Source organism: Aeromicrobium massiliense JC14, from assembly GCF_000312105.1.
In the GTDB taxonomy this organism is placed as follows: Bacteria; Actinomycetota; Actinomycetes; order Propionibacteriales; family Nocardioidaceae; genus Aeromicrobium; species Aeromicrobium massiliense.
This window is the reverse complement of the sequence record NZ_HE978639.1, coordinates 1-54,376: the sequence shown is the minus strand read 5'-3', so window position 1 is coordinate 54,376 and position 54,376 is coordinate 1. Positions and strand designations below refer to the sequence as shown.

The 54,376-nt window shown below is 68.0% G+C and carries 60 protein-coding genes; 27 read left to right on the top strand and 33 right to left on the bottom strand.

Going from position 1 to position 54,376, the window contains the following annotated elements:
• Nucleotides 1–572 precede the first annotated feature (572 nt).
• The 4 genes from HGAM_RS16690 (at nt 573) to HGAM_RS16675 (ending at nt 3,330) form a co-directional block, all read left to right on the top strand.
• Nucleotides 573–1,154, top strand: a complete 582-nt coding sequence (locus HGAM_RS16690) for a DUF305 domain-containing protein (protein WP_019146643.1) — start codon at nt 573–575, stop codon at nt 1,152–1,154.
• A 77-nt stretch (nt 1,155–1,231) separates the two neighbouring features.
• Nucleotides 1,232–2,065, top strand: coding sequence for a F510_1955 family glycosylhydrolase (locus HGAM_RS19915; protein ID WP_019146642.1), 834 nt, complete (start codon nt 1,232–1,234; stop codon nt 2,063–2,065).
• A 93-nt stretch (nt 2,066–2,158) separates the two neighbouring features.
• Nucleotides 2,159–2,566: a four-helix bundle copper-binding protein gene (locus HGAM_RS16680; RefSeq protein WP_019146641.1), complete on the top strand. Its 408-nt coding sequence runs from the start codon at nt 2,159–2,161 to the stop codon at nt 2,564–2,566.
• 182 nt (nt 2,567–2,748) lie between these two features.
• On the top strand, nt 2,749–3,330 hold the full coding sequence (locus HGAM_RS16675; protein ID WP_019146640.1) for a DUF4396 domain-containing protein: 582 nt from the start codon (nt 2,749–2,751) through the stop codon (nt 3,328–3,330).
• Between the two features lie 23 nt (nt 3,331–3,353).
• On the opposite strand, the gene HGAM_RS19910 is transcribed toward HGAM_RS16675, so the two are convergent.
• Nucleotides 3,354–4,235, bottom strand: a complete 882-nt coding sequence (locus tag HGAM_RS19910) for an ATP-binding protein (protein ID WP_019146639.1) — start codon at nt 4,233–4,235, stop codon at nt 3,354–3,356.
• 61 nt (nt 4,236–4,296) lie between these two features.
• Between HGAM_RS19910 and HGAM_RS19905 the strand changes: the two genes are divergently transcribed.
• Together HGAM_RS19905 and HGAM_RS20480 are read left to right on the top strand one after the other, a co-directional pair.
• The gene (locus tag HGAM_RS19905) at nt 4,297–4,776 is read left to right on the top strand and encodes a hypothetical protein (RefSeq protein WP_020693585.1); all 480 of its coding nucleotides are present in this window, start codon (nt 4,297–4,299) and stop codon (nt 4,774–4,776) included.
• Nucleotides 4,773–5,117, top strand: a complete 345-nt coding sequence (locus tag HGAM_RS20480) for a DEAD/DEAH box helicase family protein (RefSeq protein WP_020693584.1) — start codon at nt 4,773–4,775, stop codon at nt 5,115–5,117. The genes HGAM_RS19905 and HGAM_RS20480 overlap by 4 nt, the downstream gene beginning before the upstream one ends.
• A 127-nt stretch (nt 5,118–5,244) precedes the next feature.
• Here HGAM_RS20480 and HGAM_RS16660 read toward each other — a convergent pair whose 3' ends face one another.
• The 3 genes from HGAM_RS16660 to HGAM_RS19900 form a co-directional block, all read right to left on the bottom strand.
• Nucleotides 5,245–5,913, bottom strand: coding sequence for a hypothetical protein (locus HGAM_RS16660; protein ID WP_218915323.1), 669 nt, complete (start codon nt 5,911–5,913; stop codon nt 5,245–5,247).
• 161 nt (nt 5,914–6,074) lie between these two features.
• Nucleotides 6,075–6,755, bottom strand: a complete 681-nt coding sequence (locus HGAM_RS16655; RefSeq protein ID WP_019146636.1) for a hypothetical protein — start codon at nt 6,753–6,755, stop codon at nt 6,075–6,077.
• A gap of 213 nt (nt 6,756–6,968) precedes the next feature.
• On the bottom strand, nt 6,969–7,358 hold the full coding sequence (locus tag HGAM_RS19900; protein ID WP_020693582.1) for a 4-fold beta flower protein: 390 nt from the start codon (nt 7,356–7,358) through the stop codon (nt 6,969–6,971).
• Between the two features lie 258 nt (nt 7,359–7,616).
• Between HGAM_RS19900 and HGAM_RS16645 the strand changes: the two genes are divergently transcribed.
• From HGAM_RS16645 to HGAM_RS16635, 3 genes are all read left to right on the top strand, one after another.
• A complete protein-coding gene (locus HGAM_RS16645) occupies nt 7,617–8,222 on the top strand; it encodes a DUF4145 domain-containing protein (protein WP_218915321.1) in 606 nt (201 codons plus the stop codon).
• Between the two features lie 147 nt (nt 8,223–8,369).
• Nucleotides 8,370–8,741, top strand: coding sequence for a hypothetical protein (locus HGAM_RS16640; RefSeq protein WP_019146633.1), 372 nt, complete (start codon nt 8,370–8,372; stop codon nt 8,739–8,741).
• A 1-nt stretch (nt 8,742) separates the two neighbouring features.
• Complete coding sequence (locus HGAM_RS16635; RefSeq protein ID WP_172636464.1) at nt 8,743–9,417, top strand: RES domain-containing protein; 675 nt, start codon at nt 8,743–8,745, stop codon at nt 9,415–9,417.
• Nucleotides 9,418–9,442: 25 nt separating this feature from the next.
• On the opposite strand, the gene HGAM_RS19895 is transcribed toward HGAM_RS16635, so the two are convergent.
• Both HGAM_RS19895 and HGAM_RS16625 read right to left on the bottom strand, forming a co-directional pair.
• A complete protein-coding gene (locus HGAM_RS19895) occupies nt 9,443–10,372 on the bottom strand; it encodes an HNH endonuclease family protein (RefSeq protein WP_172636463.1) in 930 nt (309 codons plus the stop codon).
• A 513-nt stretch (nt 10,373–10,885) separates the two neighbouring features.
• Nucleotides 10,886–11,272, bottom strand: coding sequence for a hypothetical protein (locus HGAM_RS16625; RefSeq protein WP_147543841.1), 387 nt, complete (start codon nt 11,270–11,272; stop codon nt 10,886–10,888).
• A gap of 279 nt (nt 11,273–11,551) precedes the next feature.
• Here HGAM_RS16625 and HGAM_RS19890 point away from each other — a divergent pair, with 279 nt between their 5' ends.
• Nucleotides 11,552–12,751 carry a chymotrypsin family serine protease gene (locus HGAM_RS19890; protein WP_019146629.1) on the top strand — a complete coding sequence of 400 codons (1,200 nt, stop codon included), beginning with the start codon at nt 11,552–11,554 and terminating at the stop codon, nt 12,749–12,751.
• Between the two features lie 245 nt (nt 12,752–12,996).
• On the opposite strand, the gene HGAM_RS20475 is transcribed toward HGAM_RS19890, so the two are convergent.
• The 4 genes from HGAM_RS20475 to HGAM_RS16600 all read right to left on the bottom strand — a co-directional run bounded on the left by HGAM_RS20475 (nt 12,997) and on the right by HGAM_RS16600 (nt 14,348).
• Nucleotides 12,997–13,434: a hypothetical protein gene (locus HGAM_RS20475; protein ID WP_020693579.1), complete on the bottom strand. Its 438-nt coding sequence runs from the start codon at nt 13,432–13,434 to the stop codon at nt 12,997–12,999.
• A 225-nt stretch (nt 13,435–13,659) separates the two neighbouring features.
• Complete coding sequence (locus HGAM_RS16610) at nt 13,660–13,881, bottom strand: hypothetical protein (RefSeq protein WP_019146627.1); 222 nt, start codon at nt 13,879–13,881, stop codon at nt 13,660–13,662.
• Between the two features lie 30 nt (nt 13,882–13,911).
• Nucleotides 13,912–14,097 carry a helix-turn-helix domain-containing protein gene (locus HGAM_RS19885; RefSeq protein ID WP_081592012.1) on the bottom strand — a complete coding sequence of 62 codons (186 nt, stop codon included), beginning with the start codon at nt 14,095–14,097 and terminating at the stop codon, nt 13,912–13,914.
• A gap of 5 nt (nt 14,098–14,102) precedes the next feature.
• Nucleotides 14,103–14,348: a hypothetical protein gene (locus HGAM_RS16600; protein ID WP_019146625.1), complete on the bottom strand. Its 246-nt coding sequence runs from the start codon at nt 14,346–14,348 to the stop codon at nt 14,103–14,105.
• Nucleotides 14,349–14,967: 619 nt separating this feature from the next.
• On the opposite strand from HGAM_RS16600, the gene mobC reads away from it, so the two are divergent.
• From mobC to HGAM_RS16585, 3 genes are read left to right on the top strand one after another with little or no spacing between them, the layout of a single operon-like run.
• A complete protein-coding gene (gene mobC / locus HGAM_RS19880; RefSeq protein WP_172636462.1) occupies nt 14,968–15,309 on the top strand; it encodes a plasmid mobilization relaxosome protein MobC in 342 nt (113 codons plus the stop codon).
• Nucleotides 15,306–16,973, top strand: a complete 1,668-nt coding sequence (locus tag HGAM_RS19875; RefSeq protein WP_019146623.1) for a relaxase/mobilization nuclease domain-containing protein — start codon at nt 15,306–15,308, stop codon at nt 16,971–16,973. Before mobC ends, HGAM_RS19875 begins: the two co-directional genes overlap by 4 nt.
• A 15-nt stretch (nt 16,974–16,988) precedes the next feature.
• Nucleotides 16,989–17,708 carry a hypothetical protein gene (locus HGAM_RS16585; protein WP_020693577.1) on the top strand — a complete coding sequence of 240 codons (720 nt, stop codon included), beginning with the start codon at nt 16,989–16,991 and terminating at the stop codon, nt 17,706–17,708.
• Nucleotides 17,709–17,847: 139 nt separating this feature from the next.
• On the opposite strand, the gene HGAM_RS16580 is transcribed toward HGAM_RS16585, so the two are convergent.
• Entirely contained in the window at nt 17,848–22,200 is a 4,353-nt protein-coding gene (locus tag HGAM_RS16580) for a DNRLRE domain-containing protein (RefSeq protein WP_038951936.1), read from the bottom strand.
• A 397-nt stretch (nt 22,201–22,597) separates the two neighbouring features.
• Between HGAM_RS16580 and HGAM_RS16575 the strand changes: the two genes are divergently transcribed.
• Nucleotides 22,598–23,002 carry a hypothetical protein gene (locus HGAM_RS16575; RefSeq protein ID WP_147543839.1) on the top strand — a complete coding sequence of 135 codons (405 nt, stop codon included), beginning with the start codon at nt 22,598–22,600 and terminating at the stop codon, nt 23,000–23,002.
• Nucleotides 23,003–23,151: 149 nt separating this feature from the next.
• Here HGAM_RS16575 and HGAM_RS19870 read toward each other — a convergent pair whose 3' ends face one another.
• The 8 genes from HGAM_RS19870 to HGAM_RS19860 all read right to left on the bottom strand — a co-directional run bounded on the left by HGAM_RS19870 (nt 23,152) and on the right by HGAM_RS19860 (nt 31,454).
• Complete coding sequence (locus tag HGAM_RS19870; RefSeq protein WP_019146620.1) at nt 23,152–23,607, bottom strand: DUF4913 domain-containing protein; 456 nt, start codon at nt 23,605–23,607, stop codon at nt 23,152–23,154.
• Nucleotides 23,604–25,388 (bottom strand): type IV secretory system conjugative DNA transfer family protein, encoded by a 1,785-nt coding sequence (locus tag HGAM_RS19865; protein WP_019146619.1) that lies wholly within the window; start codon nt 25,386–25,388, stop codon nt 23,604–23,606. Before HGAM_RS19865 ends, HGAM_RS19870 begins: the two co-directional genes overlap by 4 nt.
• Nucleotides 25,389–25,395: 7 nt before the next feature.
• Nucleotides 25,396–26,847 (bottom strand): hypothetical protein, encoded by a 1,452-nt coding sequence (locus HGAM_RS16560; protein WP_020693576.1) that lies wholly within the window; start codon nt 26,845–26,847, stop codon nt 25,396–25,398.
• Nucleotides 26,848–26,999: 152 nt separating this feature from the next.
• On the bottom strand, nt 27,000–28,487 hold the full coding sequence (locus tag HGAM_RS16555) for an SCO6880 family protein (RefSeq protein WP_019146617.1): 1,488 nt from the start codon (nt 28,485–28,487) through the stop codon (nt 27,000–27,002).
• Nucleotides 28,484–29,704 carry a TrbL/VirB6 family protein gene (locus HGAM_RS16550; protein WP_020693575.1) on the bottom strand — a complete coding sequence of 407 codons (1,221 nt, stop codon included), beginning with the start codon at nt 29,702–29,704 and terminating at the stop codon, nt 28,484–28,486. The genes HGAM_RS16555 and HGAM_RS16550 overlap by 4 nt, the downstream gene beginning before the upstream one ends.
• 62 nt (nt 29,705–29,766) lie before the next feature.
• The gene (locus HGAM_RS16545; protein ID WP_019146615.1) at nt 29,767–30,495 is read right to left on the bottom strand and encodes a DUF8175 domain-containg protein; all 729 of its coding nucleotides are present in this window, start codon (nt 30,493–30,495) and stop codon (nt 29,767–29,769) included.
• 35 nt (nt 30,496–30,530) lie between these two features.
• Complete coding sequence (locus tag HGAM_RS16540) at nt 30,531–30,809, bottom strand: hypothetical protein (protein ID WP_019146614.1); 279 nt, start codon at nt 30,807–30,809, stop codon at nt 30,531–30,533.
• 51 nt (nt 30,810–30,860) lie between these two features.
• A complete protein-coding gene (locus HGAM_RS19860) occupies nt 30,861–31,454 on the bottom strand; it encodes a DUF6668 family protein (RefSeq protein ID WP_019146613.1) in 594 nt (197 codons plus the stop codon).
• 237 nt (nt 31,455–31,691) lie between these two features.
• Here HGAM_RS19860 and HGAM_RS19855 point away from each other — a divergent pair, with 237 nt between their 5' ends.
• Genes HGAM_RS19855 through HGAM_RS19850 form a run of 4 tightly spaced genes read left to right on the top strand, consistent with a single transcriptional unit; the run spans nt 31,692 to nt 34,957 of the window.
• Nucleotides 31,692–31,958, top strand: coding sequence for a helix-turn-helix domain-containing protein (locus HGAM_RS19855; protein WP_019146612.1), 267 nt, complete (start codon nt 31,692–31,694; stop codon nt 31,956–31,958).
• A gap of 19 nt (nt 31,959–31,977) precedes the next feature.
• The gene (locus HGAM_RS16525) at nt 31,978–33,015 is read left to right on the top strand and encodes a peptidoglycan DD-metalloendopeptidase family protein (protein WP_081592007.1); all 1,038 of its coding nucleotides are present in this window, start codon (nt 31,978–31,980) and stop codon (nt 33,013–33,015) included.
• Nucleotides 33,012–33,617, top strand: a complete 606-nt coding sequence (locus HGAM_RS16520) for a hypothetical protein (protein ID WP_019146611.1) — start codon at nt 33,012–33,014, stop codon at nt 33,615–33,617. The genes HGAM_RS16525 and HGAM_RS16520 overlap by 4 nt, the downstream gene beginning before the upstream one ends.
• An 11-nt stretch (nt 33,618–33,628) precedes the next feature.
• Nucleotides 33,629–34,957: a MinD/ParA family ATP-binding protein gene (locus tag HGAM_RS19850; RefSeq protein WP_019146610.1), complete on the top strand. Its 1,329-nt coding sequence runs from the start codon at nt 33,629–33,631 to the stop codon at nt 34,955–34,957.
• A 159-nt stretch (nt 34,958–35,116) separates the two neighbouring features.
• Here the strand turns inward: HGAM_RS19850 and HGAM_RS16510 are convergent, their stop codons facing one another.
• Nucleotides 35,117–36,082 carry a hypothetical protein gene (locus tag HGAM_RS16510; protein WP_019146609.1) on the bottom strand — a complete coding sequence of 322 codons (966 nt, stop codon included), beginning with the start codon at nt 36,080–36,082 and terminating at the stop codon, nt 35,117–35,119.
• A 302-nt stretch (nt 36,083–36,384) separates the two neighbouring features.
• Here HGAM_RS16510 and HGAM_RS16505 point away from each other — a divergent pair, with 302 nt between their 5' ends.
• The 3 genes from HGAM_RS16505 (at nt 36,385) to HGAM_RS16485 (ending at nt 39,207) form a co-directional block, all read left to right on the top strand.
• The gene (locus tag HGAM_RS16505; protein ID WP_147543836.1) at nt 36,385–37,035 is read left to right on the top strand and encodes a hypothetical protein; all 651 of its coding nucleotides are present in this window, start codon (nt 36,385–36,387) and stop codon (nt 37,033–37,035) included.
• A 910-nt stretch (nt 37,036–37,945) separates the two neighbouring features.
• Nucleotides 37,946–38,374, top strand: coding sequence for a hypothetical protein (locus HGAM_RS16495; protein ID WP_019146606.1), 429 nt, complete (start codon nt 37,946–37,948; stop codon nt 38,372–38,374).
• A 629-nt stretch (nt 38,375–39,003) separates the two neighbouring features.
• Nucleotides 39,004–39,207, top strand: coding sequence for a hypothetical protein (locus HGAM_RS16485; protein WP_147543834.1), 204 nt, complete (start codon nt 39,004–39,006; stop codon nt 39,205–39,207).
• 29 nt (nt 39,208–39,236) lie between these two features.
• Here HGAM_RS16485 and HGAM_RS16480 read toward each other — a convergent pair whose 3' ends face one another.
• Nucleotides 39,237–39,500: a hypothetical protein gene (locus tag HGAM_RS16480; protein ID WP_019146603.1), complete on the bottom strand. Its 264-nt coding sequence runs from the start codon at nt 39,498–39,500 to the stop codon at nt 39,237–39,239.
• 219 nt (nt 39,501–39,719) lie between these two features.
• Between HGAM_RS16480 and HGAM_RS21030 the strand changes: the two genes are divergently transcribed.
• A complete protein-coding gene (locus tag HGAM_RS21030; RefSeq protein ID WP_261794801.1) occupies nt 39,720–39,845 on the top strand; it encodes a hypothetical protein in 126 nt (41 codons plus the stop codon).
• A gap of 346 nt (nt 39,846–40,191) precedes the next feature.
• The gene (locus HGAM_RS16470; RefSeq protein ID WP_172636460.1) at nt 40,192–40,524 is read left to right on the top strand and encodes a ParB/Srx family N-terminal domain-containing protein; all 333 of its coding nucleotides are present in this window, start codon (nt 40,192–40,194) and stop codon (nt 40,522–40,524) included.
• Nucleotides 40,525–40,550: 26 nt separating this feature from the next.
• Here HGAM_RS16470 and HGAM_RS16465 read toward each other — a convergent pair whose 3' ends face one another.
• The 3 genes from HGAM_RS16465 to HGAM_RS19845 form a co-directional block, all read right to left on the bottom strand.
• On the bottom strand, nt 40,551–41,204 hold the full coding sequence (locus HGAM_RS16465; RefSeq protein ID WP_147543832.1) for an RES family NAD+ phosphorylase: 654 nt from the start codon (nt 41,202–41,204) through the stop codon (nt 40,551–40,553).
• Nucleotides 41,201–41,764 (bottom strand): antitoxin Xre/MbcA/ParS toxin-binding domain-containing protein, encoded by a 564-nt coding sequence (locus HGAM_RS16460; protein WP_019146599.1) that lies wholly within the window; start codon nt 41,762–41,764, stop codon nt 41,201–41,203. The genes HGAM_RS16465 and HGAM_RS16460 overlap by 4 nt, the downstream gene beginning before the upstream one ends.
• Nucleotides 41,765–41,898: 134 nt before the next feature.
• Nucleotides 41,899–42,471 (bottom strand): hypothetical protein, encoded by a 573-nt coding sequence (locus tag HGAM_RS19845; RefSeq protein WP_019146598.1) that lies wholly within the window; start codon nt 42,469–42,471, stop codon nt 41,899–41,901.
• 158 nt (nt 42,472–42,629) lie between these two features.
• On the opposite strand from HGAM_RS19845, the gene HGAM_RS16450 reads away from it, so the two are divergent.
• Nucleotides 42,630–43,355, top strand: a complete 726-nt coding sequence (locus tag HGAM_RS16450; RefSeq protein WP_019146597.1) for an 8-oxoguanine DNA glycosylase OGG fold protein — start codon at nt 42,630–42,632, stop codon at nt 43,353–43,355.
• A gap of 14 nt (nt 43,356–43,369) precedes the next feature.
• Here HGAM_RS16450 and HGAM_RS20470 read toward each other — a convergent pair whose 3' ends face one another.
• Nucleotides 43,370–43,522 (bottom strand): hypothetical protein, encoded by a 153-nt coding sequence (locus HGAM_RS20470; RefSeq protein WP_019146596.1) that lies wholly within the window; start codon nt 43,520–43,522, stop codon nt 43,370–43,372.
• A 191-nt stretch (nt 43,523–43,713) separates the two neighbouring features.
• Here HGAM_RS20470 and HGAM_RS16440 point away from each other — a divergent pair, with 191 nt between their 5' ends.
• Together HGAM_RS16440 and HGAM_RS16435 are read left to right on the top strand one after the other, a co-directional pair.
• Complete coding sequence (locus HGAM_RS16440) at nt 43,714–44,265, top strand: hypothetical protein (RefSeq protein ID WP_019146595.1); 552 nt, start codon at nt 43,714–43,716, stop codon at nt 44,263–44,265.
• Nucleotides 44,266–44,500: 235 nt separating this feature from the next.
• A complete protein-coding gene (locus tag HGAM_RS16435) occupies nt 44,501–46,576 on the top strand; it encodes a bifunctional DNA primase/polymerase (protein WP_020693571.1) in 2,076 nt (691 codons plus the stop codon).
• 505 nt (nt 46,577–47,081) lie between these two features.
• Here HGAM_RS16435 and HGAM_RS16430 read toward each other — a convergent pair.
• The 7 genes from HGAM_RS16430 to HGAM_RS16400 form a co-directional block, all read right to left on the bottom strand.
• Entirely contained in the window at nt 47,082–47,909 is an 828-nt protein-coding gene (locus tag HGAM_RS16430) for a hypothetical protein (protein ID WP_038951934.1), read from the bottom strand.
• Nucleotides 47,906–49,075 (bottom strand): ParA family protein, encoded by a 1,170-nt coding sequence (locus tag HGAM_RS16425; RefSeq protein WP_019146593.1) that lies wholly within the window; start codon nt 49,073–49,075, stop codon nt 47,906–47,908. The genes HGAM_RS16430 and HGAM_RS16425 overlap by 4 nt, the downstream gene beginning before the upstream one ends.
• Before the next feature lie 527 nt (nt 49,076–49,602).
• Nucleotides 49,603–49,923 (bottom strand): hypothetical protein, encoded by a 321-nt coding sequence (locus HGAM_RS16420; RefSeq protein WP_049798421.1) that lies wholly within the window; start codon nt 49,921–49,923, stop codon nt 49,603–49,605.
• Nucleotides 49,924–50,010: 87 nt separating this feature from the next.
• Nucleotides 50,011–50,646 carry a hypothetical protein gene (locus HGAM_RS16415; RefSeq protein WP_019146591.1) on the bottom strand — a complete coding sequence of 212 codons (636 nt, stop codon included), beginning with the start codon at nt 50,644–50,646 and terminating at the stop codon, nt 50,011–50,013.
• Nucleotides 50,647–50,693: 47 nt separating this feature from the next.
• Nucleotides 50,694–51,329 carry a hypothetical protein gene (locus tag HGAM_RS16410; protein WP_019146590.1) on the bottom strand — a complete coding sequence of 212 codons (636 nt, stop codon included), beginning with the start codon at nt 51,327–51,329 and terminating at the stop codon, nt 50,694–50,696.
• A gap of 87 nt (nt 51,330–51,416) precedes the next feature.
• A complete protein-coding gene (locus tag HGAM_RS16405; protein WP_019146589.1) occupies nt 51,417–52,169 on the bottom strand; it encodes a hypothetical protein in 753 nt (250 codons plus the stop codon).
• Nucleotides 52,170–52,205: 36 nt separating this feature from the next.
• Nucleotides 52,206–52,898 (bottom strand): hypothetical protein, encoded by a 693-nt coding sequence (locus tag HGAM_RS16400; RefSeq protein WP_019146588.1) that lies wholly within the window; start codon nt 52,896–52,898, stop codon nt 52,206–52,208.
• A gap of 397 nt (nt 52,899–53,295) precedes the next feature.
• Here HGAM_RS16400 and HGAM_RS16390 point away from each other — a divergent pair, with 397 nt between their 5' ends.
• A complete protein-coding gene (locus HGAM_RS16390; RefSeq protein WP_020693568.1) occupies nt 53,296–53,994 on the top strand; it encodes a hypothetical protein in 699 nt (232 codons plus the stop codon).
• A 1-nt stretch (nt 53,995) separates the two neighbouring features.
• Here the strand turns inward: HGAM_RS16390 and HGAM_RS20465 are convergent, their stop codons facing one another.
• Nucleotides 53,996–54,202, bottom strand: coding sequence for a hypothetical protein (locus HGAM_RS20465; RefSeq protein ID WP_147543828.1), 207 nt, complete (start codon nt 54,200–54,202; stop codon nt 53,996–53,998).
• Nucleotides 54,203–54,376 lie beyond the last annotated feature (174 nt).

Genomic DNA, 54,376 nt, shown 5'->3' with positions numbered 1-54,376 from the left:
ACGGCTCCAAGGGGCTTCCCCATGAGGGTTTTAGGCCCTCGATCTACGATGCGAGAGTGAGCTTGATCCGACCACCGCAGAGGCGCACGGGGATGCGAATCCCTGCGTCGTTGATGGTGGTCGTTGCGGCGGCTCTGGCGCTCGGCATCGTCGGGATGCACAGTGCGCTGGCGGTGCCGGCGGGCTCCCCGCAAGGCACGTCCCCCAGCGCCATGGCCACCGAGACCCCGATTCACGCGGATGCTGCTCATGCCCCCGATTCGGACGGGAGCGACGGCGGCCACCACGGCGCCTTGAACGGATCGCACTGCGGCGGTCTGATGGCCGTCTGCTTCATGCTGCTAGTCGGGCTCGGAGCGTTCCTCATGGTTCGTCGTGGGCGGCTGCACCGCATCCTGTGGAGACTCCCCGCGCCCCACCTACTCACCCTGGGCTTCGCCTCCAGCTCGTTCGAGCCGTTATCCCCGTTGAGACGTACCTGCATCCTGCGTTGCTGAGCCGTCGTCGGCGCGTCCGCTGTGGCGCGCGTCCTTCGACGACCCCTCACACCTTTCAGCACCGCAGGAGAAGAAATGCGTACCAAGATGCTCGCGGCGACCCTCGCCGCTGTTGCCAGCCTGGCTGTCCTCACGGCCTGCTCGGACGAGTCGAGCTCGTCGAGCGAGGACTTCAACGATGCCGACGTGACGTTCGCTCAGCAGATGATTCCCCACCACCGACAGGCCACTGAGATGGCCAAGATGGCCGAGGGGCGCACTCAGAACCAGGACGTTCTCGACCTGGCGAAGAAGATCCAGCAGGCCCAAGGCCCGGAGATCGAGACCATGTCCGGGTGGCTCGAGTCGTGGGGTGAAGACGTCCCGCAGGACTCTGACATGGGCGGGATGGACCACTCGGAAATGGGTCACTCCAGCGGCGACGACATGGCCGGCATGATGACCGACGAGGACATGAGCGCCCTTGAGCAGGCCAGCGGCGCCGAGTTCGACGAGATGTTCCTGACCATGATGATCGAGCACCACAAGGGTGCTGTCGACATGGCCGCCACCGAAGAGTCTGACGGCAAGTATCCGGCCGCGGTCGAGATGGCCAAGACGATTCAGAGTGACCAGGAAGCCGAGATTGAGCAGATGACCCAGCTCCTCGGCAGGTGACACCAGATTCGATCATCCGCCTGTGGAGGGCGGCCAAGAACGGCCTGCCCTCCACAGGCCTCCTGCAAGGAACCCGCATGCACTCCCGTCTTTCCCGCGCACTGGCTGTCGTCGTTGGTCCTTTCCTGCTGATCAGCGCCTGCAGCGCCACCGACGACGCCGAGGATCCAATCCGGTTCGAGCACATCCACGGACTCGACATCAACCCCGCCGACGACCGCCTCTACGTGGCGACCCATACCGGTACCTACCGTCTCGAGGACGACGGTGTCCCGACCCGAATGGGGGGCCACCGCGACGACTTCATGGGCTTTAGGGTCGTCGGGCCCAACAAGTTCATCGCCAGCGGACATCCGGCCACCTCCGACCGTCCGAACCCCATGGGCTTCATCCAGTCCCAGGACGGCGGCAAGACGTGGGAGGCCCGGAGTCTGGAAGGGCGGTCCGACCTACACGCGATCGACGCGCACGCCACGGGAACGATCACGGCAATCGACTCGACCAGGAACGCGGTCATTCAGTCCGATGATCAAGGCCGGACCTGGCGCGACAGTTGGCGACGGACCCACCTCATCGACATCGCCGCTATGCCGCGTAGCCCGCGCGCCTTCGTTGCGACCCGGACCGACGGAATAGTCACCATCGTCGACGGTGCCCGAGAGCGGGTGGTCGACGACGCCCCGGCCCTGACTTACGTCGATGGGACGACCGATGGAACGCTCGCCGGCCTGGACACCGAGGGGCGAGTGTGGGTCAGTCTCGACGCTCACGGGTGGGCCCCAGCCGGCGGATCGGTCAAGGGTGTCCCCGCTGCGATCAGCGTTCGGGGCGGCACCTGGTACGCCGCGACTTCCCAAGGCATCTACAGCAGCTCCGACCGTGGCGGCTCCTGGAAGCTGCTGCTCACCTGAGTCGCCCCTCGGGTCCAGTTCAGGAATCCCCCCACCGGGTACGAGCCAGATGTGTACCAACCCCCACGTCGCCACTAGCGGAAAGGAACTGAGATGACACACAACACCAGCGAGCTGTTGGAGGCGTATCCGGCCTCGATCAACCTCGACCGGGACCTGTTGGCGAAGTGCATCGCCGCGTGCATCGAATGTGCGCAGGCGTGCACCGCCTGCGCCGATGCGTGTCTGAGCGAAGAGATGGTCGCTGACCTGCGCAAGTGCATCCGCACCGATCTGGACTGTGCTGATCTGTGCGAGACCACCGCACGGGTGCTGTCTCGGCACACCGGCTACGACGCGAGCATCACTCGCGCCGTGCTGACCGCATGCATGACCGCCTGCCGATCCTGCGCAGAGGAGTGTGAAGCCCACGCGAGCATGCACGAGCACTGTCGACTGTGCGCAGAAGCCTGCCGCGCGTGCGAACAGGCCTGCGAGGCGCTACTCGCGGCGATCGGCTGAGCGTTGCGCCGGCGCCCCCGTAAGTGATACCCCCCAGGGGTATCGTGTGACGTCGCCGGCGAGCCACGCCTAGGACAGCGGAGGTATCAGTGATTACGCACCACGAGCACCATTCAGCGACGGGGTCTGAGCCGCGGTCTGCGGCGCCAGGGCGCCGTGAAGGCGATGGCGGTACAGCCAGGATGGCGGCTAGCGCGACGCTCCACTGCCTCACGGGCTGCGCCATCGGCGAGATTGTCGGCCTGATCATCGGCACGGCAGCCGGCCTTGGAACGGCGACCACCGTCGCGATCTCGGTGACGCTGGCGTTCCTGTTCGGCTACGCGCTTTCCACTCTGCCCCTGCTGAAAGCTGGGTTGGCAGTGGGGACAGCGCTGAGCTTGGTCCTGGCTGCTGACACGCTGTCGATCCTCACGATGGAGATCGTGGACAACTTGGTCATGGTCGTTATCCCCGGGGCCATGGACGCCGGGCTGGTCAACCCCAAGTTCTGGATCAGCATGATGATCGCACTCGCTGTGGCCTTCCTGGCCGCCTTCCCGCTGAATCGCTACCTGCTGCAACGCGGCAAGGGGCACGCCCTGACCCACCACCACCATCACGGGTCCAGCGCCGGCAGTTCGCGCCCTTGGATTCCGGCGTTCAGCAGCGGAGCCCTGGCAGCGGTCATCGTGGCGTTCATGCTGGGAGGCCTGCTTGTCTCCGTGGCGGCTGACACCTCCGACCCGGACGTCTCACACAGCGCCGACCGGCTTGAGCGCTAGCCGTCCGTCATTCGACCGAAGCGCTAGTCCCCCACCTCGGGATGGTGGCGGGCCAGGTACGCCGCCATGCCCGGCACCGTGTAGGCGACCTGGCCGTGCTCGGGGGCGTAGATCAGGCCCTTGTTCATCAGCTGGGCACGGTACGGGCCCAAACTCGTAGGCCGCAGACTCATCCGGCGGGCGATGTCCGCTGTCGAGGACGGGGCGTCCTGGTCGTCGGCCATCGCCTGAAGAAAGCGGCGCTCGGACGGAGTCGCCCGGTCCCAGCGCGCTCTGAAGAACCCTGCATCGAGGTGCTCGAGGCCGAACTGGACGGCCGCCACCGCGTCATCGACGGTGAATACCTTGTGGGGCGCGATGTTCCAGACGGCCTGGCCGTACTCCTGGAGGAAATATGGGTAGCCGCCGGCTGCCTCGAGGATCGTCTGGAGCGCTTCGGGGGTGTAGCTCGCCCCCAGTCGTAGCGCGGGCTCGGACAGCGCGCTGCTGGCCTCGGACGGTTTCAGCTGACCGATCTGGCGGTAGTTGAACAGCCGCTCGGCGTAGGAGCGCGTCTCGGTCAACACGCGAGGCAAGTTCGGCAGGCCCGCCCCGATGATGAAGAAGGGCCACTCGCGCTGGTTCGCGGCATGCTGAGCCGCGATCAACGCCCCCAGCGTCTCCTCATCCAGATCCTGCATCTCGTCGATGAACAGGGCGAAGGCCCGACCCGTCTTCTCCAGGGCCGACGCCAGGTCCTCAACGAGTTCCAGGACGTCCAGCTCGGTGTCCCCGGAATCGCCACGCCCGGGCGACAGCTCGACGCCCAAGGAGACCTGCGTGGCCCCCACGGTGGCGTTGAACGCGCTGATGGTCTGCAGTGCGCGCTTCAGTGCACTCGGCTCGTCGCCGCTGTGCCTCGGCATCAGTGCGTCGCAGGACTAGAGCGCGTCGTTCCGCCGGAGTATGCTAGGTGACATACAGGAGGTGGGCGGCGTGACACTGATGGAAACCGAGGCGCTGATTCAGAACGCTCGGCGTCTGTCTCGACGCCAGCGCGTCGACTGGCTGGATGAGCTGCGCAGCGTCAAGGCCCTGAGCGCCCAGTTCACTCAGGTCGAGCTCGCGTCGCAGCTGGGCGTGGCCCAGCCGACTATCTCTAGGAAGCTGCAGGCTGCGGCGAAGATCCCCGCGGTGCGTCCCGGCTTCGCCGGCGGCACCCCGAACGAGATCATCGACCGCTACGTCGCCGGCGCCCTGCCGCGCGAGGACCTGGTCGACCAGCTGGCCCGCTGGGAGTACGCGAAGGGCGACCGCACCGACGGCCCGCTCGATGACCTGACCTTCCACGTGGAGGGGTCGTTCGACGACGTTGTGACCGCTCTCGACAAGGGTCTGATCGATGAGTCGATCTACGACGAGGTGCTGGACCGCATCGCCGAGGCGCAGCAGACTCCTACCTCGTGACCTCCCCTCTCGACGCTCACGCGGCGCACCGAGAGTCCGTCCGTGAGCTGTCGCGACCGGGTGGCCCACTCGACACCAACAGCGCTCACGCGACCATCCGCCAGCGCGAGTGGTTCCCCACCGGAGATCCTCGACGTCCGAGCGCTGCGCGCCGGCGCCTGTGGCGCCGTCTCGTCGACGAGGTCAAAGCCGAGAAGCCCGACGTCCGGGCAGAGCGGCGCGCGATCGTCCTGGCGGGACCGCCGGGCGCCGGCAAGTCCACCGTCCTCGTCGAGCAGCAGCAGCATGCCGGCGGCTACCAAAAATGTTCATTTCTCGCCGCTTGCACATATGACCGATAATAGATCTTATGTCAGTTAGTGTAGTGCTCGCGACGGTCGCGACTGCTGCGCTTCAAGCAAGCTTGCGCCGTCCTGCGGCAGTCTCGTCATTGATGTTGATGTTCAAGCGGGTGCTTTTGCCGGCCTGCTAGTTCGGATACTCCAGCAGGATGGCACTGGCCGTTTCGAGCGAGCGGACCCAGGTCTCTGCCTCGGGGCGCCGAATCTGGACGAGGTCGAGCATCTTTGCGAGGTCCGTTGCGAGAGCTCTCGAGAACACAGGCTCATGATGAGCGATGCGGTTCCGCAGTTGTCGAATGGCCTCCAGATCATCGGCGACCCGGAGGCGCAACTCCCGCTCCTCCTTCTCCGGCGCACCTGGGAAGAGCTTCAAGATGCGAGTGTTCCAGACTCGCTCGTCGTGCCGCCGAGTGAACATTTTCTGCCAGAAGACGAACTTCAGATCGGCGATCACCTTGCCTGTCGTGGTGTGCTTCGCGCGGGTGGCTCTGAGGTCACGGCGGGGGTTGTAAGTGTTCGCTGCGGCCGGCGGGTTCGGCAGACTGAGTTCGAAGGCGCTGTTCCAGGGCCAGGTTGGGCCATACACGTCGGTGAGAGCTTCATCGACGCTGTTTCGCGTCGAGACTTCCGCGAAGTGTGCGGGGAGCATCAGTGCCGCAGAGATGCGCGCGTTCCAGCCGTAGAGCTCGAGCGCCTTGTCGAGGCTGCCGCTCCGTGCAGCGAGGTAAGTGGAGATCCGCGGCACTGACAGGGTCTTCACGAGGGTCTGGGTCGTTGGCGACATTGCGGCAGGCACCGGAACAAGGTACCGTGGTGGCATTACGAGCCGTGGGTTTCGCGGGCTTCGGCCTCCCCTCGCGGACGATCGAACATAGAAGGGACCCGTCAGTGACGGGTCCCTTCGTCGTTCCATGGCAGCAGGCGCCGAGCGCACGAATGGCGCTCGTTTCAGATCCTTCAAGTCGTCGGTCGACCAAGTGCATTCGGGCGGATGGATCCGGCCCGCATGTCTCGCAGCCTGCCGCCGATGAGGATCCACCCGCACAACATGAGGGCGACCGATACATCCGACCGGTCCCCTTGACGGGCGAGTCCGACGCCCGTTGCAGCGAGGGTTAGGCCGAGGGCGAGGAATGCGGCTGGCGCCCATGTCGAGAGGTTCCAGGGCCCCTGGATCTGGTCGGTCAGCCGCACCGTGGGGACGCCGGTCACCACGTCGCCGTTCTGATACTGCCGCGCTACAGCACGTCGAGCCTCCAGGGCGACACGTACCTCCCGTGCTTTGATCGTCAATCCGCCGAACACGGCGATGAACATGTACGCGTTGCTGGAATCGAGGCTCTCGTGCCAGACCAAGTAGGCCGTGAGCCCGGCTATGAGAAGGCAGGACATGGTCGGCTCAGCTAGGCGCCAACCAGGCACGTAAGCGATGGCTACCAGACGCGCGACCGTTGTTTCGAGCACGTGCGCGAGGGCGAGCCGGCGATCGGCATGCTGTTCCGCGTCCTTCAACGCCGCATAGGATGACGCGTTTCGTCTGAGACGCGCGGCTTCCGTAAGTTGCTCGAACGAAACCACGACGGCTGCAGCCGAAGCGAGAGCCGCCGTCACGGCGCCGACGACTTGGACTGCCTCCACGCGCTAACCGTAGAACCTGCGGGCGCGAGGACAGAGAAGAACTGGCAAGTCTATGCCTATCGATCGCGCGGAGCTCGACGGCTGGTGTCGCTAGTCCTTCCTTAACGACTCACTTGGGGGCTTGACCGTGTCGGCGTCGCGGTTATGTCCATTCGGCCGATGGATCACTACCTGCCTTCCGCCGGCGCGCGTTCGACTGAGTTGGCTTGGTGGTCAGCGTCGTTCGCCGGTCAAGAACTGGTTGAGGGGGATGTTGGACGGTGCGATGCTCTTGACGGGTGCGATAGGCGCGATCTGACGTACGCCCTTGACCATGCGGATCTGCTTGATCATCTTGATGGTGGCTAGGCGCTGTGCGCTGGGGCATCTACCCGGGAGGAAACCGACTCGCATCCCGGAGGCGTCGTAGAGGATGCCGTCACGGAACGTTCCCAGGTGGGCTCCGTCCCACGCGTAAATGTCGTCGCCGGCAAAGTAGGCGACAGAGCGTCCGTCCCACAACACGATCGTTTCGCCGTCGTTGTCGATGTACGCGGTGGGCTCGCCATTGCGGTCGTAGATGGTCACTTCCGACACTTCTGCCTCCTGGGCGGTGGTTGTCACGAGCCTATCGCCAGCTGTGTCGCTATCGGATGCTCACAAGACGTCGACTCGATGAGGCACGGCGACGCAATCGTGCCGCGAATCGATCTTGTGTAAGCCTGCTCCGTACGGAGTGCCAGGTGACTTGGGAAAACGCTCTCGGCATCGACCTCGGCGACTGTGGCCTGTTTCCCCTACCGATCGGGTTAGAGTCCCGGAGCGCCCCTCTACGAAAGCTTAGAGAACACTCGGTGTGGTCGCTGCGGCGTGCTATCCCACATGACGCCGGTGCAGGACGCGGCCACCGGGGCGGCGATTGGTCCGGGTCTGCGGGTCGTGGATCGGGCGTTCGCTTGCGACAACTGCAAACGGATGAGCATCCGCTCGGACGCCGAACGCGCTAGCAGTAGCGGTCTCTACTCGCGCGACCCGGACTACCTGCCGGTGTGGGTGCCCCGCGATGCAGAGTCGCGCGACTTCCCGGACGTGCCTGCGCACATCGCGGGTGCGGCGACCGAGGCCACGCTCTGCCTGAGTGTCGGCGCGTTCCGAGCGGTTGGATCGCTCGCGCGGGCCGTCATCGAGGCCACGGCGAAGGACAAGGGCATCACGAAGGGGCGACTGCTCGAGAAGATCGATGCGATGTATGAGCAGCGGATCCTTCGTGAGCACATTCGGGACGCTGCACACGAGATTCGGCACTTCGGAAACGACATGGCGCATGGCGATTTCGTCGACAGTGTGGTCGCCGAGGAGGCAGAGGAGATTGTTGGCCTCATGGATGAGGTGCTTGCTGAGGTCTACCAGTCGCCGGCTCAAGTTGCGCGCCGTCGGGCGGCCCGCCTGGCGAAGAAGGGAGTCGAGCGCGGCACGCCAGGGGCGTGAAGGGATTTTCGGGCTCGGTGGCGGAGCTGCGTGTCCCGGCAGCGGTGCGTATGCGGCTCTAATGCATCACGTATGCAATTGAGATGCGTGCTTGGCGCCAAGTTTTGTGGCACGATTGAGAAGAGCCACGATCGTCAGGAGCGACCCATGAGCGCCACTCACCCTGTTGCCGCACGCGCCCACCGCAACGCGCTGCAGCTCACCCCGCAGGACCTTGTCACCGCGCTGAACTCGAAGCTCGGCGCGAAGATCGTCGCGTTCATCGCAGGCAAGACGCCTTCGACCGTCTCGCGTTGGGCTGCTGGCCAGGTCACCCCTGATGAGGACGCGCTGCGCCCGCTGCGCACCGCGCACCAGGTTTTCGAGATGCTTGAGGCCGAGGATTCTGATCACACGATCCGCGCCTGGTTCGTCGGCATGAATCCCCAGCTCGACGACGTCTCCCCCGCTGAAGCGCTCCGGGACGGCGAGCTGCGCGAGGTCATGGCTGCCGCACGGGCCTTCCACGCTGGCGGCTGAGTTGGCTACGCCCAAGACGGTCAGCGCCCCGCCGGTCACATACCGGGTGGCGCGGGCTGATGATCCTCTCCGGACCTCCACCATCCGTCCTGAAGACGTCCTGCTCAAGGCGACCGGCAACCGGTACGACATTCCCGGCACCGGCGTGCTCTACCTAGCCAGCTCGCGAGTCGCCTGCTTCGCCGAGACGCTGTCGCGCTTCCGCCCCTCCCCCGCGATGCGCGAGCTCCTAGCTGACGACGACGACCCTGCGTTCATGCCGCTGGGCGCCGTACCGCAGGACTGGCGCACGAAAAGGACCCTGGCGACCGTCCAGGTCGACGACCGTGCGACATTCCTGGACGTCGACGCCCCGGAGACGACCACGTGGCTCAGTGAACGCATGGCTGCCGTCTTGCCGTCCCTGGGCTACGACAAGCCCCTGGACCTCAGCGACCTGCACGGGCGCGATCGCGCCCTGACCAGGCTTGTGGCGATGACCGTGTTCAGCGAAGAGAACCAGGACGGCTACTTCCTCTACGACGGCATCAAGTACACCTCGCGCTTCGGCACGGATTGGACGTGCTGGGCGGTGTTCGAAGGTGCGGACACGCGCGTGCTGGCCAACGAACCGATCCGGGCCAACGACCCCGACCTGCAGCGGCTCGCGCAGCAGTGGGACCTACGAGTCCACTAACCCGCACGCTCGAGCGCTGATTGAGTCAGTTGCGCGCTCGACGGTACCCGGCTGCGACCGCGTCAGACTCGCTCCTGAAGCACTCCTCGGGCTTGGTGGCGTCGTAGGAGCCGCCGCCGGGAACGTGGTAAATCATCGAGTCGGCGTTGCCCTTGATCGGGTGGCTGTCGGGGCAGTCGTAGCCGCCGTTGCCGGGCACCGAGGGGCTGCCGCCACCGCTGTTGCCGCCATCGTTCCCCCCGCGCCGGTTGCCGCTGGTGCCGATGCCGCCGGCGTTCTTGACCGTGCCGCGGGCAGGCTTGGTCACCATGGTCCGCTTCTTGCCGCAGGCGTTGAGCTTGGACTTGACCTGGCGGTACTCGGTGCGGTCCATCGTCAGCTTCCAGCGGTACTTCACCGCGGTCCACTTGGCGACGTAGGAGCAGGTGCTGCGCTTGGGCATCCATTCGGCCGGGTCGCCGTCGGATTTGGACCGGTTGGAGGCCTTGGAGACCGCGATCAGGGTGTGGGTGTAGCCCGTGTCGTTGGCGAACGCGGTCCGCTTGTTCTTGGACCATTTGCGCGCGCCCGAGCGCCACGCCTCGGCCAGGGGCACCATGTGGTCGATCTCGACCGAGGCGGCACGGCTCATTCGCTTGCCGTCGTAAGCCGACACCCACCGACCCTTCTTGACCGTGCAGCTGGAGGTCTGAGTCGTGCGCTTCTTCGACTCGTCCTTCAACACGACCGCGCGGGTGTCGCACCTGCCCTTCTTGTTCACCCAGTGCTTGAACCTGGAGCGCTCGTACGAGGAAGCACCCTTCTCCGAGGAGACCTTCACCTTGCTCAGCAGAGTGACGGCAGCGACGCGCTTGGAATCGGCTTCCGCTGGCGTGGCTACAGCGACCGTAGTGCCGGCGACGATGACAAGACTGACAAGACAGGCGGCGATGTCGCGTGCCCGAGTGGTGACCATGACGCACATTCTCGAGCGCGGTGCCTTCGGCCGGGGCCCGAATCGGCAAACTTGTCGGTTACCCGGTCGCCAGTCCGCCAGTGGCCGACGAGTGCACGTCGGCTCGAGGTGGTGGCGCCACAACCCGCGCTACGCGTCCCGCTAGTTTGCTGGTTTGACGGTTGCGGGTGTGCACGCTGTGCTGATGTCGTTCTCGAGATCTGCTGCGTCGCTGACAGCAACGCGGACCTCGTACCGACCGGGGCGCGTTGCTGCGTCAAACGTCAGGATGAGCGAGGTTCGGGCCGGCATGAGCACGTCTTCCAGTTCTTCGCCGGGGACTGCTGACGGCGTGCTTGACCCCTGTGCCGGCACCAGGATCCACGGCTCGCCTTCACGGCCCTCGGGCGGTTTGGCTCGGGCGACCCTCTGCCGGATGGCCGTACCCGTGCCCTGAACGGCGCGGACCGTAGAACACGCGCTAGACCGCTCAGCCACCGCTCGAAGATCGGGTCGTTCGATCTGGCCGCGGGCTCAGGCCCGGGGCATCACACGCGCAGCTAGGTCGAAGCCTGCACAGGCATCGGGGAAAGCCATGCCGAAGTGCTTCGAGGGATTTGCCGGCATAGGAATCGCAGCACCGGCGAAGACGACGCTGTCACCCGGGGCATACTCGAGGCCGTTACTGGTCCGAACCGAGTTCCCGCTCACTCGCGTCGCTTCGGGCATGACGGGCACGAGCTCGACACCTTCGTCGCTGTGCAGGATCAGGCACCCGTCGACCTCGGCCAGCTCGCCACCCATCGCCGCTGAGCGGATGTTGTCGGCCGGACCGGCGAACCGTGCAACCTGCATGGTGCCTTCCAGGTTGGCGGAGCTCGCGTTGCCGCCGCAACCGGCGAGGCCAGCAATCACGGCCACGAGTGCCGCCACCTTTTCAAGACCCCTCATGACGAAAGCTCCAGTTCTTTGGAGAAGTTATCGATTCTCACCGATGTGATCACAGCCTCTGACAGTGTGTCATCACTTTCGACCGCGTGAACGGAGAGATGGACGATGCCCCGAAGAATCAAGACGTTGCTCGCAGCTGGTGCCGCCGTCGGAGTCCTGGTTAGCGGGGGCAGCGCGGGGGCTGCTGGCACGGGCTGGGAACGGGAAGCAGATTCAGAAGGAAAACAGGCAGCGCCGGAGGCGTCGGGCATGCCTGTGGGGATCGTCAAGGTCGGCAGTCGTCGCTTCGCCGTCGAGGCAAACGGAGACCGCATCCCGATCCAAACCGAAGCTGAGTCACTGCGTCAGGACGCCACGCTCGTCGCCGAGGCGGAAGGCATGAGTGTTGCTGAGGCCACCGAACAACTGGAACTTCAAGACCAGTTGGCTCCGCTGGGAGGCAAGATCCGCGACTTGCTTGGCGATCGCGTTGTCCACGTCGGCATCGTGTATGAGCCGGTGTACGAACTCGAGGTTCGTATCGCCGATGGACCGCGTGCGGATGATGTTGAGACTCTTGCGGAGGAGTCCGGTCTGCCGGTCAGTGTGCGATACACCTCGGAGCCGACCGAAGCTGGACTCGTGCAGGCTCGCGAGAGGTTCGAGCCGGATTGGCGAACCGAGTTTCCGGCAATCGTGAACGTCGATGTCGAGACAGAGTTCTCTCGCTACAACTTCGACCTCAGCGACGCGTCGGACAAGGTCCGAGCTCAGATCACCGAAGTGGTCAAGCGCGACGTTCCACGAGCCAACGTGTCGTTCACCGAAGGCGCTGTGACGCAGGACCGGGCCAGCCGTGGAGGTCTACCTCTCGTTCTGCAGGCCAATAACGCGCCTGAGTGCACGAGTGGATTCATGGCCACGAAGAACTCGACCGGCACCAAGGTCCTGCTCACCGCGGGCCACTGCCGAGAGAACCTTGCCTACCGGTCATACCAGAGCGCGAATATCACGGATCTGAACTTCGGCGAGCAAGCCAATAATGCGCGAACCGACGTGCAGTACCACTACACGGGCGGGGTTGGGAGCCCCCTGTTCGTCGCTGCGGACCGGACCAGCTACCGCACGGTGAAGGGACTCGAGAAGCGGACGGACCTAAACGGCGCCCGTATCTGTCACCAAGGGATGACGACCAATTATTCGTGCGGCAACGTCACCACCATCACGAGCAAGCTTGACGGTTGCGGCGCAAACCAGGCACTGGTCTGCGATCCGGTGTGGGTGGTGGCCAAGGGACCGGATCTCAAGTGCGATCGAGGCGATTCTGGCGGACCGGTTTTCGTGAACACGAGGGCCGCCGGTCTGCTAGCTGTCTCGTCGTTCTACCAGAACGGCGATTGCGCTGCAATCGGGTTCGCTTCCCGTTCGTACTTCGACAGTCAGCTCGATGTGACGATCATGACCGAGTGAGCCAGACGGTGCGCGGTTCGGCGATCAAGAATCCTCGCCGGACCGCGTACCTGCCAGTACCGCACGGTCCAGGACACCGGCATAGTGAACTGAACCTACTCTTCACGCGATCCACTTGGCCACGTATGAGCGGGTGCTCCGCTTAGGCACCCATGAGAGGGGTCGCCGTCGGACTGTGACCGCTGAACCCTTCAGAAGGCGGCTGCCGAGGACGTGGACTGACGGGGCTGCCTACCTATCGCTTCCTAGTCCTGAAGGTATCCCGCGCCATCCTTGTACAGGACTTCAATGTGGAGCTTCACGGCCGCACGGGTTCCCCAAACTGCGATGCCCGCTGAGTCGTCGTACGCTGCCGAGATCCCAGGAACCCCCCAGTTCGTCAACTCGTAGCTGTTCCCCGTCTGAGGGAACGACGCCTGGGCCGCACCGACTTCATCCACTTTGATCGTTTGACCGTCCGGATAGATCACCGTGACGCCTTGTGGATCGCAGTCTCGAAGCGCAGGATCGGTCGCCAGTTCCTCAACAGGCACGGGCCGATCAACGGCGCACCTCTCGAGATCCTCGTACCCGGCTGGGATGGAGACGCCTTCCGAATCGCCTTGGCAGCCTGTCAAGGCGAACGTGATGGCGGTTATCGCGCTGGCTGCTCCTTTGCTGAATACTTTCTGACCGTTCATCATTTACTCCTTAATAGGTCTTGTTGGCCCGCACTTTGCATTTCGATCCAGCCAGTTTGCCGAAAAGGCACTGAAGCGACGGTTTGGGGCTTCGGTAGATCTGGACCCAGTCCGCCCGACCTGACCGCCGCCTCTCAGGCCCCCTGGATGCGCTGTCGCGGACACGTCAGTCCACAGGACCCGGAGAAGCTGTTCGGCGCGGCTGCCGGCCGGGCGTGTGAATGCAGATCAGCTTGCAGCCGCGATCTGGCAGGTGAGCGCGAGCAGGAGCAGGCAGACCGCCCACCCGAGTCGGTGCGTGAAGGTCCGGCGGATCTGGGCGGCCTGTTCTGGGTGTCCGTCGGCGAGCTGTTGGCGGACGAGCCCGGGCTCGCGCAGCGACTTGATGATGAGCGCGAGGCTCGTCAGGGAGAGGGCGAGGCCGAGCGCCAGGAGCAGGATCTCAACCATGGTGTGTCCCCCGCGTCTGATGGATGGTCTTCACCTTCGATCCTGTGCGGTCGACTCCCAGGTGTCCAGCGCGCCGGGGTGGTAGCGGATGGAGCGGCCGAGCCGGACCCAGGCCGGCCCGGTGCCGGCACGTCGCCAGCGTCGCAGTTGCTCGACGTCGACGCCCAGCCGGCGGGCTGCGTCTTGCGCGGTGAGCATGAGCCCGCGCGTGGCCATGGCGCTCACCAGAGCCTCATCTGCTCGGCGTCCAGAGCGAGCCGCTCGAGGTCGTTGACCGCCCGCCAGCGGTCGGCCGCCGGCACGTCATCGGAGCCCGGTTCGGAAGTTGCCCGGGTGTGGTGCGGACGTGCCTCGGTGATGGGGTCTGGGTCGTTCGCGCTGGCGTCGATGATGCGGTTCATGGCGGCGTTGGCGCGTTGGCGGATCTGCTCGAGCTCGATGCTCGAGAGGTCGGTCCGGGTGCTCATGGTGCTCTCCTTCGTTCGGTCTTCGGGCCGCTCGCGGCCCGCTTCTGACTCGGTGACGGAAACCGGTAGACGGACCCAGCCACGAGGCTTGAAGTGACCGCCTGGCCACACCAACCCCCGCCCCCGATAGATGCCGAACATGCGCCGGCGAGTACCCGTCAAGGACGGCCGGAGGCCGCAGCGCTTGTCCTTGACGGGTGGGAGCGGCGCGTCAAAATGTTCGGCTTCGGGGGCGGGGGTCGGTGGCCGGCCGCAGGTCGGGAGAACACCGCGCGTAGCGCCCCTTCCTGATCACCTGCTGGGCGATCCCGCGTGAGCGAGTGCGAGCTGCCCTGAGGCGGCGTCGCGCGGCGCTTGAGCGGGAGCAAGCTAATGCACAAGGGGCCCTTGTGTGCTCTTGGCCTGGACCTGTCGGTCGAGTCCTGCCACACTTGGGGTGTGGAACTGCCCTGGCGGGCTCGCTGCGCTGGGCGTGAAGATCGGGGGAAGTGCGATGGCTGAGGAGCGTCGCGACGCGACCGAGGGGGCCGTGCCGGCCCGCTCTGGGGAGCGTGTTCGGCCGGGTGTGCGGCAGGTCCGCAAGCCCGGTGCCCCGCGCCCGATCACGCACAAGGTGAAGGTGACCGCGGAGCAGGAGGAGCGTCTGCTCGAGCGCGCGTCGGAGCGGAACGTGACGGTGCCCAGGCTGCTCGTGGAGTCGGCTCTGGCCGGTGGTGCGGACGCGGCGAAGTTGCGTGCGGAGATGATCGGCGAGCTGTACCGAGTGGCCCGTCTGGTGGGCAAGGTCGGCGTGAACATCAACCAGATCGCGCGGGTCACGAACGCGACGCTGGAGGCCCAGCCGGAGACCGCCGCGGCGATCGCTGCGCACGGTCGAGTGATGGTCCGGCTCGAGCAGCTGCTCGACGACCTGGACCGTCCGCTCCCCTCCCCCGCGCCTGGTCAGGAGTCGGCCTCGTGATCCCGAACGTGGTCAAGGGCGGCGACATGCGCGGCCTGCTGCGCTACCTCGCCGGACCGGGTCGGGAGAACGAGCACACCAACCCGCACGTGATCGGCGGCGACGACTTCCTGCTCGCGTGGCATGGCAGCGAGGAGTTGAACGCGGACGCGGCTGGGGAGATCTCGGACTACCTCGAGCAGCCGCGTCAGCACTGGGGCACGGAGATCCGTTCGCAGGTGACGGCGGTCGACCCGGAGACCGACGAGCGGGTGGTGGTCGGCTACCGCGACCAGCACGTCTGGCACTGCTCGCTGTCGCTGCCGGTCGACGACCGGACCGTGTCGGACGATGAGTGGCGCGCGATCGCGTCGGACTTCATGGACGAGATGGGGTTCACCGAGGCGTCGGGGAAGGCACCGGCGCGGTGGGTCGCGATCCACCACGGCACGTCCAAGCGCGGCAACGACCACATCCACATCGCGGCGTCGATGGTCCGTGAGGACGGCACCCGGTGGGACGGCCGATACGGGGACTACCGCCGGGCGCAGGAGGCGTGCCGCTCGATCGAGCGCAAGTACGGGCTGGCCGCCGTCGCTGGCCGCGAAGCGGGGCTTGGTGCCCGGGGCGCGAAGCCGGCCGAGCTGGCTCAGGCCGAGCGGGCGGGGATGCCGCATACCGCCCCGGTCGAGCTTGCCCACCGCATCCGGTCGGCGGCCGTCGCGTCGCAGAGCGAGGACGAGTGGATCAGGCGCGTGCGCAAGGCTGGCGTCGTGCTCAAGCCGTACTACGCGAAGGGCACGACCGACGTCGTCACCGGCTACAAGGCGGCGTTGAAGCCCGAGGACTACAACGAGCGGCTGGTGTTCTACGGCGGCGGACGCCTGGGCAAGGACCTGTCGCTCCCCAGGGTCCGGGAGCACTTCGCCGAGCCGACGTTGGAGAGCTCGGCGGCCGCGGCCGCGGAGTGGACGGCGGCGGCCAAGGGTCAGGCGCCGGCGCTGCGTGGTGGACCCGATGACATGGCTCTGACCCCGCAGGCGCCGGTGAACGCGGCCCGGTGGCTGGCGGACTTCAACGACCAGCTGAAGTCGATCCCGCTGGGCGACGACGTCGCCTGGTCGGACGCAGCCCGGGACGTCTCGGGTGCCCTGTCCGCGTGGGCCCGGTTCGACACCGAGAACCGCGACGAGCTGAACGCCGCGGCCGAGCAGGTCGCGCGATCGGCACAGGTCCGTCGTGCCGGCGTCCCGCACCGTCGCCCGTCGTCGTCGACGTTGGGTGCCGCGGTCGTGCTGCTGCAGACCCGCACCGACGGCAAGGGCAAGGTCGCCGGCACGCTCATGGCCCGCCAGGTGTTCGGAGCGGTGAAGGCGCTGCACGACCGGCAGGTGGCGATGAAGCACTTGGCCGAGGCGGAGGTCCTGCGCACGCGCGCCCTTGAGCGCCTGCAGCGCATCCCGTTGACCGGGTACGGCGATGAGACGTCGGCGCCGGTGGCGGTCGCGGCCGACCTCAAGGCCGCCGGCGAGCGCGCCACAGCGCAGAAGGTCGCCGAGGCCCAGCGGGGCACTCGCCCCGAGCCTGGTGATCCGGTGAAGCCGCCGTTGCCGAACCAGCTCGGCCCGCAGCGTTCACGACAGCGAACCGGTCGCGCCGGTCGCGACCAGGGGCACGGACGATAAGAGGGGGAACCAGCGATGGTTGACGACGATCCGATGGACGACCTGCAGGGCGCATCGACGATGGCGGTCACCAGCGCCGCCCGGGCAGCCGAATCGCTGCTGCGAGCCTCGCAGGACCGGGCGCTGCGACGTGGAGCGCAGACCCGCCAGGAGGCCGACGACGCGCAGCGGCGCTACGAGACGCAGGCGACGGTCGCCGAGCAGTTCTACCGCCGCGCCGCCACCGCAGAGTTCGTACGCGACGAGTCGACCGAGTCGGTGGTGAACGCCTGGCGCGGGGCGCAGGAGTGGAGCCAGCTGGACCCCGCCCGGTTCGGGCCGCACGCCGCGGCGATCACCAAGACGATCCACGAGGTGCGGGGCGTGGACCTGGCCGACCCCGACCGAGGCGAGCGGGCGCTCGAGGAGCTGCGCGAACAGGTCCGCGTCCAGGGCGGCGTCGACGTCGAGCTCGAGCACGAGCGCCAGGACGACGGCGTCGACCGCGAAGCAGCGCCCGGCCTGGCGGCCGACCTGGAGTACGACTCCACCGATGCCCGCCGAGCCCGCACCGAACAGATCGAAGCCTCCGACCTCGCCCCCGAGGTGAAGACCGCCCTGAAGGTCACCGACAACCAGCAAGGCCACGACCCGGCGCTCTCGGCCGCAGCCGGACAGAGCCAGCGGAACGTGATCGAAAAGAGCCGCGCAGCCGCACCCGGTCGGGAGCGCAGGCACTCAGGCCGTGGTGGGTAGAGCTTCAAAGGTCGGGCAGCGGCGCTATGAGTATCGAGCGGCTACTGCGCCGGACTCGACACAAGTAGCCAGATGAGCGATGACCAACGCTCGGTCCGGGGCCCACGGGACGATAGACCCCGGACCGAACGGTCACCTCTCAGTAGGTCTTGTTGACTCGGACGGTGCACTTTCCAGGAGCTCGCTTCCCGAAGAGGCACTGGATGCTGCCCTTCGGAGACTTGTACAGCAGCTTCCACTTGGACGAACCATCCGGCCGAGCGAACATCTCGTGGTCGGGCATCCGGTCATGCTGGCCCTTGAGCGAGACGTTGTAGGGGTCCACACCGATCCGGAGCCGAGCGTCGATGGCGGGCCCGACCCCAAATTCGATCAGCGGATCCTTAGCATTCAGAACCAGGTTGACCATCCCGCCAACGCTCCATGTGTCCCAACTCCGAGGATACGACTTGCTCATATCGGCGTAGGCCTTCTTTTCAAAGTCGCAATTGGTGATCTTAGGCTTAACTGCGAGTCCGTTTCGAACAAGTTTGTAGCCGCACTTGTATCGCCTCGTCACGCCGACCCTCTCGCTGTAGAAGAACGCGGGATTCTTCCCGACGCGAAAGCGAACATTCTGCTGGGTACGGAAAGGACCATTGGGTAGCCCGAAGCCGCGGTGGTCGCCCGCAAATCCTTGAATTGGCCGAGAAAGGCTCCTAGGAAGACCCGGTGCATAGACCATCCTTTGACGGATGAACGTCTGGTACCGGAAGTTGACGCCCGTATGGCCCGCAGTGCCGTTTCCGCGGGCAGCTGTTTCGGAATTTGCCTTGTCAGTTTCGGCTCGGACCATCGCTCCCATGATTGAGATATCTGCCGCCAGTTCCGGAGACTCCGCGTTGATCTGAGCGGACGCCAGGCTCGCTGCCTGCGAGCCGCTGGTCCGGGACGTTGAACTTACCGGCACCGCGTTCGCGGGGAATCGGACTCCGCTTTCAAATTGAGACGGTTCGTCCTCGGTAGTACCCGCGTCGGGTCCGCCACATCCCGAAGGGTTAGTGGTGAGGGTCTTGACGGTGTACTCATACTCGACAGAACGCGGCAAAGGTACGTCCGTGAACGTGGAGGCGCAGGTCAGAACCGTGACGGGGCTGCCGTCATCAGCCGCGTCGTCGGACTCATCCTCGTCTCCAGCAGTTGGATCCTGTAGGTCGGAGTCATCGGCGGGGAGTTCTTCAGGCGGCCCGTCCGCCGCCGGCTCGGGCATCTCGCCGGATGCTGGGAGGTCTGGGTCGGCGTAGGTGACATCGTTCTCCGCGCCGTCGACCTCGACTGCTCTTGTCCTCGTCACAAGTCGCGGGATACCGGCGGGTCCGAGGAACCGCAAGTGCGATCGTGAGTCGCTGGTGGATCCCAGGATCACTTCGCGGCGCTGGTCGGCAGCACTGAACTCATTGGCTCGGACCTGCAAGGTAGTCAAGACGGCGCCCGAACTATCGAACGCCCCGACGGCTAGGGGTCTGGGCACGCCTGGTACCTGAATCGAAGTGCTTGTCGACTCACCCACGCGAGCGGCGTTCACGTCGAAAGCCGCGTACTTCACCGCTCCGGGAACCGGCGTGATCGACACGGTAAAGGTATCGCCAGTCTCATCCAGCGTCAGATTGGTGGCTCGGATGATCGGATCGGCGGGCGGCGAGTCCTGGATGCTCGCGAGCTCATGGGCGGTCTTGGATTCAGGGTTCAGGCTGAGGGAGCGCACAGCAGACAGCGGGGAGGACAAGCTCGAGATGTACTCTCGCGCCGCGTCCTCGGGCATCGCGACTGCTCGGAGCCGGTTAGCGACGGCGACAGCCGCGGCGTACGTTCCGATCTCCGACACGCTGGGAGCCACAACCAATGAAAGCGAGGAGCGACCTGCGGCGATCTGTTCATGCGCAGTGACGACACTCAATGCTGCTTCTTCTCTGTCATCCGTTGCGACGTTCTGGATGAGGGCTGCCTCTTCGGCGCTGAGTTCAGTTGTAGGGACAAGATCCATAGCATTGAACACTTGTGCTGACTCAAGAGTAGGGATGGTCAGCGCTGTCCTGATGTCTGCGGCGGGAGCGTCCTTATCGAGAAGCAGCAGGGCACCCTTCTTGGTGATGGCTGATGTGACAGCGAGCGCAACCGAACGGGCATCCTCGGCGCGTCCGACAGCTACGAACCGTGAGGTCGGCTCGTCAAAAAGGCCAGGTGACCATCGCTCAGGACGCGACGACCGCAGGTCGTACGCGATGGGTAGCCCTTGTGGCGACGATACCCAGTCGAGGAACGGTCCGCTGAACTGCTCCGCAGGGCCAACGAGTGCCACGCGCGCTGCTTGCAGACGGCCCTTCAAGGCGGCAACCGAAAGTTCTCCCCCGTCGGCGACAGCGACTCCGCCCAGCGCTGCAGCGTTCGCGTTCGCCTGAGCCAGAGCCAGATCATTAGTTGCCGGTGCCACCCAGATTGTTTCGGGACCCGTCGACGCTGCATTCTGCTGCGCCACGGCGGCTTCTATCGACAGCGCTGCTGGACTACTTCCCGCGATGTCGGTTGTGAGCACGTTGACGGTGAAGGACTTAGTGAATCGGGTTGCCGAGTCAAGACGCCCGTTGTTCGCTGCGAGCTTTAGTGTGTACGTGCCGTGCGCGAGACGCGGGACGGAGATGTCCACCGTGTCGCCGCTTTCCACAAAACTCGAATAGGAGTCGTGCACAACCTTCGAGTCGGCGTCTGTAACAGATGCGCGCATGCGTGTCCGTTCGTCCTCCGGATCAACGAGAGTCGCTCGCACCGCGGTGGTGCTCCCGCGTGTGATGACGGAGGGTGCGGTGACGGAACTGTTTGAGACATCCTCCACGGAGAAGGCTGTCGCGGCCGAGCTCGCTTTGGATTCCAACGATCCATCGCTAGACCAGGTTCTTACGCTGTAACTGCCCTCCGGGATCTTGGGGACCGTCACAGTGGCAGTGGTGTTCGCCGGCACGTATGCCGAATAGCCGTCGAAGACCGTCGTTGTGCCTTTAGACACGACGAAATGAGCCCGCACTGTGCCGCCGTCGGGGTCGGAGACCTTCGATGTCAGGACCGTCTTGCCTTCACGGTTTGTCGCCGATGGAGTGCCGGCGGTTGAAGGGAACGTGTTGTAGGTCGTCTCGAGAACTGGCGCGCGTTTGGAGGTGTTGCAGATGAGTTCGCTGGAGAGGTAGTCCATGGAGCAGAAGCGGCGCTCGAACGCCGAGACGGTCTCGTCGTCGGCTTGGAGGCGGAGGCCGTTGTTGTCGATGGCTCCGGTATTCCAGGCCTGGGCCATGCTGGTGAGGTTGAGCTTGGTCCAGCCCTGGCCGCAGTTCGAGGCACCGCGGTTGTCGTCGACGTGGGTGCCGTTGGTCCACTTCATCGCGGGCAGTCCGCTTGCCCAGGTGAGGTTGTCGCTCCACGGGGCGCCGACGGGGTAGGCGAGCATGCGTCGGTCGGTGCAGCTGTAGCCGTAGTACTGCCACAGGCTGAGCGTGGCGTTGGTGACGACCACGTTGGGGTTGGTGTCGACGCGGTTGTCGAAGAACTTCAGGTACGCCCGTGCCGGATTGGTGTTGTCGGATGTATCGGGGTCGACCTTGCCGACGATGAGCCGGTGGTCGTCACCGTAGGCCTTGTTCTGGCCGGAGCGGACCCAGGTGTCACGGACCTGCCCGACCCGGATCGGGGGATCAATGGTGACCGGGTACTTCGTGTCGGCGGCGGACAGGAACCCATCCGGTGCGGTCAGCTCGAGGGCATGGTTGGTGACGTCACCTGCAGTGCTGGTCTGTTTCAGGGTGGCGTCGAGCTCGACAATGTTGGTGGGATCGCCAGCCCTGTCGGTCTGAGAGTCCCAGGCAAGGAGCTGCTGGGCGCCGCCAACGGTCTTGTCCTCGTCGTTGGTGACCGTGAGAGCACCGGTGGACTGCTGCTGGGTCAGGTCGAGGCTGTCTGCGCGCAGGCCGAGGGTGAACACCGGGTCGTCGGCGGCGGGCTTCTCGTTGAGCCGGATCCGGGCGGCCACGCCATTGGCCGTGACCGCGACGACCAGGTCGGTCGCCTTGGACAACTTGTAGGTCGCCACTCCCCCATCCACCGACGGTTCCGGCAGGTCCTTGGGCCAGGTGAACGCCAGTGACTCATCCCCGTCCAGGTCGACACGAGCCGCTTCACGGGCGCCGCCCGCGATCGTGATGTCGATATCGGACGCCTTGGGCGCGTACGAACCGTCGGACTGCTTCACCAGCGTGTAGTCGATCGGAGTCCACTTGCCGGACTTCTTCACCCGCACCGTGGCACCGAAGTCGCGGCGGGTGAACGTGCCGTCCGGGTTCGCAAACACCGAAACCGACTCGGTCCGCTGCGAGAGGTCCTCGACCTTCTCGTCCTCCGCTCTGGCGCCGACCGCTGCAGTCTCGGTTTCGGCCGCGTCGAGGTATCCGTCCCGATCGGAATCGGTCACTCTAACGGAAACGTCGGCCTCAGCCGGTTCGCTATTTGACCCAATGGCATGCTCGGCGGGTCCGAGGACCGACCAAGAAAGGAGCGCAGCGGACGCGACGCAGACGCTTCGTGTCGCGCGGGATGGGAGTCTGTTCACTGGTGCAGCGCTCGCTTTCCTACCGAGGTCAAGTCGGCCGAGTTTGGCAGACCGATCCGACTGTGCGGACGAGAACGAGCAAACCCACCAGTTCTCAGGGAGGGACTCACGAGGCTCTTGTCCCCAGTCGTTCCTCGGCTACGCGCTACGGTGGCCGCGGCTCCTCCACCCGTGGTGAGTCTCGTCCGGAACGATTCCCAAAGGTATGGAGGCATCGATGTTTGACCCAGGCTGTGCGCAGCACCGTACCCGAGCGCTGATGCTCGCGACGGCGGCCGCGGTTCTGTCGGTCGCCTCTTGCGGCACTGGTTCTGAGCCGGCGTCGCATGAGACGACGGCTGGGCCGCGAGAGACGGCTGCTGCGTCTCTCATCGGTTCTTCGCTGTCTGATGCGAGCGAATACTACGACGGTCAAATCCTCCTGTCCGACGTCACGTTGTTTGCGCGCGGAGATGGAAAGAACTCGAGCGGTTACCCGTCCGAGGACCGCAAGAACTGGTCTGAATGGACTGTCCTTGCGGTGTGCGCGGACGAAGAGTCTTCTACGAAGGATGTGCTCTTCGCTGTTGGCCAAACCAAGTCGATCGACGCCGAGATTGTAGAGACTGCCCGTGAAGGGAACTTTCAAGATCAGTGCGCAGACATGCTGGCCGCGTTCGAGTGATGACATCGCTCGTCGCAATGTGTCAGTCTGCATCGTTGCTTGAACCGGGACGCTCCAACGGGCTCAATAGCTCGGCCAACTCGAAGCGGGCTAGTCGGATCGCGGCGACGTCGCCGCTCTGCTCGGCGGCGGTGAGCCGGGACTCGGCGTCACGGAGCTGTTGGGCGTGAGGATGCATCGGTGGCACCGTCCTGGGTCGGGCTGATCGAAGGCAGCGGGGGCAGCGTCTCGTGCTGCTGGGGCGTGCACTCGCGGAACGGCCCGTCACCGGCAGTGAGCGTGGCCATGGTCGGGTCGGCGTGGTCGTTCCACCAGGTCGACATGGCCGTCCCGGGCTCGGTCCGCAGGGTCTCGAACGCCTCCCACAGCGCGGTCAGTCGTGCGACCGCTTCGGGGTGGTGGTGCCAGCGGGCGCACCACCGGAAGCCGCTGTTGCCACCGATCTTGCGCGCGTAGACGACGGCGAGGAAGTCACCGACGAACTCGAAGACGTCGGCGTAGTGCAGCCCGGCGTTGTCACCGACGGCCGGCGTCTCGTCGACGGGCGCCGCGTCGACCGTCTCCGGGTCGGCGCCGAACAGGCCGCCGTTGAGGTCGGTAGTCATGCGCCGAACCCGCTCGTGCGCCACCGGTCGGCGTCCGCGTCCGGCGCGCTTGAAGCCGGCACGGACACGGCCGACTGGTCGGGTGCCGGCGCCGGGGTGTTGGTGGCCAGCGAGAGCTTGACCTGTTCGCGCGTCGTCTTGTCCTGGGCGAACCAGGGCACGACCTTGAGAAGCATCGGCCGGATGCCCGAGGCGATCACCACGGCGCGACGCCGTGGGAGCGCGCCGAGCTCGGCGACGGACAGGATCGGTCGCTCTGTCACCGATCGGGAGCGTGAGCGCCCGCCCCGGCCCGACGACGTCGAGCCGGTCAGGTGCTCGTAGGGGCCGATGAGGTCGGACAGGCGCTGCAGGAAGCGGGTGTCGGAGACGCCACCGCCGTAGACCTTGATGTTGGCGGCCGACCACAGCTTCTCCATGCCGTGGCGGCCCCAGATCTCCTCGCCCTGGTCCCAGGACTGCAGCACCGTCATCATGATGATTCCGCGGGAGCCGTAGTGGCTGTACTTGGAGTCCAGGTCCTTGAACCGGCAGACGTTCGCGGCTTCGTCGAGCAGCCCGACGAGAGGAGTCGGGAGGCGGCCGCCGGCGCAGCTGGTGGCGTACTTCTCGGCGGCCTCGAAGACCGCCAAGGTCAGCGCGCCGACGAGCGGGCCTGCGGAGGTCTTCCCGTCGTGGGACAGCGCGTACAGGGTGTCGCTCGAGCGCACGTACGCGTGCGGGTCGAACTCGGCCACGCCCGGCGTCGCTGGCGGCGTGACCCACCGCATCATCTGGCGGTTCCGCAGGAAGCCGACCAGGGCTCGGGCGGAGCCGTACACGCCATCACGCTGCTTGTCGGTCAACGTGGCCAGCGCCTCCAGCGACTCGGCCTGCGCCCGGTAGCCGGCCCGGTCCAGCACGCGGACCGGGCGGGTGTCGGTCGGTTCGGTCAGCCACGTGTAGACGGTCGTGATGGGCTCGCCCTCGCTCGCCGCGGCGAGCAGGAGCAGGTGCAGCAGGTTCACCGCTTCGTTGTCGAAGTAAGCATCGCCGCGCCCCGGTTCGCGAGTGGACTCGGCGATCTGCGCGGCCAGCTTCTCCGCGCTGGTCTCGTCGGTGACGTAGGACAGCGGGTTCCACCACCAGGTGGGCTCCTCGTTGGCGACGGCCTGAGGGTCGAAGACCCACACCTGTCCCTTGGCCGCGCGAGGCCCGCGCGTGTGGTCGAGGACGCCGCGCTTGTTCTCGGTGATGAAGCAGGCGCCCGGCGCCGCCAGCGCCAGCGGGATGACGTACGAGGACGACTTCATCGTCCGAGGCCCGGCGATGAGCAGCAGCATGTCCTCCCACGTCGACCACACTCGCGCCTTGGACGGCAGGTGGTAGCCGAGCGGGAGTCCGATCGCGTCGGCGCTGGCGGTGAGCTTGCGGGCGGTGCGGGTGACCTGCTTGCGGGTCAGCGGCTCGATGTCTCGCCGGGTGGCCATGTGGGAGCCGGCGGCGTCGACCTCGACGCGCTTGCCACGCACCAGGCGCAGCAACAGCACGACGCCGGCGACCGCCACGGCGAGCCCGCCGGCGATCGCCGCGGCCCACCAGGTGGTCGCTTCGGTCCACGCGACGTCGCCGCGCTTCACCTGAACGGCGAGCTTGCCGGGGTTCAGCGAGGCGTCCTGGCCCGTGGCCTGCAGGCTCGCCCAGGCCCCGACCCAGGCCAGGACGAGGAGGGCGACGCCGGCGGCGACCAGGGTCACGTCGTCGTTGTTGCGGGCCGGATCAACGCGGCTGCGGCGGACCATGACGCTCCTAGGGGGTGCTGAGCCAGCGGGTGTTGGTGTCGTGCAGGTCCATCTCGGCCGCGGTCAACGTGACCTGGGTCTGGATGCCTGCCCGCTCGCCGAGCTTGATGAGGACCTTGCCGGCACCCGGCGGCGGTGCCGGGCGGGTCTGGCCTGTGTGCGGGTCGCGGATCATCCGCTGCTTCCATCCCGCCGGCGTCGACCAGCTGGCCACCGTGGCGATCTCGACTTCGGACATGCGCTTGACCTCCGACAGCGCCCGAAGGTCCTCCTTCGCCAGGCCGGCGGTCACGACGATGGAGGACCGCTCGGCGAAGCCGCGCGCCTTCTTCACGTCGGCGGGCGATGCCATCGACTCCATGTCCTTGAGCGAGTGCGTGATGAAGATGTTGCCGACGCCGTCGTTGCGGTTCAGACGGGTCAGACCGTCGAGTTTGTCGACGAGCCCGGCGCCCTCGATGCGCAGCGGCTCCCACATCTCGTCCATGACCATCAGGTAGTGCTTCTGGGAGTCCAGACCGGCCTCGACGAGCGCGTTGGCCGCCTCGACCGAGGCGTAGCCCTCGGACCAGGTCGCGAGCATGATCGCGGCCTTCACATCGTCGGAGTGGCGGCGGATCGCTGACACGTCGACGCAGACGCCGGTCGAGTCCAGCCGTAGCCGTTCGGTGGTCTGTCCTGAGAAGGTGCGGCCCAGCGGCCCGTCGAGCAGTGCTTCGAGCGAGCGGGCGAGCGGTTTGGTGGCGTCCAGGAACTCCTCGACGGTCCCGGCTAGGGCCGCGCGGACGAGGTCTGGGTCGGGGTGGGTCATTAGGTACGCCAGGTCCGGGAGGGTCGGCGGCTCCTGCTCGCCGTGGCGGCGCTCGAGCAGCTGCCGGATGCCCTTGTTGATGAGCGTGGTCTCCCAGTCCGCGAGCGGCTGGCGGCGGACGATCTGGATCAGGGCGGTGACGAGCATCGCGGAGCGCTGCAGCGCCTGCTCTCGCAGGATCGCGCCGCCCTCTCCCCCGATGCGGTCCGCGGCCGCTCCCATCGCGCCGGGGTCCAGGACGTTGAGCCGCTGGTTCTCCCCCAAGCGCATGACCTGGCCGCCGAGGGCCTCGATGACGGCCCCGTACTCGCCCTTCATGTCGCCGAGCACGAGCGGGATGACGCCCTGGTCGGCCAGGCCGAGGATCTGCCGCACCGTCCACGACGACTTGCCCAGCCCCTGGAGGCCGAGCACCAGCATCGACGGCGACGAGATGAGGCCGTGGCGGAACCAGTTGATGACGTCACAGCAGACGGTCGCGCCGGTCTCCAGGTCATGGCCGACCGGGACGCCGACCAGCGGCCGGCCCGAGCCACCGGCGAAGGGCCACAGGCCGCACACCTGCACGCTGGTGCCTCGGTAGGACGGCGGCACCGGGAGCAGGTCCCACGCACCGCCGCCGGGTCCTCGCCACCCGCGGGGCCCCATCGAGGACCCTTCTGCTGCCGGGGCCTTGCCCGTCTTGGTCTCCTGGGGCGGAGTCGTGGCTTCGACGATGACCGGGTCTGGCCCGCGCCGCTTCGCGCGACGTCGACCGCTGCGGCGGAACGCTGTCGTGACGCTCATGAGTCTGGCCTCCCTCAGAGGTACTGACGCAGGTTGGTGGGCACCGTCGTGTGCTCCCACGGCACGAACCCGACGGGGAGCGTGGTTGCGAACGCGGCGGCCTGCGAGCCGTAGGAGCGGCGGATCCGCAGCGGCACCGCGCCCGCGCGGGACTCGACGGTCGAGACGGCCTGCACCAGGTCCTCATCGTCGGTGACGGTGGCCGTCACCAGCAGCGAGAACTGGATGAGCGAGGCGCCCGAGGCGACCTCGTCCCGGGCCTTCTCGGCCGCGCGGATCTGCACCTTGGACGCGGCCGTGGGCCGCTTCTTGGTGTTGCCGGCGAGGAACGCCGCCACCTGGGCGTCGTCCTCGGAGACCTTCGCCGAATCTTCCGGCGAGTGCGGCCGGTAGACGATCGCGACGCGCTTACGCACGAAGTCCGCGTCGGGCCGCAGCAGCCCGTTCAGCGCGCGCTCGTTGATCGCCGAGCGGGGCGGGGTGGTCATCTCCCACGTGACCGACAGGCCCGAGTCGTGGCGGTAGTGGTCCCACGCGGCCTGGTCGGCGACAGGTCCGGCTTCCTCCCAGGCGACTTCGACCGGCTCGCCGGCGAACTCCGCCTGGTCGAGCCACCGCTGCGCGGCGGGGTCGTAGGCCATGCGGACGATCTTGGACAGCTCGTCGGCGTTGACCATCTCGACGGCGCCACCGCCGGCGGACTGCAGCTGGGCAAGGAGGTTGGGCACCTTGCGAGCGAGCTCGGACCCGATCTCGTCCTCACGGCCACGGCGCGAGAGCCCACGGCCGCGGAAGGTCAGCTCCAAGTAGGTGACGTTCTCCGACGACGTGACCGAGTAGGTCCGCACGCACTCATCCATGACCTGCCGGGCGAGGGTCGGAGAGTTGGTGGCGCGAGCCTGGGCCACCATCGACTCCAGGCGGCCGCCGGGATCAGGTGCGGTGTCGGTGATCGTCTTGGCGCAGATGAGCGCGGGCTCCTGCGACATGGAGCCGAGCAGTCGGGCGTAGCTGCCGACCCACTGGTTCAGGCGCTCCTGGTCCTGCAGGGCAGGGCCCTCTGCGACGCAGCGCGCCACGATGGTGAACAAGCCGCCCTTGCGCGGGTTCTTCAGCACGGCGAACGGGTTGCCGAAGGCGTCGTTGCGCTCGAGCAGGGTGGTCCGCGCCAGCATGCCGGGCAGGCGCACGTGCGGTGCCTTGGCCTTGGAGAAGGCGCCGGAGCGGCCCTGGTGGGTCCGGCGACGAACCTGCCGGGCGAAGCCCAGGCGGCGCAGGAGTGTCACTCCCACCGGGGTGCCGACGGCCACAGCGACGGTCGCGGCCACTGCCGCGACCACGAGCGCCGCAACCAGGCCGGCGATCATCACCGTCAGCATCGCGACGACGCCGCCACCCATCAGGATCACGGTGGCCAGCAGGCCGAGGCTTCCCAGGCCGGGGGATCGCTGCGCGACCCAGTTGCCGTAGGTCGGGCGGTCCGGAACTGCCTGGCTGCTCATCGTTCCTCCTCCACCGCGCCGGAGGCGGTGTCGCTGGTGGTCTGGCCGATCGACTGGCCCATCTGAGCGGCGCTCACGACCTGGTCGACGGAGGTTCCTCCGGTCGCGCCGCTCGCCGTGGGTCCGGTCGGGGCGGCCTGGTCGCTGCCGACTGCGGCGGCGCCGACACCGGCGGGGACCTTGGCGTCGTCGCTGCTCTGATCGATGCCGGACTGAGGCGCCGAGCTGGGACCGCTCGTGGGCTTCGTCGATCCGTCGGTGTCGGGTGCGCCGCTCGGGCCGTTCGAGGCGAGGGCTGCCGCCCCGCCACCGCTCCCTCCGGTGGTGGCGCCGACGCCGGCGCTCGATCCGCTGAAGCCTGCACCGGAAGCGGCCGATGCTCCGCCACTGGCCACCGCGGCGCCGGTGGCCACGGCGGCGCCGGTGAAGCCGAGCGCCATCGCGCCGGCGTTGCCCGCCGCCATCGAAGCGGTCGCCGGGACGATGAACCGCATGATGGCCGGCAGGGCCAGGACCGCCATGACCACGGCGACCACGCCGGTGATCCGCGTGGTGATGTTGTTCTCGGTCGAGAGCATCTTGAACGCGCCGGCGTAGATCAGCGCGGCGACCGGCTTGTAGAGGATGAAGGCCACGAGCCACGCGACGCTCTTGGACCACCACTGCTTCCCAGCGGCGGTCGTGCTCGAGGCGGCCGCGAGCGGCAGCACGGCGGCGAGGTACACGATCATCGCGTTCCGCACGATCATCAGGACTAGCTGGATCAGCTGGGCCAGGAGCATGACCAGCGCCAAGATGAGCATGAGCCCGGGGCTGGCGAGACCGGCGATCGCCAGGCCGTCGAGGTCGACTTCGGCCTGCTCGAGGATCCAGTCCGAGAAAATCTCGCCGATCTCGACGCCGGTGGTGATGAGCAGGCCGCCCACGGTCGTGACCAGGACGACGCGGACGATCGAGTCGCCGAGGTCTCGAACGTGCTGCACGCGCGGCATCGTGGCCAGGCGGTACGCGGCGACGAAGAACGCCGCGATCATCGCCACGGCCACGAAGTACGACAGCCGGTCCTGCAGCCACATCGACGGCGAATTCGCCCCCTCGACGTCCGGGGCGGGCGCGTTAAGCCAGGCCGTGGTGAGGTTCTTGACCGCCCACTCGGCGGCCTCGGTGAAGAAGTCGGCCACGCCCTCCATCGCGGACTGCCCCGCGTTCTTGGCCACGCCGCCCGCGGCATCTTTGACGACGTCACCTGGGCAAGAGAGAGGGTTCTTCCAGTCGCACATCAGTCGTCGCCCCAGGCGACGTAGCGGGTCGGGACCGACTCGATGCATCCCGACGCCGTAGAGCCGTCCGGAAGTGCGCGGAGGGCCCAGTCGCCGTTCCTCCACTGCACCTCGATCGAGCAGGTGAAGTTCCGCGCCTGGTGCACCACGTACAGACTGACCACGGCGTCATCGGGGCTGTAGCTCTCGATCACGAAGCCCTTGGTGTCGGTCACCACCTCGCTCGGCTGCTGCCCCTTCTCGAGCAGCGCCTGCTGACCGATGCCGGGCACGACCTGCTGACGGACCGCCGCGGCGTAGTCGTCGACGTAGGCCAGCCGAAGGTCGATGGTGTAGGCGGCGAGGACGGCGCCCATCGGAGTTCGGGCGAAGCAGCTCCAGGGCCCGTCGGCAGGCCGTCGACCCGGGCCGGCCGACGGAGAGATGGGGTAAGCCCACCCATCGATCCGCTCCCACTTGAGGTCTGCAGGCTCCTGGGTGGGCATCTGGAGGCTACCGCCTCGCAGGCCGCACGCCGACTCGTAGCTCTCGCCGGCGGTAGGAGCCGGGTCCGTTGGGCTCGGGGCCGTCGTCGGCTCGGCGGTGGGCGAGGCCACGGCGTCTCCGCCGCTGTCCTGCCGCTCGACGACCAGGAGCGTGACCGCCACCGCGACCAGGACCAGCAGGACGGCTCCGCTGAGCAGCCACCGCAGGCTCAGGCGACGGCCGTCTGGCGACGTTTCGTACATGGTGTGCCCCCCGGCAGGTTCGTTTCAGTGCTTGGTCAGAGCATCAGGAAGTTGACGAAGCCCGATGCGCTCGCGCCGAGGACGCAGGCCACGCCGACGCCGGCGAGCGACCCAAACGACTCGGCGAGCTCACCGCGGCGGTAGGCCAGCGCCATCTTCCCGGCGCAGATCAGGACACCGGCGACGCACGCGACCATGACCAGCCACATCCCGAGGCCGAGGATCGTGCTCACCTTCCCCTCCAGCTCGGGAGGCGCTTCGGGTGACGGGTTCGGGATCGACGTCGCGACGGTCACGTAGAGGTGGGTGAACATTGGCTGCTCCTTGGTTGGAAGGTGATGGGCCAGCAGGCCAGGTGCCGGCTCTTACGGGGTGGCCTGCTTGAGCAGGCCGTGAATGAGGTCGGCCACGGCGACGGCCGCGGGGTCACGCACGTAGGGGTGGTCGCGCCAGTTCTCGACCCAGGGCATGTGGATCACGCGTGGCGCGATCGATCCGAGCTCGACGAGCCGTGCACGAATGTGCTTGCTGGGTCTGGTGGGTGCGTCCGCGACCGTCACGACGGCCACCATCTGTACGTCGGGGACGGTTCGGGAGACCGTCTCCTGCAGCATCCGGCCGGCTGCGTCGAGGCCGGCCGCGTTGGCGCGGCTGACCAGGACGACGCGGGCGGGCCAGCCCAGTTCCGGGGCGGGCCACTGACTGGTGAGGTCGAGGCCGGCACCACTCCCCCGGCGCAGCGATGTGGCACCGGCTCCGCCGTGGGCGCTGACCCAGACGAACGGCGCGATGCCCTCGGGACGTTGGGTCGTTCGTCCGGTGAGTGGACGTTTGGGGATGGGGGCCGTGACGGTGGCCCCGGATTCGCGATAGTCGTGGGACGACGTTGACGCGTCTGGGTCGGTGGCCATGGGCGGCACATTCCATGGCGACACCTCGGTGCCGTCGCTGACGGTCATGGCTGATCCCCCGATTCGCCATCGTCGAGAGCGGCCTCCGTTGCAGCCAGGCTCCCTGGAAGCCAGCCTCACACACGAGACGGACAGATCACAAGGCTGTATTTCTGTCTCCTGTGCGCGTAATCTGCGTTGAAAGTGCCCCTTGCGCGTCTCCCAGGTTCTCGGGATTGCGTGCTGGTGGCCTGATCTGCATCACGGCGACCGGGGGGTGCCGCGTGGGGGATACGCTGCCGAGTCATGAGCACCGGCAAGGACGAGCGCCGCTTCACCGCGGCCGACTACGAAGCCCTGCCCGAGGTGCTGACCGCCGACCAGGTCGCGCTGATCGTCAGCGCCTCGCCAGCGCAGGTGCGTCGCTGGGCCGCCGCGGGAGTCATCCCGGGCCGCCAGCTGGGTACACGTTGGCGCTTCTCCAAGACCCTCATCGAGCAGATGATCCGCGAGGGCACACCCCCGGACCAGGTGACGGCGTCCGAGGACGACGACGAGGAGTCCTCCAGCTAGACCCGACCGGGGACTGAGCGTGGACCAGGGGGGAACACGCACAGTCATCTACATCGCGGCCGCCGTCGCGACAGCGTTGATCGCGCTCGTCACGCTGCCGGCGGTGCTCGTCGCCGACCGCGACGCCGCGGCTGCTGACCTCACTGGCGAGGTGAACAGCGACGCGATCCCGGCCGAGTTTCGCGACTCGGTGCTCAAGGCCGGACAGCGTTGCAAGGAGATCAGTGCCTCCGTCCTGGCTGCCCAGATCGACAGCGAGTCCGGGTGGAACCTCCGCGCCACGTCGCCGGCGGGTGCCCAGGGCATCAGCCGGTTCATGCCTGGCACGTGGAACACCTGGGGCAAGGACTACAGCGGTGACGGCCGGGTCGACGTCTTCGACCCGCACGACTCCATCGGCTCGCAGGCCGATCTCATGTGCGCGCTCGCGCGGCAGGTCCGAGACAAGATCCGGCTGAGGGTCATCAGCGGTGAACCGCTCGAGCTGACCCTGGCCGCCTACAACGCAGGCATGGGCAACGTCGTCGCCGCGAAGGGCGTCCCGCCGTTCCCCGAGACCACGGCCTACATCCGCAAGATCCTCGACGCCTCGGCCAAGAAGTACAGCCTGGACGCGATCGGCGACGTCGGCGGCGCCGTCCGCCTCCCCCTGGCGCCTGGTCGCTACACGAACCAGCACAACTTCGGTCGTTCCGGCTCCATGTGGGCGCGGCATCACACCGGCAACGACTTCTCAGCTCCGTGCGGCACGCCTGTCCGCGCCGTCACCGGCGGTGTGGCCGTCGCCGACCCGTCGCAAGCGGCGTGGGCCGGGCCGCACTTCGTCAAGATCCTCACCGGGCAGCGGAGCACCGCGACCTGGTACGCCCACATGGGCCGGGCCGCGGTCACCAGCGGACAGCGGGTGCAGGCCGGTGAGGTCATCGGCTACGTCGGCAGCCTGGGCAACTCCAGCGGCTGCCACCTGCACCTGGAGGTCCACCCCAAGAACGGCGGCTACGCCCAGGACGAGGTCGACCCCAACGCTTGGCTCCGACAGAAGGGACTGCGCCCATGAACGCGCGCATCCGGATCGCGACGGCGACAGCCGCGCTCCTGCTGGCCGCCGCCTGCAGCGGCGGAGACGACGAGCCCGACCGGGCCACGCCCTCGCCCGTCGGCGATCACGCCCAGCTCAACGCCGACGGCGTCGAACTCATCGAACCCGGCGGCCCGGCCCAGCCGCGAGGTCCGCTGCCTGACCCAAAGACCGTCGACGACTCCAACGCCGGCGAGGTCGCCGACGCGGCCGCCGTCGCCGCGTTCGTGGTCGACACCCGCACCGACCGCTCCCCCGCTGACGGACTGCGCCGCGCCGCACCGTGGCTCACCACCGACTACGCCCGTGCCGTCGCTCAGCCCATGCCAGGCGACGGCGGCGCCGACTGGATCGAGCTCGCCGCCGTCGACGGCTACACCAGCGTCACCGTCACGCCCACCGACGAAGTCGAGGGCGGCAAGAGCGCCGGCGGCCAGGTCGTCCTCACCCGCGTGGCCACCGTCCAACGCCACGACGCCCAGGGCAAGCAGCTCTCCACCGAGCAGCTCGGCGTCTTCATCACCCTCACCCGGACCAACGACGGCGCGCCGTGGCGCGTCGAGGCCATCACCACCGCCTAGGAGCAGCAGCCATGACAACCAGCGCCAGCAAGCCGTCCGTCCACTTCGTGACCATCGACGGGGACCAGGTCACCGTCGACGGCGCCACGATCGACGCCGCCGGGAGCCCACACACCGCGGCGGTCCACCACATCGCACGCACCTACGCCCAGCCGCTCGGCCAGGCCGTTGAAGCGATCGCATCGGACTCCGGCGGCCACATGCGTCTGACCATCAACCCGGACGGGTCCACCGGCGACGTCGCGCCCATCACCGAGACCGAGGCGCGCGACCTCGAGCGCACCCACCGCGGCACCGGCCTGCACGTCGTCACCGCCGACGACGACCCCGCACCCACGGCCAACCCCTGGGTCACGACCGCGGCCGCCGGCGACCGGCCGGCGCCGGCCACGGAGGTGCACGTCTCCCCCACCGCCCCCCGACACGCCCGCAAGAGCTTCATCTCCGAGGGCCCGGTGATCCAGCCCGCCAAGCAGGGCTGGCGCGGCTCGCTCAACCGCTTCGGGCTCCGTGTCGGTCCCGGACCGGCCGAGAAGGAGTGGCGCCAGGACGTCCAGCTCGTCTCCCAGCACTGGCCCGGGCCCCGCACGATCGCCGTGGCCAACGGCAAGGGCGGCGCGAACAAGACGCCCACCACCGCCATGCTGTCGGCCGTGTTCGCCCGCTACGGCGGCGCCGGGGTGCTGGCCTGGGACAACAACGAGACCCGCGGCACCCTCGCCTGGCGCACCCAGGGCTCCAACCACGACAACACCGTCCTGGACCTGCTGCCCCGCGTCGACCAGCTGCTCGGCACCGGCGCCCAGTCCGCCGAGATGAGCTACTTCGCCCATCACCAGCCGGCGGACAAGTTCGACGTCCTCCGCTCGGATCAGTCCGTCGACGGCGGCCACGAAGTCTCCGCCGACGACGTCAACAAGATCCACCGCGTCGCCGCCCGCTACTACCGGATGATCGTCATGGACTCGGGCAACAACGAACGCGCCGCGAACTGGCGCGCGATGATCGAGCACACCGACGGACTCGTGGTGCCCTGCACCAACGCCGAGGAAACCGCCGAGGCCGGCGCCCGCCTCCTAGAGACGCTGATCGAACGCGACGAGCACAACGCCGCCCTGGCTCGCAACGCCGTCGTGATCCTGTCCCAGCGCACCCCGGGCAAGGACCCCAACGTCGAGCGCATCACCGCCAACTTCGAGCCCCTCGTCCGCGAAGTCGTCACCATCCCCTACGACAAGGCCCTGCAATCCGGCGTCATCCACTTCGACGCCCTCCGCCCCGCCACCCAGCGCGCCTGGCTCCGCGCCGCCGCCGCCGTCGCACGAGGCCTCAGCGCCTAACCCAGGTACACGCGCACGGATCGGGCTGGAAAGGTCACCGACGATGGTCGAGGAAGTCGCCTACTGCTTCTGGCACCGCCGGCCAGGCCCAGGACGGTCGGTTCTGCGGGTCGAGAGGGGCTGTCCCGGAAGGGGTTGTACCCACGCTGTCTGCCTCTGTTACGTAGTTAGACCCGGCGGCCTGCCCCCGACCGGCTTCTGGCGGGTGCGCTCGCGATAGGTGTCGAGGTCGGCGTACCGGTCCTTCGGGTGAGGGTCCGTGATCGTCGCGCGCGTGAGCCCCATCCGGTGATTATTGGTGCGCAGCAGCAGCGGGCGCCCCGGCAGGCCCAGGTAGGTGGCCAGTTCCAAGACCAAGGCATCGCTGACGTCCAGCAGCGGGACGGCCATGTTGTGCACCAGCCCATCGTCGTCACCCCAGTCCATGGGCGCGGCCCAGCTCAGCGTGTGCGCCGCCGCTGACGTCACCTTGTAGAAGCCCGGTGCCGCCCTCAGGAACTGGCCGGTCAGGTCGACCATCTTCGGGGCCATGTCCGATCGGACGCCCTCGTACTCCACCTGGGCGGTCTGGTGGGCGCGATCGCCGCCCTTGGCCTTCGCCGCAAACCCCGCAGACGTGACCAGTCCCTGCCCGGCCAGCCGCAGCTCCTGCGCGAGATCGTGGATCTCGAGCCGCTCCCCTGGCGCGATGTCGACGGTAGCCTGCTCGACGTCCTCGGCGTCCTGCAGCAGCGCCGCGGCCCACCGTGTCACCCGCGCCTTGGAGTCCAGGCCGGTGTCGACCAGCCAGCAGGCCCGCATGGCGCCCTCCAGGACGGTGCGGGCCAGGGTCAGGCAGACCCTGACCGGGACGTCGTCGGCCGGCCGGCGCGCCAGGTCGTCCAGCACCTCGAAGTGCTCGGCGGCTACCGACAGGTGCCCGCGGACCGCTCCGACAGCGTGGTTGCGCAGGTGGGCCCGGGTATCGGCCGTGAACTGCTCCCCCATCCAGCGGACGTCCGCGGCCGCGCAGGTCCCGTCGCGGGGTGCAGCTGCAGCCTCCTCGACGTCGGCCAGGAAACAACCGAGCAGGTCGCGCTGCCAGGCGAAGACGTTCTGGACGCGACGGTGCGGGTCGGCTGGCATGCCCGGAAGCCTAAGCCTCCCGCGTGCCGGGACAACAATTGCGCAAGGCGGCTAGGACCCGGGCAGGCGATACTGGTCGGATGCCCGCTCCCCCGCCCTGCGTCATCTGCCTGAGCGCGCCGTCGACGACCCGCGAGCATGTGCTCCCCTCCTGGTACCTCGAACATATGGACGCCGCGGGCCCGGCGCCGGCCGGGTGGTCGTTGAACGGCGCTCCGCTACTGCGCCGCGACGGCAGCCCGATCGTCTTGCCGGTTAGGCAGCGAGTTTTTGTACCGGCCTGCGGACCGTGCAACGGGGCCATGGGCACGGTGCTGGAAGAACCAGTCAAGGACGTCGTGCGCCCCCTGGCGTCTGCCGGCTGGGCAGGACCTCTGATGCGAGAGCAGTGGCAGGCGCTGGGCCGCTGGCTGACGAAGGTCGTCACGCTATACGCCCATCCGCTCGCACGCTTCGGGGACGATGGGCTGAACAAGAACGCGATGAAACAGCGGCCCCACGTCGGGCGCATTCCGGACCTGACGTGGCTGACCGACGGCTCCCCCGCTCCGACGTCGCTGTCGACCGTGGTCTTCCGGGCCGACACCAGCGTCGAGGAGACTCTCGAGGAGGTCGTGATCCCCGCATCGGTCATGGCTGCGGACGGGTCGACGTACGAGAGCTTCACCGCGTCGCTGGCCTTCCCCGGGCTGCACGTCGGTGTCTTCTCCCACCCGAGCATGACGTTGCGCCACCCGCTGGTCGAGCGCGGCCACGCGTGGGAGCTGCTGCGCTCAGCACCACCGGACGGGTCGGACCTCGCAGACCTGCCGACGCTCTCCCATCACGCCGTGCGGGTCTGCGCCGGCGGCGGCGTACCCGAGGGCCACCAGATCGACGCCAGCACCGACAGCCGCTTGACGGGCCTGTTCGGGTACGAGGACCGTGGTGCGCTCGGCCGGCCAGACGGCTAGGACGTTGCCGGGCGCAGGCCGCCGCCGAACCGCCCCCGGTCCATCCCGGCCGGCCCCTGTCAGGTGAGTTGGACACGCATCCGCACCATCGTGACGGCCGGCAACTCGTACGTGATCTGCTCCAGGTCCAGCAGCACTATGGCCCGCTGCTCGGGGGCGGCCGGCTGGGCCCGGCGCTGAGGCGTACCGGCCTGAAACTGCTCGCCCCGACGATGTCTCCAGCCCGCGCGAGATCAACCGCCTGGTCGTCTACGAGGCGAACCGCAAGACCATCCCCACGCTCGGGTGCACGCCATGGTGCCTGCTCGCCGGCCGCGCAGACCAGCGTCGCCCAGCTCCGTGACCGGCATGACCCGCTGACGCCCCCCGTTTCTGTATCGGCTCAGGCGCCGGGCTGGCTCCGCGCCGCCGCAGCGGTCGCTCGCCGGGCTCGACGCGCCGCTCGTCCAGGTGCTCGCCGTCGACGAGCTGCAGGCCATGCTCAGGACGCGGGTGGCGTGGCGGACACCGTGACGCTGAACGACCTGCCGCCGGCGTGGGACGGCCAGCCGGTCACGTAGTCGGACTGGCAGCTCGAACCCTGGTCGTCGCACTACTTCCACGACTTCGCGGCCCTGGCCTGCCGGAAATGCGGCAGGCTCAGTCGGGCCCTGCACGCGACCGGGACGCGTCGGCCGGCGGTGGGCCGCCCGTGGCGCAGCCTGTTCGTCACCCGGTGCCTCCACTGCGGGCACGACAGCGTGTACGACTCCCAGGACGACCCGGCGTACGACTTGGAGCCCGACGACTACGGCGACGAGGGGTCCTGGCCGCCCGGTGAGCAGCCACCCGCTCAGGGCGCGCTCCCGGGCCTCTAGGGCGTGTGGGCGAACCTGCACCCGGTGTCGCAGGTGCGGCGTACGGTCGCGCCATGACCGAACCCATCCAGAACGACCCCGCCACCAACGACGACGACGACACACCGCCGACGGACGAGTTCCGAGGTGACGTCGTCCTCCGCGCGATCGTGAAGGCGCTGAACACGCTCAACGACTCCGGGTCCCGCCTGCCGGTGTCCCTCACAACGGGCGCTGGCACGATGTCTGGCGACCTCATCGGCTTCGGCGTCTGGCAGCGCGAGCTCGACGAGCATGCCCGCGGCGGCAACGAAGATCCCGAGGCCGTCACCCCTGCCAGCTACTTCGAGGGCACGGACGTCGCCGAGGGCGAGCCCGCGCCGTGGCCGTGGCACATCCATCTCGCTGACGCGACGCTTCACACTGGCGCCGGGAAGGTGGGATACGGGTTCTGGCGGGGCCGGTTGGAGCAGCTGACCGGCTGGTCGCCCGGCAAGCCGTAGCGGCGGAACTGAACACGTCCTCGGCCACCAGCAGCACCGCTGCGCACCTCGGCGGACCGGATGCCTGCGATGTCGCGCCAGGACTGGCACTCCACGCCGTAGGGGAGGCCGCTAGACACGAAGACGCCCCGCACCGGTGAAGGTGCGGGGCGTCGGTCGATCAGCGCAGGACGTTCACCGTGATGGGCACCTCGACGTGGAGCTGCTGGAGGCCGCCGGCCCCGAGAATCCCCACCATCGTGACCCAGATGATCGCCACAGAGGTACGCTGCTTCATGTAGGTAACCGCCTATTCAGTTGTGCCCCCGCGGGACGTCCACGGGGAGAGCGACAGTCCGAGGCCCACGGAGCAGCCACTCCGTTGGGCCTCGACCTTTGCCCGGCAGGCTCAGGACCAGGTGTCTCGACCCTCTCGGCGAGGGTTGAGAAATCTAGTGCCTGTCGCCATGCACGAGTCTAGTGCCGCGTTCCGACGCGGTCGGCTACACACAGACGTCGGCCCTCGGCGAGTCGCCGCCGCAGGCGTACCCTCCGCCTCGTGCCTGTGAACCTCCGCTCAACCATCCGCCAGCGCTACCCGCTGGGGTGAAGGACCGAACCGGGCTCGGGCCTGGTCGTAGATGTCGCCGGTGCCCTCGACGGTGTCGGTGGCGAGGGCCGACCTTGACCGGAACGTCGCGGACGTCCGACTCGGCGACGCCGGCGGAACCCGGGGCCACTACGGCCCCGCTCCCCCACCACCGGATGACGTCGAGCCCTACACGCTTCTGGACATGCTCGAGGACATGCTTGGCGCCCACGTCATCGACGAGGAACGGTCCGCGACTGCCTGACGGCGGCCGCGGACCCCCTCAGCGACTCACTATCGTCCCGACACCACACCTGCCCAGCAGCCTCCGACGAGAACCGCCAGCTGGCATAGGCCATCGAACACCTCGCCGACGGCACCGAGATCCCCGTCACCCGTCGCGGGCCAGTTCAGGGCCACCACGAAGAATCCGGCTAGGCCGGCGGCCGCGAACGCGATGCCCTTGTCGGGCGAGAGACGCCCGGACATCCATGCCCGCGGGCCGAACCCGAGCATCCACGCGGCGATGAATCCGCCCAGGTAGACAACAAACTCCATCTTGAACTCCTTGCTGGTGCGAGGCATCCGGCTCGCAGCGGACGGACCGATGTGTCGGTTCGCGGACGTGACCGTCCCGCCCGCGAGAGCTCCGTCAAGGAGCCCTTCCCGCCCCGTGGGTATCGGCACGCGACCGTCGCCGCGTGCCGACCGCCGCTTCCCAGCTCGCATAGGGACTGTTCGACCGGCCAGGTGGGCCGGCTGAACCAGGAGAACGACATGGATACACGCCAGAAGCGCCCGCGCGGCCACGGACTACAGCGACTCAAGGAACTCGCCTACAGCGTCCTGGTCCAGCTGCTCGTCGCTGAGCTGCGCGACCTGCTCGACACCATCCAGCGGTGATGACGACGCCCTGCGGGCCGCCGAGCTTGGCGGCCCGCAGCGCGGACCGGGAACGGCGCCGGCTTCGCCGGCACGGTCATCGGGTCAGGCTTCTCTCCTCCTGGGCGTTCCATGATCGGCGGCCCGCAGCTCCACGCAACGGCTCCGCCGGCGCACCATCGACCCGGTGGATCGGCGCTCGCAAGCTCGCTGATTTCCTCACCACCGGCCCGCTGCCACGCCCCTACGGGTTGACGCTCCGCTGCTCCACGGCCGCCGTTCATCTCTCTTTGCCCAGGAGGGGCGAAGAACGGTCGGGACGGGCAGACGTCACCGGCGGCCCACTCCCCGGCAGGAAGGAGTGATCGTGCCTACCATCGCCGACACCCAGGAGACCAACCCCAACGACCTGCTGGTCGACCTGAACGTCCGAGACGACCTCAACCTCAGCAAGGACTTCGTCGCCTCCATCGCCGAGCACGGCGTCCTGTCCCCCATCGTCGCCGTCCAGACCGACCAGGGCCTCCGCGTGCGGATGGGACACCGGCGCGCCGCCGCAGCCGTGCAGGTCGGCCTCGACACCGTCCCGGTCGTCGTCATCGCCAGTGAGCGCGACGGCGAGGCCGAGACCATCGAGCGGCTCAGTTGTGGGACTTTCTGTCTGTCGGCCGCATCGACAAGGTTCCTTATGTCAGATTGAGTGCTTTTCGGCGCTCCCCGAGTCGTTCAGGCGGCCCCGACGATGTGGACGTTGACCGCCTCGAAAGCGACGGTGACCAGGTCGAGTCCGTGCCCGAACCACAGCGGCACGGGGTCGTCCAGGGCCTTGAGCGGGGCCTGGGTCTGCGCGGGTCCGTAGACGATGAGCGCCTCCTCGTTGAGGTTGCGCACCGAGTTCCAGACCAGCGCTTCGAAGCCGGACCGCGACGCGGCGCGCGCCCAGGTCACGGTCGTGGCGTAGATGGCCGGGTCGTGCTCGGTGAAGTTCGACGGCTTGATGCCGACGCGAGTCAGGCCCGGGCCGCTCAGGTCGGCGAAGCGCACGTCGCGGCTGGTCTGCATGGCGCTCAGGTAGCGGCCCTTGAGCTCGTCGAGGTGGATGCGCACGTGCCCTCCCCCGGGCGGTGGCAGCGGCGCGTTGCGGCCGATCGCCTCGTAGAGCGCGGCGTCCACGCTGCGGCCGCAGTACAGGCCGGTGAGGTCGCTGAGGTTCAGCGGGGTGAAGCGGCCGGGGTGCGCACCCTGGACCGCGACGGGTGGGAACGTCGCAGGATCGTGAACGCCGTGTACGCGCCACAGCATGGCTCCGGCCTCGAGTCGACCGGCCAGGAAGTCGGCCACGAACGGTGCGGCAGGCAGGCCCGTGGCGCCCGCGGTCACCACTCGGGAGCGAGGTCGGCGTCGAGCTGGTCGAGCACGCGGTCCGACTCGCCAGCGTCCAGGAGCCGCAGTGGGGTCTTGCCGGCGAAGGCAGCGTGGGGCTCGGTCAGCCAGAACAGCGCGAACTCCTCGCTGCGGTCGGCGCTGCGCACGCGCTTGAGGACGTCGAGGATCTCCGGTCGCATGTGCCCGGTCTGGTCGAGCTGGAAGGCCGGGAAGACGACGTTCCCGGTCGGGCGGCGCAGACCGATCAGCTTGCCGTCACGCCGGTGCGCGTTGGCCGTGTTCGCCGGACGCTGCCCGGACGCGCCCAGGCGCTTACCCATCTCGGTGGCGTCGATCATCTCGTGACGGTCCTGGAGGCTATGCCACCAGTTGACGGTGTTCTGCTCGCGCATCGCGGCCGCCCCGCTCACCGCAGGCAGGCCGTCGATCGCCTTGACGCGCTGAAGCGTGACCGCTCGGCTGTGGACCAAGGCGTTCAGCAGGAGCTTGAGTTCGCTCGCGTCCACCAGATCGGCGGGGGCCTCGACGACGAACTTCCCGGCCTCGCCCGACACAGTTACGTCTTCGTCGAGGAGGGACATGCCCTGCGGGATCCTGGTATCGCTCATGACTCACACCTTCCGTGAAGCACCAGTCTAGTGCACGTCATGCGACAGTGCCAGGTGCACGAGTTGCACTCAACGGCCAGTCAGGACGGGGGCAGCACGACCGCGGCGAACGCCTCAGCGGCGCGGATCACCTTGACCCCGACCTCGTCCAGCTCGCCCTCGCACAGCAGTCGCGCCGGCGCGACCTCGCCGAGCTGCGGGTTCGCGCCCATAGGCCACGCCTGGGCGACCTGCGGGGTGTCGCGCTGAGCGATCAGCGCTGCGGCCCGGTAGGCCAGGCGGAGTCGGTTGAGGGTCTCATCGGAGGGCGTGTCCTCGCCGTCGGCCCACTGCCGGACGACGCGCGTCCCCTTCTCGGTGGCCTTCGAGAACAGCTGCAGCTGCACCTGCTGAGCCTCACCCGGAGCAAGGGCAAGCCGCTTGGCCAGGTAGTCGGACAGGTAGGCGATCCGCTCACCTTCGACGTGGACGGCGACGGCGTTCGGGTCGGCCGCGTTGTCGGGCTCGCGGTGCAGGAAGTCGGCGGTCTCAAGGTGCCCGTCCGCCCCCTGGCCGTGCCGGGCCATGAGCGCCGCGGCGGCGTCCTTCGCGAGCGTCGTCGTCCCGGCAAGCTTCACGAGCCCCTCGACGTCCTCGACGACCTCTATCGACACGGTGAACCCGAGCCGATCACGCGGAGTCTCTCGCCTGCGGACCTACGTACGGTCCGTCGCGGTCTTGCCGAGGAATCGTCCGAGCAGTCCCATGGGGCGATCATCCCATCTGACTGCTGGCGCCCACCGGGAACCGCGATCGCCTCTACTCTGCTCCCGTGCACCTGCCGTACGACCTCCCCGCCACCGCCCGCGAGCAGGTGGCGCTCGTGCGCGAAAAGGCGACCCAGGCCGGGGGCCCCGCGCCGCTCGAGTTCGATGGGCCTCGGCCTGACGTGGTCCGCCACACGATCCGGCTCGGCGCCGGCTGGAGGGTCTCGGGCAGCCCTCTGACCGCCGCCGGCTGGGACGGTCGGCCGGTCATCACCCGTGGCGCCGTGCTGGACTGGGCCGCCCAGGCTCGAGCCGGTCGGCGACCGTGGCGGCAGGTTCTCGTCGCGTCCTACGCCTGGGGCACCGGAACGGTGAGCTACGGGCCCGTGCGGATGGCCAGGGTGCTGGCCGCCGGCGGCGACGTCGTGGAGCACGCGGTCACCTCTGCGGTGCGGACGCTGGACGAGCACGGCGCCGTGGCCGCGTACTGGGTGCTGAACAACCGCGCGCCGGCCGGGCTGCGCCTGCCGTTCTTGGGCCCGGCGTTCTTCACCAAGCTGCTCTACTTCGCTGGCCACGAGCTGGCTCGCGCACCCATCCCGCCCGGCACCCACCGGCCGTTGATCCTGGACCGCGTCCTGGCCAGCAAGCCGCAGATCCGCCCGGTCGTGGGCGGATGGACGGCCGGATGGCGCACCAGCCACTACGCGGCCTACCTGGAGCGCATGGCCGCCCTGACGCCTGACGGCTGGGCGCCCGATGAGCTCGAGCTGCGCCTGTTCTCCAGCTGAAGTCCGGCTGCGGTTCAGGCGATCGCGCAGGTGGCCAGGAACGCCATCAGCGGGGTGGCGTCGTCGCTGGTGAACAGGACGTCAAGTGCCTGGTTGAACTCCAGGCGTCGCGCCCACGGGATGTTCACCGACTCGTACCCCGAACTCAGCAGGACGCCGGTCATCATCAGGCGGGCGGTGCGCCAGGTGACGCTTCTTCAGGCTCATGCCCTGGACCTATGCGCGCTGTCCCCGACACTCGCTAGGGTCTGGACCCCCGGTTCTTCGCGGTTGGCGGCCCGCTTGTCGCGCGACTTTCAGTAAAGTCTCCCCGCGTGTCGGCTCGGAACCTGGCTCACACCGCTGTAACTTCACGATCATGACCGGACGACCGCGCCAGCGCCGCAAGGGGCTCGAGGGACGCCGGGTGGTGCTGTTCACCATCCCGGACGCCTCCCCCAAGCTCAAGGTCGAAGCGTTCGCCGCCATGCTCGACGTCTCGGTGGCCATCGCCCTGGAGACGCTGCTCGACGCCGTCGACGTCGACGACCACGGCCGCGTGATCGGCGCGCACGGCTGGGGCGTCCAGCTGCGCGATCAGCTGGAGTTCTTCTCCGCCGACCTGGACGTCGCCGGCCGTGTGGCCCGACGCGCCGAGGCCGAGCGCCTGCTGGGCACTGACCCCGCCACCGTGGAGACCTCCCCCATGGGCGGGCGCCTGACCCACAGCGTCATCGCAAAGGTCGACAAGGTCCGCCGCGCGTACGGCATCGGCAAGGGCCAGGCGGCCACGCTGATGGTCACCGCAGTCCAGTTCTCCCTCGACGACGGCTCCTTCGTGGGCCTCGACGAGTCCGTCTTCGGCGCGTTGACGCCGAGCACCGACATCCCGCTCCCCGACCAGGAGGCACTCATGACGCGCAGCGCATGACTAGGGGCCGGCACCTAACGGCACCGGCCCCTGCGAAAGTCACTCGAACCTGACTGTCGATTCCGCCAAGTTTCACCAGCCAGTTCGAGCCCCACATCAGGCCCCTCGCGGGTCCCTTTGCGTACCTTCAACGAGAAGTCGAGGTATGAGCACCATAACACCTGGTGCGGCCTTGGCGTTCCCCTACGCGGCGACACGCCGGGACGCAGACCACTTCACAGCCTTCGCGCGCGCCATGTCCCCGGACGGTCGCGTGCGCCTTGCCGACCCCGAGGGACGCTTCTCGCGGGCAGCCCAGCGCCTGTCCAAGCTCGGGGGCCAGCTGCCCTCCGTCCCGGCCGCCACCAACACGTACGACCGCTCCGGCACCGCCGCGGTCTACGTCTTCGACCTCGACGCCAAGGCCGCCAAGAACCGATCCAGCTCGCGAGCTGCGCACGACTTCGGTCTGCTGCGCGCCCAGCTGGACGCCGCCGGCCTGGACTTCTTCGCCGACACCTCCATCTCCGGCGGCTACCACCTGTACGTGCCCGTCGCCGGCGGCCTGACCTACAGCGAGATCTCCACCGTCGACCGGATGCTCGAGCACTGGCTCGTGTCCTTCGACAAGATGCCGCACACCGGCCTGACCCACGGCTGCATCCGCTTCCCTTTCAGCCCGCACAAGAACGGTGGTTTGCAGCGCCTCGTCGACCGACGCGCATGGCGCACCGTGCTGACCGGTGACGCGCTGGAGGCCGAGGTCAACCGCGCCCTGAAGCTCCTGGCGGCCACACCCAACCCGCGCAAGCAGTGGGATGTGTTCGTGCGTCAGCTCGTCCGCCGCACCCCCGCGCCCGGCCTGACCGGCACGCAGAGCGCCGCGGCGGCCGCGGTCGCCGGCACGCGACCGGGCTCCGTGCCGGGTCAGCCCGTCTTCGACCGCCTGTCGGTGACCGACCTGCGCGAGCTCGACCTGGCCGCGCTGCCGCACCTGGCGCCCCGATCGCGCCGCCGTGACGAGCCGACCGGCATGTGGAAGCGGCTCGCGGTCGAAGGCCACGACTCGTCGGTGTACGCCTCGGCCTCCCAGACCCGCTTCGCCGTCGTCCTGTCCGCCGTGTCGGCCGGCATGAGCGCCCTGGACGTCTACATGCGCGCGTTCTTCGGCGACTGGAAGGGCCTGGGCCACTGCTACGGCCGCTACGGCAACGCCCACCTGGCCACCAGCTTCAAGCGCGACTGGCTTGCAGCCGTGGCCATCGAGACCTCGCGAAGAAACGAGCACGACAATGACTCGCGCGAGCGTGTCCACCACGGCACCACTAGCCGACAAGAAGCACAGGGGGCACCACACTCTGGCTGGGTGCGGTCGTGGCTCGAGGCGGCCGAGCAGCTCGCCGTCTCCAGGAAGTGGTCGCTGGCTGTGCGCGCGGTGCTTGCCGCCCTTGCGTTCATGAGCGCGGACAAGAACACCCCTTTCATCGCCGTGGGGAACAGATCGCTGGCCACCGCGGTCAACCTGGACCAGGCCACGGTCGGCAAGATCCTGCGCCAGCTGCTGGCCGACGAGAGCCCTCTGGTGCGCGTCACCACCGAGGCCCAGGGGATCTACGCCCGCGAGCTCGAGCTCCTCATCCCGTCCGACGTCGAGCACCTGGCGTCCGGTCGCGAGTGGCGCAAGGGTCGTCTGCACCCCGTGCGGCCCGCGTTCTACGTCCTCGGCCACGCCGCGGCCTTTACGTACGGCGCCCTGGAGACCGAATCGCTCGACGCCGGCGTTGGCCTGTCGGCACGCCAGGTTGCACAGGCCGCGCGCATCTCGCCCACCACGGCGGCCGCCGCGCTGCGCACGCTGGCCGAGTTCGACCTAGCCACTTCGACTGAGCACGGATGGGTCATCGGCACTGGCGACGCGGACGACGTCGGCCGGCGGCTCGGTGGCGAGGAGCAGAAGAAGGCCCGCGTCCTCAAGCACCGGGCCGAACGACGCGCCTGGCACGAACGCCTCGGCCTGCACCTGGCCGGCGACGCCGACGAGATGATCGCCCAGATCGAGAACGTCCTGACCTCTGCCGCCCGGTCCCCCGCTGCACGCCGACGACCCGGCACGTCGGATCGACGACCTCCCCAGCGCGAGCCGGGATGGACGACGCCCACGGAGCCCGTCGACTGGGGCACACCTAGCGAGCCGCCCGAACGCGAGCTCGCGTGGCCCCTGCTCGAGCCCCACTCCCCCGGCCCGGCAGCGATGGCTGCTTGTGCGGACGAGCTCGACGCTGCAGTGCGCCTGGTGGTCGAACAGCTCGGCGCGGTCCAGATCAGCCCGTGAACGCTGCATCAGCCAGGTGCATCGCTTGCTGGCGGCCCGGAAACGCCGGAATCCCGGGCAGAATCGTGTATCGGAGGTCAGGCGTGGTGCAGCGAGTGGATCGACGCCCGCGGGTGATGCACCCTGTTTTGGCCTGCGATTCCAGGCAAGAACACGCCCAGGTGCAGCATTACATCATTCTCTAAGAGGTATCTATAAGAGAGAGATAGGTTAATACGCACTTAAAGGGTGTCGTCTGTCCAGGTGGACAACTGTGTATGTGGGTCCCCTACATATGTGTCTATGGGGTGCGCAGAATGATTACCCTCTGCACCGACCGGGGCGTTTTCCCCGGAACTGCAGGCGAAAACGCGGATCCGCTCGATGCACTGGGGTTGCACCGGTGGAGCACTCCGGTGCACCCATCGGTGCACGACGGTCGACAAGCGCCTCCGCAGGTCCCCAGACAAGCGGAGGCCGGTCCTCCCATGAAGGGCGATCCGGCCTCCGACAAGAGCCTCGGGAGTCAGCTGATGAGCGAGGCGTTACGAGCTCGACGCGTCGACGGAGCGATCTGGACGCTGAACGACGAGTCGAAGTGCTGGTTCACGACCGCCGACAGCCGCCCCTGCAGGCTCAGGAACGAGCTGCCGAGGATCTCCTCCAGGCGGTCAGCCTCCTCCTCGCTCAGCTTCGTGCGCCGCGAGCTCGAGGAGACCAGGGCGCCGCGGGGCACCGAGACCGGCTCGCCCTTGAAGTCAGCCAGGTCCTCGGCCTCGCTCAGGTCCGCGAAGCCGAACATCTTGATGTAGGACTCCTCCAGCAGGCCGGCGGCCGCGACCTTCTTGGCGATCACGTACAGCGCGCCCGGCTGCGTCATCGTCGCGGCCAGACGTCCGAACGACTCGTCGGCCTTCTCGGTCATCGCCAGCGTCAGGTTGCGCCGCGGGTCGCTGCCCACCGGAGCGCTGCGCTCCCCGACCGGGTCGGACGTCACCTTGGGCGTGCGTCGTCCGGTGCGGCGGGACCGGGTCGGCGCCGGCTCGGCAACTGCAGTGCTCGCGCCTGCTGCCTGGCCGGCCGCGCGGCGGGTCCGGGGCGCCTTCGCCTCCTTGGCGGCTGGAGCGGAGTTCGTCTCCGGCGCTGCCGCGGCGGGCTCGTCGGCGGGCGGCTTCGTGGCGTCCTGGGCAAGCGCCGGCGCGACAGGTGCTTCAGCAACAGGCTGGGTGGCCGGAGACGGCACCGACTCAGCCTCCTGGCCGTCCTCGGGCTGGATCGGGCGCAGGGCGCCGGCCGCGAACGTGCGGCGCTTCTCGAACTGGCGCTGGCCGGCGAAGCGGATGTCGTCGGTCACTTCTGCTCCTCGCTGATCTCGGTGCTGACGCCGATGTAGTCGGCCTTGTCGAAGTTGTAGGTGTGCATCCGGTGGAACAGCTCGGTGGCCACGTCCATGATGTCGCCGGCCATGCCGGTCGAGCCGGAAGCGACAGGCCCGCTGTCCTTGCGGCCCTCGCGCACCGCCTTGTACCAGGGCTGGCGCTGCTCGTGCTCGTCGGCGATCTCGTAGACGAGCTTGCCCTTGGCGCGCGCGATCTGCGCCGTGGCGGTGCTCCAACGGATGGTGTGCTCGATGATGAGCGGCACGTCCTCGTAGACGCCGGGGCGGCCGGGCACCTGGCTCTTGAACCGCTGCCCGCCGGTCGCAGCCTCGATCGCGTCGAACGCGGACCGCTTCACGTTGCGCATGCGCTCGGTCGCGCCGGTCAGCACGACGCCGAGCATCTCGACCTGGTGCGCCCCGTCCTCGGTCGCCGCGGCCATGTCGATGATCTCTCGCACCGCACGGATCGAACCGAAGTCCGGCATCGTCGCGCCGACGATCCAGCGGGCCGCGCCCATGATGTTGAGCTGGATCTCCTTCTCGTTGGGCGGAGAGTCGATCACCACGAGGTCGTAGGGGCGTCCGTTCTTCTCGGCCTCCTCGAGCGTGCGGGCCAACGTCAGCGCCAGGCGTGCGTGGTACACGGGCGAGAAGTCGATCTCGTCGGGGACGTCCAGGACGTCGTCGTACCACTCCCCCGCCGCCGGCCCGGGCAGCTCGAAGCCCTGGCCACGCAGCTGGCGCTCGAACTCGCGCTGCTTCTGTTTCACGAGCGTGTCGGAGATGGACCGCGTGTTGATGCCGCCGTGAGCGACGTCCAGTCCCGGCCGCGCGTCCTTGATGAGGTTGTCGATCGCCCCTCCGTGCAGGACGGCCTCGCGCAGTCCCCACCCGGCGTCGTACGCGGGGTTCTCGAACAGCGCGAGCTCGTCCAGGACGTTGCCCTGAGGATCGAGGTCGACCAAGAGGACTCGATCTCCCCGAGTCGCGGCGAGGCCGGCGAGGTTCGACGCGAGCGTGGTCTTGCCGACCCCACCCTTCTGCGCCATGACGGCGACGACGTTGTCCAGCTTGGAGTAGTCGAGGTCGTCGAAGTCCGGGTGGCTCAGGGCCGTGTACGCGGGTGCCTGGTCGGGCATGAGGGTCCCTTCTGCTGCGTGGGGAAGTCGTCGCGCGCGTGTGCGCGAATGAACGCGTCGCCAGCGTATTGAATTCACTCCCCCCGCCCGGCATTGACAGCGCGTGTCGGCCACCGCTGTCGGCGCACGCCGCCTGCGTTGAGTCGCTGACTGAAGGGAGGCCCGCCCGGTTGGTGTCTGCGCGGGCATGGTCTCGTGCGTGAACGTCGGTGCGAGAGTGCACGGGACAGCGCACGCATGATCGGGACGTCCCAAACCGTCCCAAGATGGCCCGAACGTGATCGGGACAAGCGGGGACGAATAGGGACGAATAGGGACGCCTGGGGACGGTCAGGGACGACTTGGGACGACTCGTGAACGCGACGGCTGGCACTGGGGGAGGGGTCCGGACTCGGTCGCCACGTGAGCAGGCGCGTCGGGCCGCCTCAGGGCCTCGCAGGCCGTGGGCGAGCATCTGGACCGGCCGTCGCGCGAGAGGCCGTCAGATCGCGTTTTCGAGGTACGCGCTCGGACGGCCTCATCGGACGCTACAGCGGCTTGTAGTCGCTCAGGCGACGCTTCGCGGGTGCCCGACGACGCGCGGGCTTCCTCGCCGGCGTCTCCTTGCTCGATGCCGTGTCGTCCGCTGGAACGTCCTCGACGGGGGTTGACAGGGCGTTCAGCTGCGCCTCCAGCTCGCTCCAGTCGCCGACCAGGTCCGCGTCGGTGAACAGCGCGGCGGCCAGGACGTCGAGGTCAGGGGTGCGCAATTCGACGCCGGCTGCGCCCAGCGTGCGCCGTGCCAGCTCGGCATGGGTCATCCCGCTGTCATGGCCGGTGGCCAGGATGGGTGCGCGCCAGTCGAGCACGCCGACGCCGAAGCGACCAGCGAGCCGATGCAAGGGGTGGAGCCGATGTCTTGGTCGACGTCGCTGGTCTCCACGACGTCGAGGTCGTCAAGGTCGCAGCCTATTGGGCAGACGGCGCCGCTGTCGCTTACTGCGTCTGGCCGAGGGCACTGGACGGAACAGCGGTCGCCGCGAGCACGGTGGTCGCGGCGGGCTGCTCGAAGCCTGTGTCGGACGCCGGGTCGGCAAGTCGTCGCTCCGTATCGCCCAGCCGACGAACGTCTCGGCAGCGCGTGCCGCGGCGCCCAAGGTGAAGACGATCTGATCCCCGTCACGAACGACGGCGGTGCGGTGGATCGTGGCGTAGGCGCGCACCAGCTTGCCGCGCAGGCGGCCGAGCTCGAAGCCGATCGACCGGATGGTCAGGTAGTCGGCCTCGACGCCGTCCTCCAGGAGCGCCAGGCCGGGCAGGGCCTTCTCGTGCGCGAGGTAGGCCAGCGAGGACTCCCAGCGCTCGGTGGTCGGCTCGGGCGTGCGGACCGAGACCGGGGCGTCGCCGAGGATCAGCCGGCGGAAGTGCTCGAGCTCGGCCTCCTTGAACCAGTAGCGGGCGCGCTGCTGGGCGTGGGCGTCGGTGAAGATGACGGCCTCCGCCGACGCGACGACGTCACCGGCCTGGGTGCCGGCGAACAGGTGGACGCGACGGACGAGCATGTCATCGGCCGCGTCGGGGTAGGTGCTCATGCCAGCACCCATGCGGCCAAGGCGGTGCCCCTGTGGGTCGTGGCGCGTCAGCGTCTGAGCGGCTGGCCAAAGATCTGGGGGTCCTCTGGTAGGTCGCGCCACTTCAGGTCGGTCGCGAAGCTCTGCAGGAGCTCCTCCAACTTCTCCAGCGTGTCGGCAGCCTCGGCATGCCGCTGGAACGATCTGCTGTCGTCTTGGTCGAAGGACTCAGACGCAAGCACCACGAGGTTCCCGTACAGCCGCCGGAGGTCATCGCGCTGCTCGGTCGAGAACACGCCTCGGGGAACTGGGAGGTTGATGATGTCGCGAACCACGTCGCGGAGGCCTTCGCGAGCTGTCGCGTACCCGTTCGATCGCGGGTCCAGCAGGTCCATGCGAAGCCGATGCACCCGTTCCCCCACGGAGGTGAACCCGTGCAGCAGAGCGTCGATCCGGCGCCGGCGCTCGTCTTCGACGCGGCGATCCTCCGAATCGCGAACCTGCTTCCTCAGGGGCAGGACGACCGCAAAGACCGCGACGAGGGCTGCGATGAGCCCTCCTGCAAGGCCGTCGAAAACGGGATGATCGAAAAATCCACGCCATCCGTCTTCTGATGGGAGGACGCAGGTAGTCGTTCCGGGGCTGAACAAGGGGCCGCGTGCCACAGGGGCGACCTCGCACGTGATCTTCTCAAGCAGCAGCACGAGCCGCAGCGTACGACGATGCGTCCTACTGGGTCGGGGAACGACGAGAGCCGGCCACCACGGGGTGACCGGCCCTCGGTGGGCTCGTCAGGCGAGGCCGCGCTGCTCCATGAGCTCGGCGAGGCGCTCGTGCTCGGCCGCGGACGCCTGGAACGCGCGCACCAAGGCCTCGTCGGACTCGAACGGCACGTAGTTCATGTGCTCGTTCTTGCCCTCGAGCTGCTGGTAGGCGATGTAGCCGTCGACGTCCTCCATCGTCAGCATCTTGTCGGCGACCTTCTGAACGTCGGGGTCGGTGAACAGGACGCGGCCGTCGTCGAGGACGGCGTGGGGCCCTCGCTGCCAGGCGGCGAACGATCCGATGACCGAGGCGTGGTCGACCTGGGCCGAGTCGAGTGCTCCGGCGCGGGTCATGGCCGGGGTGGCGCCGGACGCGACGGCCTCGATGTCGCGCAGGGCAGCTACGCGCCGCGAGACGGCCATGAACCGCTCGCCGCCGGTGTCCTGCTTGGGCGGCTTGTGGCTCGTCATCCCGGTCTTGGCGGCGAACGCTGCGTACGCGGCGCGGTCTTCGGCGCTGAGCATGATGCGGCTCATCGCCTGGGCGTTGGCGTCGGTGAAGCGGATGTTGCCGTCGGCGGTGGGGACGATCTCGGTCTCCCAGTCGCCGGCGAACAAGGTCACCCGCTCCAGCGACAGCCGGTCCGCCGTCGCGCGCGCCTCGGCGCCCAGCGCGGTTCCCGGTCCGTTCAGCGTTGCGGTGGCCGGCTCGGCCTGACGGATGGGCTGGAAGCCCTGCTTGCCCTTGACGGCGTTGTGGCCGCGCTTGTCGGTGCTCATGCACGAAAGGTGTGCGGCGCCGGGGGAGGGCTGTCGTCAGGACGTAGCGGCTTCCGTCTCGACCTCAAGAGCGATCTCGTCGAGTTCCCGCGCGTCGATGGTCAGTCCCAGGAAGCTCAGGGTGCCCTCTAGGTCCCCTGTCTCTGCCAGCTTCTTGAGGAAGGTCTCGTCGGCCAGGGCTCTCTCGGCGAGCTCAGCACGTCGGGCAAGTGAGAGCGCGAGGTTGCTCTCGATCCGCCGCACTTCGCTCGCCCGGGAGCTACGAGCCATCTCGAGGCGGGAGGCCATGTTCGAGAGTCTCCTGCGAGACGTTTCGAGCACCGGCGTGTAGTTCTCGAGCTCCTTGCGCGTGTGCTCGATCCGCTGCCTTTCATCCATGTCGGAGAACGCCATGCCAGAGTCGACGTTGGCGTCCAAGGTTCTGAGGTGCTGCGCCAACGTCGCGAGGTCGGTGACGAGGTTGATCTGGTCGCGTCTCTGGGTCTCTCGACGTTCAATCTCGTCCCGTTCGGCTGTTTCGGCCTTCTCCAGGCGCCTCACGTACCAGGCGACGGCAATGGACAGGACGGTAGAGAGGATCGTGGCCGCCCAAAAGGACCAATCACCGAGGAACGACCACTGCGACTCCTGGTCGGCAGTGCACCCGAGAAGACGCTGCGGGCTGAAGGCGCCGGGACCCTGTCCCGGCGCGGCATGGATCTGGCAGGTGATGTCTTCGAGTCGGAGCACGGTCGGGAGCGTACGTGCCGGCGACGTCGCGCGGGCCGGAACAGTGTGGTTGTCAGTCGCGCTGCTGCCGGCCCTCGAGGTCAAGCACGGAGAAGTCCTTCGGGTCGGTGACGTCGAGCCACTCGTCGCTGTAGGACCGGTTCTTGAGGTCGCCGAAGATCTCCTCCTGCATCCCGGCCCGGACGCTCTCGAGGGCGTCGTCGGTGGCCCAGGTGCCGCGGCGCTTCGGTCCCAGAGATCCCGTGCCTCTGACCTTGTAGGTGATCGTGCGGCACGGGTTCCAGCGGGCCGGCTTGCCGACGGCTCAGGTCAGGCGCTTGCGGTACTTCTTGGCGGCGAGGACGACGCGTCGGCCGTTCCGGAGACGGCTCAGCGAGGGGTCGACTACGGTCAGCGGGTGCTCGCTGATCGTCGCTCCCGCCGCATCGCCTTCGCCGCCGTTAACGCTGTGGCCATCGGGGTCCTGGCTGTCGTCGGTGGCCTGACCCTCCTCGAGACCGAGCGCGACGAGAACCAGCAGGTCGTGTCCTTCTGCAGGGAGTTGACCCAGCTGGCCGAGGCCAAGGACGTCAGCGGAGCCGAGCTGGTCGCTCAGGCGCCCAAGCGCGACGACGAACTCGAGGGCGAGTACCGCGAGGAGTGTGGCGACGCCTTCTCGCGACTGGAGATGTACGAGGCGTCGATCGCGGTCGACCCACCGCAGTACGAGTCGCAGACGCCGCTGGAGCCGCAGTACGACCCGGACGACTACGCCGAGCCCGAGACGACCGCCGAGCCGGCTGAGCCGGCCGAGGAGCCGGGCGACGCCGAGGGTGTCCCGGCCGAGCTGGCCGAGTACGGCGTCGACACCTCGGAGTGGCGGATCTTCTCTGCACAGATGCTGTCGATCGGCTACATCACCGACACCGAGGCGGCCTACGAGGAGAACTGGGTGAGCCTCGGCTTCACCGCGCTGACGAAGTGCACCGACCTGCAGACGGCCAGTGTCTCGGAGCTCGCGCAGGCCGAGACACTGGAGTTCGGCACCCCGCTGTACAAGACCGAGGGGTTCTTCTCCGCGGCGCAGGAGCTGTGCGACGGCACCAGCGGTTGGTAGGTCAGTCGCCGGTGCTGAACAGGTCGGCGATGCGGCGAATCCGCTCGTGCAGCTCGTCGGCGTCGGCTTCCTCGATCCCGTCCATGCTGGAGGTGACCAGCGCCGGCTTCGGCGTACAGCGACGCGGGGCCCGCCTTGTCGACGTAGCGGCCGACGACCTCGCGCTCGCGTAGCGCCTGGGCCCGAGTCGGGCTGGCATGGTGTCCATGCCCGGCTGCTATGCGGGCGACAACACGGGTTCGCGATACGGGCGCCAGCCCCGCGGCTTAGCATCTGGCGGTGCCTTCCAAGATCGCCGCCGCAGCCGCCTGCGCGCTGACCGCCATCGTCCTGTCCGCCTGCTCGTCCTCCGACGCGTCCCCCCATGCCGCCAAGGCGAGCC

Bases quoted from the DNA above. Each gene is read 5' to 3' on its own strand.
- HGAM_RS16690 (WP_019146643.1), top strand. From the start codon at position 573: ATGCGTACCAAGATGCTCGCGGCGACCCTCGCCGCTGTTGCCAGCCTG.
- HGAM_RS19915 (WP_019146642.1), top strand. From the start codon at position 1,232: ATGCACTCCCGTCTTTCCCGCGCACTGGCTGTCGTCGTTGGTCCTTTC.
- HGAM_RS16680 (WP_019146641.1), top strand. From the start codon at position 2,159: ATGACACACAACACCAGCGAGCTGTTGGAGGCGTATCCGGCCTCGATC.
- HGAM_RS16675 (WP_019146640.1), top strand. From the start codon at position 2,749: ATGGCGGCTAGCGCGACGCTCCACTGCCTCACGGGCTGCGCCATCGGC.
- HGAM_RS19910 (WP_019146639.1), bottom strand. From the start codon at position 4,235: ATGCCGAGGCACAGCGGCGACGAGCCGAGTGCACTGAAGCGCGCACTG.
- HGAM_RS16645 (WP_218915321.1), top strand. From the start codon at position 7,617: ATGACGCCGGTGCAGGACGCGGCCACCGGGGCGGCGATTGGTCCGGGT.
- HGAM_RS16640 (WP_019146633.1), top strand. From the start codon at position 8,370: ATGAGCGCCACTCACCCTGTTGCCGCACGCGCCCACCGCAACGCGCTG.
- HGAM_RS19895 (WP_172636463.1), bottom strand. From the start codon at position 10,372: ATGGTCACCACTCGGGCACGCGACATCGCCGCCTGTCTTGTCAGTCTT.
- HGAM_RS19890 (WP_019146629.1), top strand. From the start codon at position 11,552: ATGCCTGTGGGGATCGTCAAGGTCGGCAGTCGTCGCTTCGCCGTCGAG.
- HGAM_RS20475 (WP_020693579.1), bottom strand. From the start codon at position 13,434: ATGATGAACGGTCAGAAAGTATTCAGCAAAGGAGCAGCCAGCGCGATA.
- HGAM_RS16610 (WP_019146627.1), bottom strand. From the start codon at position 13,881: ATGGTTGAGATCCTGCTCCTGGCGCTCGGCCTCGCCCTCTCCCTGACG.
- HGAM_RS19885 (WP_081592012.1), bottom strand. From the start codon at position 14,097: ATGGCCACGCGCGGGCTCATGCTCACCGCGCAAGACGCAGCCCGCCGG.
- HGAM_RS16600 (WP_019146625.1), bottom strand. From the start codon at position 14,348: ATGAGCACCCGGACCGACCTCTCGAGCATCGAGCTCGAGCAGATCCGC.
- HGAM_RS16585 (WP_020693577.1), top strand. From the start codon at position 16,989: ATGGTTGACGACGATCCGATGGACGACCTGCAGGGCGCATCGACGATG.
- HGAM_RS16575 (WP_147543839.1), top strand. From the start codon at position 22,598: ATGCTCGCGACGGCGGCCGCGGTTCTGTCGGTCGCCTCTTGCGGCACT.
- HGAM_RS19870 (WP_019146620.1), bottom strand. From the start codon at position 23,607: ATGACTACCGACCTCAACGGCGGCCTGTTCGGCGCCGACCCGGAGACG.
- HGAM_RS19865 (WP_019146619.1), bottom strand. From the start codon at position 25,388: ATGGTCCGCCGCAGCCGCGTTGATCCGGCCCGCAACAACGACGACGTG.
- HGAM_RS16560 (WP_020693576.1), bottom strand. From the start codon at position 26,847: ATGGGGCCCCGCGGGTGGCGAGGACCCGGCGGCGGTGCGTGGGACCTG.
- HGAM_RS16555 (WP_019146617.1), bottom strand. From the start codon at position 28,487: ATGAGCAGCCAGGCAGTTCCGGACCGCCCGACCTACGGCAACTGGGTC.
- HGAM_RS16545 (WP_019146615.1), bottom strand. From the start codon at position 30,495: ATGTACGAAACGTCGCCAGACGGCCGTCGCCTGAGCCTGCGGTGGCTG.
- HGAM_RS16540 (WP_019146614.1), bottom strand. From the start codon at position 30,809: ATGTTCACCCACCTCTACGTGACCGTCGCGACGTCGATCCCGAACCCG.
- HGAM_RS19860 (WP_019146613.1), bottom strand. From the start codon at position 31,454: ATGACCGTCAGCGACGGCACCGAGGTGTCGCCATGGAATGTGCCGCCC.
- HGAM_RS19855 (WP_019146612.1), top strand. From the start codon at position 31,692: ATGAGCACCGGCAAGGACGAGCGCCGCTTCACCGCGGCCGACTACGAA.
- HGAM_RS16520 (WP_019146611.1), top strand. From the start codon at position 33,012: ATGAACGCGCGCATCCGGATCGCGACGGCGACAGCCGCGCTCCTGCTG.
- HGAM_RS19850 (WP_019146610.1), top strand. From the start codon at position 33,629: ATGACAACCAGCGCCAGCAAGCCGTCCGTCCACTTCGTGACCATCGAC.
- HGAM_RS16510 (WP_019146609.1), bottom strand. From the start codon at position 36,082: ATGCCAGCCGACCCGCACCGTCGCGTCCAGAACGTCTTCGCCTGGCAG.
- HGAM_RS16505 (WP_147543836.1), top strand. From the start codon at position 36,385: ATGGGCACGGTGCTGGAAGAACCAGTCAAGGACGTCGTGCGCCCCCTG.
- HGAM_RS16495 (WP_019146606.1), top strand. From the start codon at position 37,946: ATGACCGAACCCATCCAGAACGACCCCGCCACCAACGACGACGACGAC.
- HGAM_RS16480 (WP_019146603.1), bottom strand. From the start codon at position 39,500: ATGGAGTTTGTTGTCTACCTGGGCGGATTCATCGCCGCGTGGATGCTC.
- HGAM_RS21030 (WP_261794801.1), top strand. From the start codon at position 39,720: ATGGATACACGCCAGAAGCGCCCGCGCGGCCACGGACTACAGCGACTC.
- HGAM_RS20470 (WP_019146596.1), bottom strand. From the start codon at position 43,522: ATGATGACCGGCGTCCTGCTGAGTTCGGGGTACGAGTCGGTGAACATC.
- HGAM_RS16440 (WP_019146595.1), top strand. From the start codon at position 43,714: ATGACCGGACGACCGCGCCAGCGCCGCAAGGGGCTCGAGGGACGCCGG.
- HGAM_RS16435 (WP_020693571.1), top strand. From the start codon at position 44,501: ATGTCCCCGGACGGTCGCGTGCGCCTTGCCGACCCCGAGGGACGCTTC.
- HGAM_RS16425 (WP_019146593.1), bottom strand. From the start codon at position 49,075: ATGCCCGACCAGGCACCCGCGTACACGGCCCTGAGCCACCCGGACTTC.
- HGAM_RS16415 (WP_019146591.1), bottom strand. From the start codon at position 50,646: ATGAGCACCTACCCCGACGCGGCCGATGACATGCTCGTCCGTCGCGTC.
- HGAM_RS16405 (WP_019146589.1), bottom strand. From the start codon at position 52,169: ATGAGCACCGACAAGCGCGGCCACAACGCCGTCAAGGGCAAGCAGGGC.
- HGAM_RS20465 (WP_147543828.1), bottom strand. From the start codon at position 54,202: ATGGACACCATGCCAGCCCGACTCGGGCCCAGGCGCTACGCGAGCGCG.